Origin of the sequence: Microlunatus aurantiacus, assembly GCF_039536605.1 — a bacterium.
Classification (GTDB): Bacteria; Actinomycetota; Actinomycetes; order Propionibacteriales; family Propionibacteriaceae; genus Microlunatus; species Microlunatus aurantiacus.
In genome coordinates this window covers 1,121,270-1,162,465 of the sequence record NZ_BAAAYX010000002.1, presented here as the reverse complement: position 1 = coordinate 1,162,465, position 41,196 = coordinate 1,121,270, and the positions used below count along the sequence as shown (strand labels likewise).

Annotated in this window: 38 protein-coding genes and 1 pseudogene (1 of these 39 running past the window's edge); 13 read left to right on the top strand and 26 right to left on the bottom strand. The window is 69.9% G+C overall.

The window, feature by feature from the left end; translation table 11 throughout:
- Nucleotides 1-554 precede the first annotated feature (554 nt).
- Nucleotides 555-857, bottom strand: coding sequence for a hypothetical protein (locus ABD714_RS05480; RefSeq protein WP_344811247.1), 303 nt, complete (start codon nucleotides 855-857; stop codon nucleotides 555-557).
- Nucleotides 858-2,178: 1,321 nt separating this feature from the next.
- Between ABD714_RS05480 and ABD714_RS05475 the strand changes: the two genes are divergently transcribed.
- Complete coding sequence (locus ABD714_RS05475) at nucleotides 2,179-2,493, top strand: hypothetical protein (protein ID WP_344811246.1); 315 nt, start codon at nucleotides 2,179-2,181, stop codon at nucleotides 2,491-2,493.
- An 82-nt stretch (nucleotides 2,494-2,575) separates the two neighbouring features.
- Complete coding sequence (locus ABD714_RS05470) at nucleotides 2,576-2,947, top strand: hypothetical protein (RefSeq protein ID WP_344811245.1); 372 nt, start codon at nucleotides 2,576-2,578, stop codon at nucleotides 2,945-2,947.
- Nucleotides 2,948-3,058: 111 nt separating this feature from the next.
- On the opposite strand, the gene ABD714_RS05465 is transcribed toward ABD714_RS05470, so the two are convergent.
- Complete coding sequence (locus ABD714_RS05465; protein ID WP_344811290.1) at nucleotides 3,059-3,583, bottom strand: NUDIX domain-containing protein; 525 nt, start codon at nucleotides 3,581-3,583, stop codon at nucleotides 3,059-3,061.
- Nucleotides 3,584-3,816: 233 nt separating this feature from the next.
- On the opposite strand from ABD714_RS05465, the gene ABD714_RS05460 reads away from it, so the two are divergent.
- The gene (locus tag ABD714_RS05460; RefSeq protein ID WP_344811244.1) at nucleotides 3,817-4,305 is read left to right on the top strand and encodes a GNAT family N-acetyltransferase; all 489 of its coding nucleotides are present in this window, start codon (nucleotides 3,817-3,819) and stop codon (nucleotides 4,303-4,305) included.
- A gap of 42 nt (nucleotides 4,306-4,347) precedes the next feature.
- The gene (locus ABD714_RS05455) at nucleotides 4,348-4,647 is read left to right on the top strand and encodes a hypothetical protein (protein ID WP_344811243.1); all 300 of its coding nucleotides are present in this window, start codon (nucleotides 4,348-4,350) and stop codon (nucleotides 4,645-4,647) included.
- Nucleotides 4,648-4,674: 27 nt separating this feature from the next.
- Here the strand turns inward: ABD714_RS05455 and ABD714_RS05450 are convergent, their stop codons facing one another.
- From ABD714_RS05450 to ABD714_RS05430, 5 genes are all read right to left on the bottom strand, one after another.
- Nucleotides 4,675-5,262, bottom strand: a complete 588-nt coding sequence (locus ABD714_RS05450; RefSeq protein ID WP_344811242.1) for an alpha/beta fold hydrolase — start codon at nucleotides 5,260-5,262, stop codon at nucleotides 4,675-4,677.
- Between the two features lie 108 nt (nucleotides 5,263-5,370).
- Nucleotides 5,371-6,108 (bottom strand): methyltransferase domain-containing protein, encoded by a 738-nt coding sequence (locus ABD714_RS05445; protein ID WP_344811241.1) that lies wholly within the window; start codon nucleotides 6,106-6,108, stop codon nucleotides 5,371-5,373.
- 172 nt (nucleotides 6,109-6,280) lie between these two features.
- Nucleotides 6,281-7,153, bottom strand: a complete 873-nt coding sequence (locus ABD714_RS05440) for a GNAT family N-acetyltransferase (protein ID WP_344811240.1) — start codon at nucleotides 7,151-7,153, stop codon at nucleotides 6,281-6,283.
- Between the two features lie 923 nt (nucleotides 7,154-8,076).
- Nucleotides 8,077-8,451, bottom strand: coding sequence for a hypothetical protein (locus tag ABD714_RS05435; protein ID WP_344811239.1), 375 nt, complete (start codon nucleotides 8,449-8,451; stop codon nucleotides 8,077-8,079).
- Nucleotides 8,452-8,671: 220 nt separating this feature from the next.
- Entirely contained in the window at nucleotides 8,672-9,355 is a 684-nt protein-coding gene (locus ABD714_RS05430) for a DUF402 domain-containing protein (protein ID WP_344811289.1), read from the bottom strand.
- A gap of 116 nt (nucleotides 9,356-9,471) precedes the next feature.
- Between ABD714_RS05430 and ABD714_RS05425 the strand changes: the two genes are divergently transcribed.
- Both ABD714_RS05425 and ABD714_RS05420 read left to right on the top strand, forming a co-directional pair.
- Nucleotides 9,472-9,996, top strand: a complete 525-nt coding sequence (locus ABD714_RS05425; protein WP_344811238.1) for a DUF402 domain-containing protein — start codon at nucleotides 9,472-9,474, stop codon at nucleotides 9,994-9,996.
- Nucleotides 9,997-10,182: 186 nt separating this feature from the next.
- Nucleotides 10,183-10,623 carry a hypothetical protein gene (locus ABD714_RS05420; protein ID WP_344811237.1) on the top strand — a complete coding sequence of 147 codons (441 nt, stop codon included), beginning with the start codon at nucleotides 10,183-10,185 and terminating at the stop codon, nucleotides 10,621-10,623.
- A 111-nt stretch (nucleotides 10,624-10,734) separates the two neighbouring features.
- On the opposite strand, the gene nudC is transcribed toward ABD714_RS05420, so the two are convergent.
- From nudC to ABD714_RS05405, 3 genes are read right to left on the bottom strand one after another with little or no spacing between them, the layout of a single operon-like run.
- On the bottom strand, nucleotides 10,735-11,601 hold the full coding sequence (gene nudC / locus ABD714_RS05415; RefSeq protein ID WP_344811236.1) for an NAD(+) diphosphatase: 867 nt from the start codon (nucleotides 11,599-11,601) through the stop codon (nucleotides 10,735-10,737).
- 9 nt (nucleotides 11,602-11,610) lie between these two features.
- The gene (locus tag ABD714_RS05410; protein WP_344811235.1) at nucleotides 11,611-14,982 is read right to left on the bottom strand and encodes an ATP-dependent helicase; all 3,372 of its coding nucleotides are present in this window, start codon (nucleotides 14,980-14,982) and stop codon (nucleotides 11,611-11,613) included.
- Nucleotides 14,979-18,263, bottom strand: coding sequence for an ATP-dependent helicase (locus tag ABD714_RS05405; RefSeq protein WP_344811234.1), 3,285 nt, complete (start codon nucleotides 18,261-18,263; stop codon nucleotides 14,979-14,981). Before ABD714_RS05405 ends, ABD714_RS05410 begins: the two co-directional genes overlap by 4 nt.
- Nucleotides 18,264-18,650: 387 nt before the next feature.
- Between ABD714_RS05405 and ABD714_RS05400 the strand changes: the two genes are divergently transcribed.
- The gene (locus tag ABD714_RS05400; RefSeq protein WP_344811233.1) at nucleotides 18,651-19,448 is read left to right on the top strand and encodes an aminoglycoside adenylyltransferase domain-containing protein; all 798 of its coding nucleotides are present in this window, start codon (nucleotides 18,651-18,653) and stop codon (nucleotides 19,446-19,448) included.
- A 549-nt stretch (nucleotides 19,449-19,997) separates the two neighbouring features.
- Here the strand turns inward: ABD714_RS05400 and ABD714_RS05395 are convergent.
- Nucleotides 19,998-21,617 carry a DEAD/DEAH box helicase gene (locus ABD714_RS05395; protein WP_344811232.1) on the bottom strand — a complete coding sequence of 540 codons (1,620 nt, stop codon included), beginning with the start codon at nucleotides 21,615-21,617 and terminating at the stop codon, nucleotides 19,998-20,000.
- A gap of 292 nt (nucleotides 21,618-21,909) precedes the next feature.
- On the opposite strand from ABD714_RS05395, the gene ABD714_RS05390 reads away from it, so the two are divergent.
- On the top strand, nucleotides 21,910-23,166 hold the full coding sequence (locus tag ABD714_RS05390; protein WP_344811231.1) for an MFS transporter: 1,257 nt from the start codon (nucleotides 21,910-21,912) through the stop codon (nucleotides 23,164-23,166).
- Between the two features lie 376 nt (nucleotides 23,167-23,542).
- Here the strand turns inward: ABD714_RS05390 and ABD714_RS05385 are convergent, their stop codons facing one another.
- From ABD714_RS05385 to ABD714_RS05350, 8 genes and pseudogenes are all read right to left on the bottom strand, one after another.
- Nucleotides 23,543-24,031: a methyltransferase family protein gene (locus tag ABD714_RS05385; protein ID WP_344811230.1), complete on the bottom strand. Its 489-nt coding sequence runs from the start codon at nucleotides 24,029-24,031 to the stop codon at nucleotides 23,543-23,545.
- A 46-nt stretch (nucleotides 24,032-24,077) separates the two neighbouring features.
- On the bottom strand, nucleotides 24,078-24,314 hold the full coding sequence (locus ABD714_RS05380) for a zinc-binding dehydrogenase (protein ID WP_344811288.1): 237 nt from the start codon (nucleotides 24,312-24,314) through the stop codon (nucleotides 24,078-24,080).
- Nucleotides 24,296-24,718: a zinc-binding dehydrogenase gene (locus ABD714_RS05375; RefSeq protein WP_344811287.1), complete on the bottom strand. Its 423-nt coding sequence runs from the start codon at nucleotides 24,716-24,718 to the stop codon at nucleotides 24,296-24,298. The genes ABD714_RS05380 and ABD714_RS05375 overlap by 19 nt, the downstream gene beginning before the upstream one ends.
- 113 nt (nucleotides 24,719-24,831) lie before the next feature.
- Nucleotides 24,832-25,101: pseudogene (locus tag ABD714_RS05370) on the bottom strand (NADP-dependent oxidoreductase); the annotation flags it as partial.
- 77 nt (nucleotides 25,102-25,178) lie between these two features.
- On the bottom strand, nucleotides 25,179-25,937 hold the full coding sequence (locus tag ABD714_RS05365; RefSeq protein ID WP_344811229.1) for a GolD/DthD family dehydrogenase: 759 nt from the start codon (nucleotides 25,935-25,937) through the stop codon (nucleotides 25,179-25,181).
- 83 nt (nucleotides 25,938-26,020) lie between these two features.
- Nucleotides 26,021-26,530, bottom strand: a complete 510-nt coding sequence (locus tag ABD714_RS05360; RefSeq protein WP_344811228.1) for a hypothetical protein — start codon at nucleotides 26,528-26,530, stop codon at nucleotides 26,021-26,023.
- 87 nt (nucleotides 26,531-26,617) lie between these two features.
- Entirely contained in the window at nucleotides 26,618-27,748 is a 1,131-nt protein-coding gene (locus tag ABD714_RS05355) for an AAA family ATPase (protein WP_344811227.1), read from the bottom strand.
- Between the two features lie 47 nt (nucleotides 27,749-27,795).
- The gene (locus ABD714_RS05350) at nucleotides 27,796-28,320 is read right to left on the bottom strand and encodes a DUF6326 family protein (protein WP_344811226.1); all 525 of its coding nucleotides are present in this window, start codon (nucleotides 28,318-28,320) and stop codon (nucleotides 27,796-27,798) included.
- Nucleotides 28,321-28,481: 161 nt separating this feature from the next.
- On the opposite strand from ABD714_RS05350, the gene ABD714_RS05345 reads away from it, so the two are divergent.
- From ABD714_RS05345 to ABD714_RS05335, 3 genes are read left to right on the top strand one after another with little or no spacing between them, the layout of a single operon-like run.
- Entirely contained in the window at nucleotides 28,482-29,672 is a 1,191-nt protein-coding gene (locus ABD714_RS05345; RefSeq protein ID WP_344811225.1) for a sensor histidine kinase, read from the top strand.
- Complete coding sequence (locus ABD714_RS05340) at nucleotides 29,669-30,328, top strand: response regulator (protein WP_344811224.1); 660 nt, start codon at nucleotides 29,669-29,671, stop codon at nucleotides 30,326-30,328. The genes ABD714_RS05345 and ABD714_RS05340 overlap by 4 nt, the downstream gene beginning before the upstream one ends.
- A gap of 32 nt (nucleotides 30,329-30,360) precedes the next feature.
- The gene (locus ABD714_RS05335; RefSeq protein WP_344811223.1) at nucleotides 30,361-31,005 is read left to right on the top strand and encodes a methyltransferase domain-containing protein; all 645 of its coding nucleotides are present in this window, start codon (nucleotides 30,361-30,363) and stop codon (nucleotides 31,003-31,005) included.
- Nucleotides 31,006-31,018: 13 nt separating this feature from the next.
- Here ABD714_RS05335 and ABD714_RS05330 read toward each other — a convergent pair whose 3' ends face one another.
- From ABD714_RS05330 to ABD714_RS05305, 6 genes are all read right to left on the bottom strand, one after another.
- Nucleotides 31,019-32,731, bottom strand: coding sequence for a hypothetical protein (locus ABD714_RS05330; RefSeq protein WP_344811222.1), 1,713 nt, complete (start codon nucleotides 32,729-32,731; stop codon nucleotides 31,019-31,021).
- The gene (locus ABD714_RS05325; RefSeq protein ID WP_344811221.1) at nucleotides 32,728-34,659 is read right to left on the bottom strand and encodes an outer membrane protein assembly factor BamB family protein; all 1,932 of its coding nucleotides are present in this window, start codon (nucleotides 34,657-34,659) and stop codon (nucleotides 32,728-32,730) included. Before ABD714_RS05325 ends, ABD714_RS05330 begins: the two co-directional genes overlap by 4 nt.
- 246 nt (nucleotides 34,660-34,905) lie before the next feature.
- Nucleotides 34,906-36,111 carry a phosphoserine phosphatase SerB gene (gene serB / locus ABD714_RS05320; RefSeq protein ID WP_344811220.1) on the bottom strand — a complete coding sequence of 402 codons (1,206 nt, stop codon included), beginning with the start codon at nucleotides 36,109-36,111 and terminating at the stop codon, nucleotides 34,906-34,908.
- Nucleotides 36,108-36,845, bottom strand: a complete 738-nt coding sequence (locus ABD714_RS05315) for a pirin family protein (protein ID WP_344811219.1) — start codon at nucleotides 36,843-36,845, stop codon at nucleotides 36,108-36,110. The genes serB and ABD714_RS05315 overlap by 4 nt, the downstream gene beginning before the upstream one ends.
- A gap of 5 nt (nucleotides 36,846-36,850) precedes the next feature.
- The gene (locus ABD714_RS05310) at nucleotides 36,851-37,147 is read right to left on the bottom strand and encodes an MGMT family protein (RefSeq protein WP_344811218.1); all 297 of its coding nucleotides are present in this window, start codon (nucleotides 37,145-37,147) and stop codon (nucleotides 36,851-36,853) included.
- A gap of 2 nt (nucleotides 37,148-37,149) precedes the next feature.
- On the bottom strand, nucleotides 37,150-37,695 hold the full coding sequence (locus tag ABD714_RS05305; protein WP_344811217.1) for a DUF427 domain-containing protein: 546 nt from the start codon (nucleotides 37,693-37,695) through the stop codon (nucleotides 37,150-37,152).
- A 260-nt stretch (nucleotides 37,696-37,955) separates the two neighbouring features.
- Between ABD714_RS05305 and ABD714_RS05300 the strand changes: the two genes are divergently transcribed.
- The gene (locus tag ABD714_RS05300; protein WP_344811216.1) at nucleotides 37,956-38,159 is read left to right on the top strand and encodes a cold-shock protein; all 204 of its coding nucleotides are present in this window, start codon (nucleotides 37,956-37,958) and stop codon (nucleotides 38,157-38,159) included.
- Between the two features lie 195 nt (nucleotides 38,160-38,354).
- Here ABD714_RS05300 and moeZ read toward each other — a convergent pair whose 3' ends face one another.
- Nucleotides 38,355-39,527, bottom strand: a complete 1,173-nt coding sequence (gene moeZ, locus ABD714_RS05295) for an adenylyltransferase/sulfurtransferase MoeZ (RefSeq protein WP_486348148.1) — start codon at nucleotides 39,525-39,527, stop codon at nucleotides 38,355-38,357.
- Nucleotides 39,528-39,737: 210 nt separating this feature from the next.
- Between moeZ and lysX the strand changes: the two genes are divergently transcribed.
- Nucleotides 39,738-41,196, top strand: the start of a protein-coding gene (gene lysX, locus ABD714_RS05290; RefSeq protein ID WP_344811214.1) for a bifunctional lysylphosphatidylglycerol synthetase/lysine--tRNA ligase LysX. The gene runs 1,961 nt beyond the window's last position; only the first 1,459 of its 3,420 coding nucleotides appear in the window; its start codon is at nucleotides 39,738-39,740; its stop codon lies off the right edge, out of view.

The window sequence follows — 41,196 nt, the reverse complement described above, 5'->3', positions numbered from 1 at the left end:
CATGACCATCAACCAGGCCCAAGCCGCCTGACCGAACCTGTCACCTACTCGTGCAGCAGACCCTGATGGGCAGACCCCAACTCAGCGACGGAGGTTCGAATGGGAAGACTGACCGCAGCGCTTCCCTGGATCGGTCTCGGAGCTGTCGCGTCGATCGCGCTGGCCAACATCTACTCCCTATGGATCCTGCTGTTGGCGCCTGTGCTACTCGTGGGCGGCTTCCTGGTCTGGCAGCTTGACCCGAGCCGGGAGTTCTTCGGTTGGGTCGCAGGTCTCGGCCTGCTCCCCATCCTCGTCGCCACTGCGGAACCCGGATGCCCAACGCTCGAGACCTGTACTGGTGAGCCGCGGACTGTCTGGCCCTACTTCACCGCGTCAGCCGTGCTCGTCGCAGCCGGACTGTTGGTAGCGACCCGACGTCCTGCGCAAGACCGCCTGGACGTGCGCGCATCTCCGTAGGGCGGTGGCTGAGCGTCGCGTCTGAGACGCCGACGTCAACCCAGCGGCTGCCCGTGCGCTGGTCGGCCACTGCACGTACCCCGCAGGAGGGGTGGCTATTCGACGGTAGGCGGCGCGGGATCGGCGAGTACCGACCGCAGCCGATCGCCGAAGGCAAGGATCGCGGCGTCTGTCACGCGGCGCGCTTCAGCTGTGCTCCCGCCGAGGTCGGTGTAGGACTCGAGGTGGGTCCATATCGGTAGCGACGAGTCGTAGCCCGATTTCTCGACGTCGGTGACCAGAATGATGTTCACCTCCCATCCTTCCGCGGTCCAGTTGGTCTCGACCATCAGGGGCAGGGGCATGACGTCGCCGACGCGCAGGACCTGGACCTGTCTGTCGGACCACCACGAATCCATAGGTAAAGACTGCCGCCACCGCACCTGATCCGTTCACGCAGGAGGGTCGCCCTGTGTTGACCGATTACGGCCAGGAACTGATCTGCCCGTCCGGTCCTTCACAGGTGTAGCTGATGACCGAACCGTGTGCGAGGTACGGCTCGTTGCCCCCGGCGTGACTCACCACCCGGCCACCCGCTACCGAGCATTGCCTCGTCCACTCCACCCGCGGAATCGCCTGCACCGTGAAGACCCCGCCGACAACTCCAAGAACGCACACCAACCCGATGATCAGCGGACGCACCGGCTGCCGCGCTCGGCCCACATCGGTCGCATGAAGTGCTGTCATCTGGCCCTCCGTCCCTGCCTCAGTGTCCGCCTCCACGTCACTAAGGGAAAGCGCCTGAAGCCAGATCAGACCGCCCTCCTGAAGTGCGGTGCGCACAGCCATCGCCCCCGGTTCATCCGAAACGCGGTGGTTCTCAGTAGACGGCGGTTGAGCGTGACGTCTGAGACACGTCCCGTTGATCGGCGGATGGTCGCAGACCGGTCGGCTTGCGACTGCTGGCCTACGGTCGTACGGCGCCACCCGACTGCCAGGAGATGAACGAGGTTCCCACCTGGCACTCAGCAGGTACCCCTCTGAGGTCAACCAGGTCGCCGTCCCCGCCACCACCCGAGAACGAGTCGCCGAGATGAAGCGTCCCAACATCGGGGATGTCGACGCTCCTGCCATTCGCCGCGAGGATCGAGCCGTGGGGGAACTGCACTACCACCGCTCCGCCGTCAGGAGTTCGAGACGCGAGACATCCCTGCGGGGTTCGGGTGAGCGTGCCTTCCAAAATGGCTAGTTGCGCTGCCCGGGGGGTGCTCGCTGACGTCATCATCACCGTGTCGCCGGCTCGTTGGGTGAGCACAGCTGAGCTGCAGCCGGACAGCGCCAGGAGACAGATCGCTATCAGCACGCATCCGCGTCTCATTCGCTCATCATGCCGGTAGAGGGTCGCTCCGTGCACTAGAGCGTCGGCGCAGCGCGTCAGGACAGGTCCCGGAACTCAGGACCCGGGCCGACTGAACGGGCCCTCCCCTTGCGCCGGGCAGCCTGAACGAGCCGCGATGCACCCCACCGAGCGCGAAACTCGAAGAGCCGCAGGCGGAGACGGTACAGAACTGGACTCACGGGTCCATGGTGCCAACGCAGCGGAGCTTGCTCCAGAGGCTTGTGTCACGGTCCGTTTGCGGCGACGCAGGCGCCCCGGACCGACGGCTTTGCCTCTGGAGTCCGCATCCCGAACGTCGTGGGCCGTCGACAGGGATCGCTGCTTGCGCCAGCCTGGCAGCTATGTGGAACGCGTACCACGACGGCGACCCCAGCCGTCCGGTCGAGCCGAACGAGAAGGCGGCCCCCGGCCTGGCGCCGCCGCCTCCGGCCGGCCTCGATCCCGTCAATCAGATGGTCGACGGAGAGCATTTCGTCGTCACCCGCCGACCCGGCTCACCCGGCACGTATGACTTCGACTGGGCCTCTCATCCAGAGTCTTACGGTTTCACCGTGGGAGCGAACTCAGAGTGGAGGCCTGACCGGACAGAGATGACGGAGGAGATTCGCAGTTTCCTGTCCCAGGTCGACAAGGAGACCGGCTACCTTCCCGACTGATCACCCAGAGGTCCGCTTCCGGCGATCGACCCACAGGCTGTTAGCGCGGCCGTAGATCTGTCGGTCGTGATGAGATGAGGAGATGACCGACCCGTGGCATGTTGACGTGGTGCCGTCGCCTAACCACGACGGCTGGCAGTTGCGCTGTACCGAGCGGCCAGAGGTGGTCGTCGACCTCACGACGCTGGACGACATGGGTGACAAGATCGCCCAAGCCATCGCCAAGGCTGCGGGCCGCCCGGACACCAGGAGGATGGCGGTTAGTTTCAACTACCCCCTGGGCGACATCACCCTCTACCAGCTCACTCGCGAAGACGACGGCACGATCAGCTGCGACCAAGTACCCGGCCTCCGACTCAGCGGCACCTCGCGGACCCAGGATCTGGTCCAGGCGATCGCGCTCGCCGACGGCGCAAGCCCTGACACTGTCGGAATCGTGTTCAAACCGATCTAAGCCGAGTAAGAGTTCACAGACGACGACGGCTGTGCGTTCCCACATAAGGGCGATTGAGCGTGACCTCTGAGACGCCACCGCCGCTTCAACGATTGTGCGTAGGCCGGTCGATCAACGCGCGTCGAGATCCCCGAACCAGCTGGTGTGCTCAGACGGCGGATCCCGTGTCAGATCGACATCGAACTCGTAGTAGCGGGTGACCGTGCTGCCCACTGCTGAGCAATAGTCGACGAAAGAGCGCGCGACTGGTGGGACCGCGCTACCACCGACCCGGTCTGCGGCGACACCGACCGTCACCCACTCGGCGTTGCAGGCGACACCATCGAGGTCAACCCAGTCCGGCAGATCAACCATCTCGTCCAACCGAAACTCGTAGCCCAACGCGATCCACGTCTCGACACCCTCCTCCGCAGCGAAGGTCATGAACGTGGTGTGGACCAAGCGGTGTGGCAGATCGACGACGATTCCGCACTCCTCGTGAACTTCACGGACGGCCGCCGCGAGCGGAGTCTCGCCGGGCTCTAGTTTCCCGCCGGGCGCTGACCACTGAGGCCCGTTCGGCGAGGAGTTCTCGACGATGACCAGGTGATCGCCACATCTGACCAGGCCAGAAACGACCAGTCTTGCCCCGACCATGGCCACGGCGTCCCCTCCCCTCCCACTGGTCGGCACCGGCACGACCCGGCCAGCACCAGCGACATCCTCTCAGGAAGCGGTCGCCTACACCGTGCCTCGCGCAACGGTCGGCTAGCGGTAAGACGCGCGGGCTTTCGACTTGCGCCACGCGGGCCGTTCCCCAGGCAGCGGCGTCTGCGCGATGAAGCGGATCGCCTTGCTTCCCCCGCCGCGCGGCCGGTAAGAGTTCAACCATGATCCTTCGCTCCGCAACCAGCGCTGATGTTGAAGCCCTCCTCGACGTCCAAGAGCCAGGCGCGGTCGAGGGTCTCGGCCACATCTTCTCCCAGGACCAATACCCGTTTCCTCGTGAGGCCATCGGCTCTCGGTGGTTGGCCGAAATCGTCGACCCGAAGATCAACGTCTACCTCTACACCGAGCACGGAGGGACCATCCGAGGGTTCGCCGCCGTCCGCGACCATGAACTCCTGCACTTCGGCACCGCACTGGACACCTGGGGAACAGGCTTGGCCTCCGGATTCCACGACGTACTGCTTGATGCGACAGCTCGCCGCACTACACGGCCCACCCTCATGCTGCGCGTCTTCGAAGAGAACCTCAGGGCCCGGCGCTTCTACGAAAAGCACGGCTGGCAGCTCACCGGACGAAGCAGCCGAACGACTTTTCCGCCCCATCCGTTGCTGCTTGAGTACAACCGACGACTCACGCAGTCATCCCGCTGAAGGGTCGCTCTGCGACGCGTACTTCCTGGTTCAGACTGAGCCATGCGCGCTTCGCCGATCGATCCTCGTGACCAAACCAGCGAGATCGACGACCCGGAGTACCGGGTCTACTTCTGGACCAGTTCAGCGGGCAGCCTTTGGAGTTGCAGCGAGTGGGAGCTCGCCGAGGCAGACATCGACGAGGTCTTGGACTGGGTCAAAGCGCACGCCAACGGACGACTTCACAGTCTGTGGGTGGTGCTTCGAAGGCCCGACGGCGTCCAGTTGGTCCGCCTGCGTGGCATCGACCCGACCGCCGAGCCAAGCACCTGGCCAAGATGGGCGCGAGAAGCGAAGGGCTGACCGACACGATTCGCAGTAGGCGGTCCGCTACCGATTCACCAGAATTCCGTCGGCGAACTCGACGATCGCGTCAAATACCGGGACCTGACTCAGCACCGATCCCCGCCAATCGTCCCGTCGCTGCAGTCCGTGATCGGCGCCAGCGAGCTCGACGATCCTGACTCCCGCACCGACAATCTCTTGGGGAACCCACGACGGATCGGCCGTGCCGCCGACCAGCATCGTCGGCCGCTGAACCTCCCTCATCGCCGCTTGCACCGACGCGTCGCCCAACAGCGGGGTCAACCACACGCCCGGCAGCCCCATGGCCACAGCCCACGGCAGAGCCAGGGTGCCCAGAGACTTCGCCACGACCAGCACCGGGAGGCTAGAGGAAGCGCGCTCGAACGCGGAAGCGGCGACTGTGACCACATGGTCGGCGGGTTCACTTTCCAATGCTTCTTCGTCCCAAGACGCGGTGAGCACCGACCAACCGTGCTGCGTCAATGCCATCGAGGTCCAATGCAGAAGCGGCGTTCCCGCGCCGAACATGCGGCCCGGCAGCACGATCGCCGTGCCCAGGGCTGTGCCAGGCTGCGCGAACCACACTCCGCCATCACCCGCCCAGAAGATCACCCCGCGACCGCGTACCTTCGACCGGCCTCCCCGAAGTTCCGTCTCAATCGCCGGTCGCTCTGCGACTCCAGACAGGGTCGTCGCTTCGCAGGTCCCTCCTGGGCAGCCTTACTTCGGCAGCTCCAGGCGCAATGTGGCGAGGAAACCGGGTCCTTCCCGCGTCACGTCAGCGAGAGTCCACCCTGTTGGTTCGACAAGGCGAGCGAGTTCGTCCACCGTCAGGAACCAGTAATCGAACCAGCCGGTGGCCAGCTCGCGGAAGCGGATCCTGATCCGTAGCTGCCCACCAGGACGGCCGCGGTCGCGGTTGCGGCGGTGGTACGCCTTGTGGACGGCTTCGTCAGTCGCGTAGGGATCGATGGACTGCCCGAGGAGAACTGCCCCAGGTGCTGCACGGCCGGCAAGCCGGGTCAGCAGAGCCGGAGCGATACCGGGGCCGGCCAGCAATGACAGGTTGTTGCCGAGCATCACGGTGGTGTCGTACTCGCCCTCGGCGAGCTGATCCAGACGACCCTCCAGAACCGAGACACCACGGTCTCGCGCAACTTGCGCAGCTCCGGCAGACGGCTCCAAGCCCGTGACGTCCAGTCCCCGCGCCGCCATCGCGAGGGCGTGGCGGCCGGCTCCGCAGCCAATATCGAGGACCCTACCGGTGGCTTTACTGCATGCCAGCGCCTCCAACGGGCCAAGTTGGTCAGGCTTGCTGAAGTAGGTGCGGGCGTCAGTGATACCCAAGAAGCCGTCATCTCGCTCGACGAGCTCGTGTTGCGGGCGCTGCAGATCAGCGTGCTGAGCGCGCAACATCTGGCCAAAGGCGTCACCGATCTGCGGCTCGAGCGTGGACATCATGATCCTCAGCCTCGCCGGACGCTGGGGCAAAAGCAATCGACTTCCCGACCCGCCCACCTTCTGTGGTCTGCAATGAGGGGTCCGCTCGTGGAGACGAGCTGGCAGCCGGTGCGCCCGCCTCGCTGGACGGACGGCTACCGAGCAGTTCCTCAGGTAGCAACGGCGTGCGTCAGGCTCGTCGGACGAAGTCGCAGACCTCTGCCTCGGCGACGAAGCCTGACTTGATGTACGCCTGGACGGTGCTGGCCTGCGACGTTGGTGCGCAGACTGTCACCTCAGAGGCTTGCCAGGACCGAAGGGTCCGGGCGGCCGCCAGGTTGAGAGCTCGCCCGTAGCCGCGGCGGCGATGGTCTGGATGTACTCCCAAGGGTTCGATCAGGCCCGGGCGGTTCGGCCCGGCCGACCACACGGCGATGCACCCCACCGCCGCCCCTGTGGTGTCCCGCGCGAGGAGGCACTGTCCCTGCCGGAACGGGATGCTTTGCCGAAGTGGTTCCCAATAGACGCCCCCGCCCCCGTCGAAGGCGCTGGCATGGACAGCAAACCACTCCGCCGCATTGGTGTCATCGACGACATCGACGCTCAGACCAAGTTCCGCGGCAGCATCTGGGACCTCCTCGGTCAGATCCCGCCGCAACGGGACCCACGGGTCGTCTGGCTCCCAGCCGTGGAGCCGCAATCGCTCACCGAGTGCCGCACCCGACCGAGCCTCCACCGCGGCCGGTCCTGGGGGCAACACTCCCGCAGCACTCGATTCCAAGTCAATGACGAGTTGTGCAGCGATGTCTCGGTCTGCGTCGATCTCGGGGGCGACCGCCATCCGCAGCAGGTCGGGCTCGTCCAAGAGTCCGAGGGCGATGAGCGCCCCATTCCTACGCCATGCGCGCAACCTCGTAGCGAGCACCGCCTCGCCGCGCAACGAGAACCACCCGAGGTCGCCTGGATGCAACTGGACGGGGCCCAGCGTGTGCTGCCACTCACCCAGCGTCGCGACCACCTCCGCCAGGTCGTTGAGCCTCGGCGTCTCCACGGTCAGGGTCATCTCATTCCACCTCTCTGCGCCGGTCCGTCGCGCCGGCACAAGGCATTGCCTCGCGACGAGGCGACTTCTCTTCGCAGTTGCGACAGCCCCCACTCCCCACAACAGTGTCGCTCAGCGCTCGTGTCAAGGAACTGCCAGCGACCGCCAGAAGGATCCGCCGATCGCCTGGCTGGCAGGCAGTGCTGTCTTGGACCAGCCGTTGGCGGATCGAAACGACACGAACGGCCCCGACCTTTCGTTGAGCTCGGCGAGCACCCGGTCGGCTTCGTCTGCGAAGGTGACCTGCAGGCACAGACTTCGGCCGGCGGGGACCCGCCAGCAACTGGGCCGCGGTCGTTGAACTGTCGATGCCGCGATCCTAGAAAGACCTGCTAGATCCGACGACCTGATTCACGCACACGACGATCGACTTGCGGTGCGTCGAAGCGCAAGGTGCCACTCGGGGCACTTGCCTAGAAGGACGGTGACTTATGCCCCACCGTAGCCGTCTGGATCGGTGACGATGCCGTAGTTCTGTCCCCAAGGCATCGGTCGTGACTCGGTTAGAAGCACGTCGACCGAACCCGCGACTGCGCGCGTGAACTGGGCAGCGCTAGTCGGGTCCTCGAAGGTCAGATCCAAGGTCATTGATCCGGGCAGGGGCTACGGCCGCGACGTGTCCCACAGCTGGCGAAGGATCGACTGTGCAGCGTCAAAGGTGCTGGTCCGCTGACCGTCAGCCAGGCTTGTGGCTCATCGCTGCCAGGCATGTGATGGACCCGTCGTTCAATCAACTCTGTGTAGAAGGCGTCACTGAGCACCAGATCCCGGACCACGAGATTGATTTCCGTCAGCATGTAGACAGTCAAGCAGGCGCCCTATCGCCGAGATCGTCGCACAAGGATCTCTTGCGGCGGGCGTCCTCCTCGCAAGACCGACCCCTATCAAGACTGCATGAGTTTGTCCGCCTCTTCGCTGGCGGCAATGGCCTCGTCCCGGCGGCCCACCTCATCCAGCCGAAGCGACAAGGTGTACAACGACATGGCGAGGTCGAGTTCGTAGGCGTCCGGGTTGGTGACCGCGAGCCGCCGGCACAGCTGGACGGCTTCCTCGACCGCGGCAAGGCCCTCCTCCCGGTGGCCCGCCTCGGCCAGACCGATCGCCCAGTTGCGCAACGATGAGGCGAGGTCGGGTTCGTAGGCGTCCGGGTTGGTGGCCGCGAGCCGCCGGTACAGCTGGACGGCTTCCTCGATCGCGGCTGGGCCCTCCTCCCGGCGGCCCGCCTCGGGTTCGTGAGTCAACGAAACCGGCTCCACCACGACACAGCTCCACTTGGGCAATCCATCGCACCATTCTCGCGGGTGAGTCTGTCAAGCCAGGTTGGCCCCAGGCTGACGGCCCAATCTGGCCCCACTGGCGGTACTCAGCGCTGTGGTCAACTCCGGGATCCAGCTGCGCCCACATAGGGTCGATGAATGCGCGTTCGGGATCGAGTCTCACCGCTGCCTGTTGGGCGGTTGCCTACGCAGGCCCGGTCGCTCAGTGCTCAACGTCAGCGGCGCTCAACGGATGCCAGAACACCCCTGTGATCGCATGACTCGCGGGCAGCAACGGGTGGGACCAGTCGGGGTCGGGTCGGAACGACACGGACGCCGGGGCGAACGGGCCAGACTTCTCGGCGAGCTCGGCGAGCACCCGGTCGGTCTCGTCAGCGAAGGTGCCACGGAGCTCACCTGGCACAATTCCGCGGTCGATGGCCTCATCGAAATCAGCCTCGTCCTTCGGACTCGCCGTGCCGTCCGGGGCGATGAGGAGGTCGAGGACCAAGTCCTTGCCCCAGATGCCGGTCGAGGTGGCGGCGACCGGCTGCTCGAAGTTCACATACCAACCCATGAAGTCACCCGTGTCGGGATGCCAGCCCAGATTGACCCGGCTCCACCGCCCCGACCGCCACCAGTACAGCTTGTTGGGAGTCTCACGGGTCTCGATCGGTTGAACACGGCGATCAGCCAAGGCAGCGAGCTTGCGCTGCTCCCGGCTCAGATGCTCGGTACCTGGCAACCCACGGTTGCTCGCCCTCACCGCGACCGCGCCCGCCGGCATCCACGTCACCAGCTCGTCAGCACTGCTGGTCACGACTCGATGCGGCTCCGCGCTCCAGGGAAGGTCGTGCCAGCGCTCTTCGACCACGATTGTGGCACCGACGGCAAACAAAGGCAGCACGATCAACAGACTTCCCGCCGAGAGACCGACACACAACACGTTCCCGCCGGGGTTCTCGCAGAGCGGTCGGCGAGTGCATCGCCTTGGCCTTCGCTTTCTGCTGTCAGACTGCTCCGGTGAGCGGGAGGGACCACAACACCGGGACCATCGTCAAATGGAAGTGGTCGCTTGCGAGTGGTGAATGCGCACCCTGCTTCAGCTGGCCGGTAGTCCAGCTCGGAGTGGATGACCACGGCATCTGGCTCGGCTCTCGACAGGGAAACCCAGTCCTGCAGCCCGATGGCCAAGTAGAGCTCCAAACGCACGATGGCGTCTGGTTGATCCCGCCCCGGCAGTACTGGATCGCAGCCTTCTGGTTCACCCCCGCTACCGACCTGACCATCGACATCTGTGTCCCGCCCTACCAACAGTCCGACACCTTCGCCTTCATCGATCTCGAACTCGACTTGTATCGCAACGCACAGGGAGAGGCCGGCATCGTCGACCAGGACGAGTTCGCGGCGCTCTCCGCCGCTCAGCTCGTTCCCCCGCACAACTTGGACGCCGCCGTCAGCACGGCCGATCGTCTACTGGCTCTTGTCGAGCAGCGGGTCGAGCCCTTCGGTACCGCCGCGAAGCCCAGGCTTCAGCAGTTGCAGTAGCGGGTGGCTAGGCGTCGAGTGGGAGACGCCCACCACCGACCAGCCGATATGCGTAAGCCGGTCGTTGGTGAGACGGCGGATCAGGCCAGGACGCGGGCAGCTCGAGAGGGGAACCGGACAGCATCATGAGGACTGATCAGGTGTGCCCTAGTACGTTTGCTGCCGCACTCCGGAAGGAACCCCCGAATGGACACAGACGACGACCAGGTCTGGACCGCGCTCGCTGCGCATATCGGTCCCGACGAGGCGAAGGTACTGCTGACCAAGATCGTGGTCTATGTGAATCTTCCCAATCTGGTGAAGGGAATGGCGAAAGGTCCAGACGCACCTGAGACGGAGGCGGCGGCGCTCGCCCTGGTCGAGGACCCCGCACTCGCCGACGCGCTGGGTCTCGTGCCCTTCGCTGAGTTCCCGACGAGTCCACCACCGACGACGGAGTACTTCTGGGGGCTGCTGACGTTGGCCGCGCGCGTAGACACCGGTGTGCTCGATCGACTTGAGGAGTCGATCACATCACAGCCTTTCGCCGGCAGACTGGTGGCGACGATCCGCCGAGCCACGACCAAGCGTGCAGTGACGCAGCCAACCGGCGCCGCAGGCACGGAATCAGCCGAACCACCCGCCTAAGCTGACTGCTGTGCGTGGGGATTGGCCTCGCCTCCTGGAAGCCACCGCCACGACACTGCGCTACACAACGCAGCGCCGTACGATCCGTCGGCGAACGAGACCCGGAGAGCCTCAGATCAGGTCGGGTTCCTCGTCCAACCAGGCCCCGATCATCCGCGAGGCGATCGAGCTGCCGCCGGGCAGGCCGACTCTTCCGTCGGCGACCGCGGCCCGGACTTCGTCCCGCGACATCCAGGCCGCGTGCTCCAGCTCGTCGGCGTCGACGCAGATGGCCGTCGAGGCGGCACGGGCGAAGTAGCCGACCATCAGCGAGCGAGGGAACGGCCAGGGCTGGCTGCCGAAGTAGCGGGTCTCCCCCACCATGATGTCGGCCTCTTCGCCGATCTCCCGGTGGATGGTCTGCTCCAGCGACTCGCCGACCTCGACGAACCCGGCCAGCACCGAGATCCGGTTGCCCCAGGTCGCCTGGCCGCCGAGCAGGAGCCGGTCCTGCTCGTCCAGCACCCCGACGATCACCGCCGGGTCGGTGCGCGGGAAGTGGTCCTCGTCGCAGGCGTCGCAGTGCCGGGCGTAGCCGCCGTTGATGACCACGGTGCCGCCGCCGCAGCGGCCGCAGAACTTCTCGGCCCGGTGCCAGTTCGTCACCGCTGCCGCGGTCGCGGCGATGTCCCGCTCGTTGTCGCTGAGCTGGAACGCCACCTCGCGGAAGTCGTGCACCTCGCCCTCGGTCAGTGCCTCCACCGCGAAGATCGGGGTGCCGTTCAGCATCCCGAGCAGCCGGTGCCGCTGGCTGTCGTACTCCACGAACGGCTTGGTCATCCGCAGCTTGCTGCCGCCCACGTTGGTGGTGAAGCGGGACTGGTCGTCCAGCTTCAACAGCTTCGCGTCATCAGCTCGCCACAGGTTCGACACCCAGTCCGGCGAGCGGCGGTGGTGGTCGACCCGGTCGAGGTCGCTGGCCATGGCCCAGTTGAGCACCTACCTACCCTAGACCAGACCGGCGGACGTCTCGTCCGCATCGGGACCGGCGATCAGCTCGGCGATCTCCGCCCGGCCGGGGAGCTGCTCGGGGCGCACGACGCTGTCGGCGGCCACCAGGTAGAACACCGCGTCCACGCGATCCGGCGGGACGCCGCACACCTCGGCCCACGCCTGGCGGTAGATCGCCAGCTGCAGCGGGTCAGTCGTCTCGGCCCGTCCGGTCTTCCAGTCGACCACCTGGAAGTCGTACGGCCCCGGCTCCGCACCGGCCTCGGCGCGCAGGTCGTAGACGGCGTCGATCCGGCCGCGGACCAGGGTTCCCGCCACCAGCAGGGTGAACGGTGCCTCGACCGCGTACGGGACCCGACTGCCGTACGCGCCGGCTAGGAAGGTGGCGCACAGCTCGCGCAGCCCCGTCTCGTCGGTGGTCTCCGGGTCCGCCCGGTCGGGCAGGTCGTCGGGATCCAGCAGCTGCTGCTGTCCGAGCTGACCGGTCTGCAGGGCAGGCCCGAAATAGCGCTCCACCCACTGGTGGAAGCGGGTTCCGAACCGCGCCGCCCGCGACGGCGGACGGGGCATCGGCCGGGCGAGCTCGGCCGCCAAACCCTGGGGGTCCCGCTGCAGCCGCAGCAGCGACGTCGCCGACAGCGCGTCCGGCAGGGTCACTGCCGTGCGCTCGGCCCGGGCCGCCGTCAGCTCGGCCAGCAACCGCTCCAGGTCGGCATCCCAGCGCGCCGTGGTCTCCAACCCGTCCAGCAGCAGCTCGCCGCCGGGACCGGGCGCGGGTTCGTAGCAACCCGTCTCCTCGCGCCGGCGACGCGCCGCGGCCACGGCGGCCGCCGCGTCCTGGCGGTGCCGCCACGCCTCCGGGTCGTACGGCGCCGGCCAGGGGACCGGGGCGCTGGCCGTGACCAGCGGGTTGCTGGCCTCCGGCGGGGGTGCCTCGGCCCGCACCTCGCCCTGCCGTTCCGCCTCGGCGAGCATCGCCTCCAGGTAGGTCGAACGGATCCGCGGTCGGACCTGGTCCACCCGCCAGGTGTGGCCGGTGCCGATCAGCAGCCGCCGCGCCCGGGTCGCCGCCACGTAGGCCAACCTGTCCTCGGCGCGGAGCTGCTGGTCCTTCAACGCCTCCTTGTACGACTGCAAAGCCGCGTTGCTGGTGTCCCGCAGCTGCGGGATGGAGTCGGCGTCACCGCGCAGGTCGGCGGGCAGCACCCCGGGGTTGGTCAGCCAGTTGTCGGTCACCCGGTCACTGGGGAACACACCCTTCATCAGCGCCGGTAGGAACACGACCTCCCACTCCAGCCCCTTGGCCTTGTGCACGGTCAGCAGCTTCACCGCCTCCCGATCCGAGGGCACGGCCTGCTCCAGTCCCGAGCCGGTGTCCAGCTCGGCCTGCAGGTAGGCCAGCAGCCCGGCCAGGGAGGCGTCGCCGTCCACGTCGACGTAGCCGGCCACCGCGTCGAGGAACGCCCCCAGCTGGTCACGTCGGTTGGTCCGGTCCAGCTCCGGGGTGGCCATCAGCTCGACCTCCAGCCCCAGGGTGGTGACGACCCGGCGGCAGAGGTCGAGCACGGGCTCGCCGGTGTGGCGACGCAGCGACGCCAGCTCGTCGGCCAGCTGGGCGAAGCGCTCCCGGGCCGCCGGCGCGTACGGCAGGTCGCCCGGGCTCTCCACCGCGTCGAGCAGGCTGACCATCTCGGTCGGGTCGACGTCGGCGACCGCCCCCTCCAGGTCGCGCAGCACGTCGTCGGGATCGCCCTCGGTGACCAGGCGGCCGTCGACCTGGGCCAGCTCGCGGGCGCGCCGACCCAGCAGCGCGAGGTCCCGGGCCCCGATCCGCCACCGCGGTCCGGTGAGCAGCCGGACCAGGTCGGGGTTGGCGGTGACGTCCTCCAGCACCCGCAGGGTGGCGGTCACGTCCATCACCTCGGGCAGCGACAGCAGACCCCCGAGCCCGACGATCTCCACCGGCACGTCGCGGGCGGTGAGCTCGGCGTAGAGCGGGCCGATGTCGGCGTTGCGGCGGGTCAGCACGGCGATGTCGGCCCAGTGCGGGGCGCTGCCGTCGGTGCGGGCGGCCACCACCTGGTCGCCGATCCAGCGGACCTCCTCCGGCCAGCTCGGGAAGGTCGCCGCCCGGACCGTGCCGGCCGGGGTCTCGGTCGGGGCGACCAGGAAGCCCATCCCCTCCGGGGCGCCCACCCCGCCCGGTCCGCCGGCCACCACCGACAGCGCGTCGTCGCGCAGCGGGCGGCTGAGCACGTTGGCCACGTCCAGGATGGTGTGGCCGCTGCGGCGGTTGACCGTCAGGGCGAACCGCGCGGCCGGCCGGCCCTTCGCCGTACGGAACTGGTCGGCGAAGGAGGTGATGTTGCTGGCCGCGGCCCCGCGCCACCCGTAGATGGCCTGGAACGGGTCGCCGACCGCGGTCACCGGATGACCCATCCCCTCACTCGGGGTGCCGCCCGAGAACAGCCCCCGGAGCATCTTCGCCTGGGCGGCGGAGGTGTCCTGGTACTCGTCCAGCAGCACCACCCGGTACGCCGACCGGACCAGCTCGCAGACGGCCGGCACCTCCTGGGCCAACCGCGCGGCGATGGCCATCTGGTCGGCGAACTCGACCACGCCCAGCCGCTGCTTGAGCCGCTGGTACTCGACCACCAGGCTGGCCAGCTCCAGCCGCTCGTGGGCGGCGGCCGCGGCCTTCTTGAGATCGGCGTAGACGTTGCCGTTGCGGTTCAGCGGCGCCGAGGCGAGCTCGAGCAGGTGGGCGTGCGCGTGCGGATCGAGCTCGGGGACCGCCACCAGGTGCTGCTGCAGGTCGGCGTCCAGTCGCAGCACCCGCTCCGTCACCGAGGCCGGCCGCAGCCGCGAGATGTGCTCGAACGGGCCGGCGGCGTCCCGGACCACCCGGGAGGCCAACCGGTAGCGGGTCGCCCCGGTGATCATGGTCGGGTCGGTCTCGTAGCCGAGCCGCAGACCGTGCTCGGCCACCAGCCGGGCCGCGAACGCGTCGTACGTCATGATCAGCTGCTCGCCACCCGCGTCGACCCCCTCGGCGGCCACCACACCGGCCCGTTCCAGGGCCGAGCGGACCCGCTGCGACAGCTCCGCCGCCGCCTTGCGGGTGAAGGTGAGACCCAGGACCTCCTCCGGCCGCACCTCGCCGGTGCCGACCAGCCAGACCACCCGAGCCGCCATCACCGTGGTCTTGCCCGAGCCGGCCCCGGCGATGATCACCCCCGGCTCCAGCGGCGCGGTGATCGCCGCGAGCTGCTGCTCGGAGAACGGGATCGCGAGGGCGTCGCAGAGCTCCTCGGGGGCGCTGAAGACGGCCCCGGAACGGTCCTTGACGGGCAGCTCGATCACCTTCATCGGACCACCTGCCGACCCACGGACTGCGCCGGGCAGCTGACAGCGAACGGGCAGTAGCGGCATCCCGGTCCGATCCGGGCGACGAAGCGCTCCCGCCGGACCAGGTGAGCCGCCACCGCCAGCCGGCGGTGCACCCAGGTGGGCTGCAGCTCGAGGTCGCCCGGCAGGTCGCTGCGGTCGGGACCGTCGTCGGGGTCGTCGGTCGGGTACGGCACGTCGTCCAGCGAGGCCTGGTGGAAGGACTTCGGCATCAACCCGCCACCGCCGCGACCCGTCGGCGCGTCGCCCAGCCGCAGGTAGACCAGCTCGGCCCCCGCCGGGCGGGCGCCGGGACCGGCCAGGTCGTCGAAGGCCCCGGCCAGCACGGCCAGCTGGTAGACGCCCATCTGGTCCTGCACGGCCACGTCAGCCGCCTGCGGGGCCGACCGCGAGGTCTTGAAGTCGACGATCCGGATCCGGCCCTGCGGGTCCCGCTCCACCCGGTCGGCACTGCCGGTGAGCAGCACGCGGTCCGAGCCCAGGTCGACCAGGACCCGGAACCGGACCTCGGTGCCGAGCAGCTGCATCTCCGCACGGGCCGCCTGCCAGGTGGCGAACCGGTCGAGCGCGGCCTCGGCCTCGGCCCGCTCGACCGAGGACAGCCAGTTGGCGTCGAAGCTCAGCTGGTCCCAGACCTGCTCCAGGTGCGCGGCCAGCTCGGCCGGCGGCACGTCGGACCGGGCCCCGTGGTCGGCCAGCACGTGGATGACCGACCCGAAGGTCGCCGCGGTGTTCCGGGCCGGGTCGGCCTGGCCCTTGCGGGAGAGGAACCACTGCCGCGGACAGCTCAGCAGACCCGCGAGCTGGCTGCCCGAGAGGGCGACCGGCTCGTCGGTGGCGGTGACGGCCACGGTCGCGTCGGTGAGGTCCCGCATCCCCCACCAGCGGGCCGGGTCCGCGGTCGGGACCAGCTGGTGGCCGTGCTCGTCGGTGGTGTCGGCCAGGCGGGCCAGGCGCCCGGCCGCCTCCTCCCGCAGGGCGGGCGGCGACTCGGGGTCGGCGCAGGTCCGGCGCAGCTCGGCGACCAGCGCGCTCAACGTCAGCGGCCGGCGCGGGCGGCCGGTGACCGGCACCACCCGCGCCCCGAGCTCGGTGAGGAACCGGGACGGCTGGTCACCCTCCCCCTCCGTGCCGGCGACGGCGGTCACCACGAGCCGGCGCCGGGCCCGGGTGCACGCCACGTAGAACAGCCGCCGCTCCTCCGCGATCCGCGACGCCGTCGGCTCGATCTCGGTCAGCCCGTGGGGCCCGAGCCGATCCGGCTCGAGCAGGGAACCCCGTCGCCGGATGTCCGGCCAGACCCCTTCCTGCACCCCGGCCACGACCACCAGGTCCCACTCCAGCCCCTTGGCGCGGTGGGCGGTCAGCAACCGCACGGCGGAACCGCGCAGATCCGCCTCGCCCAGGGTGTCGGCGGGGATCTGCTGACCCTCGACCTCGGCCAGGAAGCCGGCCACCCCGCGCAGCCCGGAGACCTCCTCGGAGCGGTGGGCGATGTCGAACAGGGCGCAGATCGCGTCCAGGTCGCGGTTGGCCCGACGGCCCGACTCGCCGCCCACCGCCGCCTGCTCGCGCAGTCGCTCGGGCCAGCGGGTGCCCGACCACAGCACCCAGAGCGCCTCCTCGGCCGTGCCGCCCTCGGCGACGGTCCGCTCGCACCGCCGGAGCAACCCGGCCAGGGCCGCCGCCCCCCGCAGCTCGGGTCGGTCCTCCTCGGCCTGGAGCTCGCCGATCAGCTCGGGGTGACGCAGCGCGTCGGCGATCAGCTGCCCCGATGGTCGGGGCAGGGCGGTCCCGGCCAGCTCTGTCCGCTCGGCCCGGCGCAGGGCTCGACCGAGCCGGCGTACGGCCATCGCGTCCAGCCCACCCAGGGGCGAGGTCAGCAGCACCTGGGCGTCGTCGGGGTCGAGACCGCGGGCGCGGGCCGCCACCTGCAGACCCAGCAGCAGCGGACTGACGGCCGGGTCGATGGACAGCGGGATCTCGTCGCCCGCGACCTCGACGGGCACGCCGGCCGCACTCAGGGCCCGGCTCAGCGCGGGGATCATGGCGCGACCGGACCGGACCAGGACGGCCATCGCGTCCCAGGGCACCCCGTCGCGCAGATGGGCGGCGCGCAGCAGCTCGGCGACCTGGTCGGCCTCGGCGCCGGCCGAGTCGTAGGTGAACGCCTCCACCCGTCCGTACGGCAGGCCCGCCGCCGACCGGGGCGAGCGGAACGTGGTCCGGACCGAGGCCGGCACCGACCCCGGCAGCGCGATCCGGTCGGCGATCCGCCGGCTGGCCGCCAGCAGCGCCTGGCCGAAGCGGCGGGTCTCCCCCAGGGCCAGCACCGGCGCCGGGCCGCCGTCGGTCGTCCGGAACCGGTCGGTGAACTCCCCGATCCCTCGCACCTCGGCACCGCGGAAGGCGTACACCGACTGGTCCGGGTCGCCGACCACCACGAGGTTGCGGCCCTCGCCGGCGACCACCTGCAGCAACCGGACCTGGGACGGGTCGGTGTCCTGGTACTCGTCGACGAACACCTCGTCGATCTCGCTGCGCAGCCGCTGTGCGATCTCGGGATCGGCCAGCAGGATCCGGCTGCGGTGCACCAGCTCGGCGTAGTCGATCACCTGCTCGGCGTCGAGCACGTCGAGATACTCCTCGAAGAACTCCCCCACGGCGACCCACTCCGGCCGGTCCGCCTCGACCCCGGCGGCGATGATGTCGTCCGGGTCCATCCCCAGCTGGCGGGCCTTGGCCACCACCGAGCGGACCTCCGTGGCGAAGGCGCGGGTGCCGAAGGCCCGGTCCAGGGTGTCGGGCCAGGACACCCGTCGCGTCTCCCGGCTACCGGCCAGGGTCTCCCGGATCCGGAAGTCCTGCTCCGGGGCGGTCAGCAGCCGCAGCGGCGGCGCCAGCGGGTCGCTGTCGGCGAAGCGGCGCACCAGGGCGTAGCAGAAGGCGTGGAAGGTGAGCACCATCGGCGTCACCACCGACCGTCCCTGCCGAGCGGCGATCCGGGACCGCAGATCGGCCGCCGCCTTGCGGGAGAACGTGAGCACCAGCACCCGGTCCGGGGTCACCCCGCGTCGCTCGATCCGATCGACCACCGACTCGACCAGGGTGGTGGTCTTGCCCGTCCCCGGCCCGGCCAGCACGAGCAGCGGACCGCCGGGATGGTCCACGACGGCCCGCTGGAACGGGTCGAGCTCGGGAGCGGGCAGGCGCTCCCGCCGGGGTCGGACGAGGGTGTACATGAAGCCTTCGGTTGCATCTGCGGGGTGGTGGATCGGTGCTGCTCAGAGATTCCACCACGCGCCACCGACAGTCGTCCTGGGAGTCGGAGCACGCTGACGCGCTGGGCCGGCATCCAGACCGGTGCCCGTACGGTCAGCGAGTCGTGAGCGTGACCGGGAAGTCGTCCCCCGCGACCACGTCCAGATGTCACACAAGAGGCCCCCTTGCGACGACCTTCATCGAGCGAGGAAACCTCGTGCCGCGGATCCATCGGAGGCAGCTGGACCGGATTGCTGATGCACCGGCCGGACGGCTCACGGGCGGCATCAGGTGAGTCTCGGAGCGGCGCAGAGGTGGTTGCTAGCCGTAGCTGAACGCTGCCCACGCCAGAGGTCTACAGTCGCGGGATGGCGAAGCCAGACGAGGTGCTTGCACGCTTGGCCGCAGACCTTGCGAAGGTTCTCCAAGACGAGCTCTTGAGTCTCACTCCCCATGGGTCGTGGGCGCTAGGTGACTTCAGCCCGGACCGCAGCGACCTCGACGTCCTCGTAGTGCTGGCTACCGATCCGACGGCAGCGACCCAGGAGGCACTACACGAGACGCACGTACGGCTCGCCGACGACTTCCCGGAATGGGACGGTCGCGTCGAGGTCGAGTACGTGTCGGTCGAGGCGATCACCGCTGTGGTGAAAGGGACGAACGAGTCACATCCGCTGATCAGCGTCGGGGGCGGTGAGCCCTTCCACGAAGACCGGGCCTCTCGACGCTATCTGCTCAACTGGGCCGCTGCCCTTCAGGCCGACCGACCCCTCGCAGGCGCCGCACCCTCCACCGTGCTGCCCACGATCGAGCGGCGACTCCTTCACCAGGTGGTCCTCGAACATGTTCGAACGTCGGCCCGTTTGATGGCCGAGGTAGAGCATCCCCGTGCCGGGGACCAGGCGTACACCGTGCTCACGCTCTGCCGCGCGGCGGAGGCGGTGGCGACTGGACGTCAACTTTCTAAGCTGGCAGCCGCACGCGTTGGCCAGTCAAGGTTCCCGGAATGGTCTGCGCTCATCGACTGGGCCCGAGCCTGGTGGTACGACGGCGGATCCGACCAAGACGACGGGCGGACCGACGAGGTGCGCCAATTCGTCGACGACGTCAGCGAATGGTCGCTACGGCACCAGGAGATCGTGCCCGACTCCGGCATGGGCCGATAGTCTCAGTCGCAGTGGCCGGTCCACGTCGGCCACCCTCCGCGGCAGCGCCGGAACGTCAGCCTGCTCTGGGCCTGCAGGATTGCTCTGGGAGAAGTGCTGCACCCGCCAGGCATCAATCACTCTGCAAGTCTGCCGGATCGGTTGCCCCAGGAGGGTCCGCTTACGGTGAGGTTCGACCTCCGGTCGCCAACGTTCCGCTACCTTCACAACGGTGACCGCAGAAGCCGAGGTGTGGAGTGACCGAGCGTTGATGGAACAAGCGGTGGCTCTTGCTCGCAAGTGCTCATCCGCGATCATCAGTCAGGTCGCTCGACATCGGGGATGTCGACGCTGTTGCCGTTCTCCGCGAAATCGAATCGCGGAGGAACTGCACTGCCACCACCTGGCCGCCGGGAGTCCGAGACGCGACCATCCCCGTGGGGCTCGAGTGAGCATCCCTTCCAGGGAGTGCGAGATCTGCCGCCAGTGGATCGAGATCCTCCCGACCGACAGGTCGTGCCGGTCGAGGTCACCTACAACCCGAAGACCCGCCGCCAGGTCTAGGACAGGTCAGGCGCCGTCCTCTGTCAGGGACGTCACCGGCAGCCAGTCGGCCCCGAGGAGCTCGGCGAGGTCGGCAAGGCCGCTGGTGTCGCCGCCGACAGTGTCGGAGGCGGCAGCGATCCGCTCCACCATCACCTTGCCGACCTGCTCTTCGACGGTGCCCTCGGCGTAGGCGATGTGCCACGGCGAGACCTGGTGGTCGCGGTGGGTGCGGCCGGTGACCTGCCGTCCGGCGATGCCCGAGAAGCGGGCCTGGTGGAAGACGCCGACGCGCGGTTCCGTGCTCGCCTGACGACCGTCGGCGAGAGTCTCGCCGGCATGCAGGCTGATCGAGGCCACCGTGGTGAAGACGCAGACCTTCGCCTCCCCGGTTTGGAACCGGAGCCGCTCGGCCTCCGGGTCGAACCGGTCGCGGCCGTAGATCCTGGCGACCTCGATGCCCGAGTCGCGCAACCGGTCGGCGATCGGGTCGGCAGCGGTGCCGACGAACTCGACCGAGCACGCCACCTGCCTCTCGGCCTCGACCTGCTGGGCGATCCACGCGACCGTCGAGTCGACGCGGATGAGCCCGGCCTTCTGACGGAAGCGCAGCAGCGCGGCACGCCCCTTCGCGACGTTGCGGCCGCGCCGGGCGATGTCCATCTCGCGGCAGAACTCGCCCCACTCCGCCTCGTACGCCGTCCGCTCGGCCGGCGTGAGCGCCACGGGCATGCCCGAGATCGGCACCGGCCCCCACGGCGCGGCCCGGTGCAGCATCGCAGTGGGCCGCTCCTCGTCGAGCCAGCCCCGGACGAGCTTGAGGTCCGCCGCACGCTGCGCGGGATCGGTGGTCCACGTCGCGCCGTACCGTCCCCGCTCGACCCCGACTCCGCGGCGCTCGAGCGCGGTGGCGAAGGCGTCCGCCGGCTGCGTCGCCGAGGTCCACTCCTTGATCGACTCGCCCAGGACCTGCGCGTAGGCGGGTGCGAGGTAGGGCAGCTCGAGCGGGGTGTGGCCGGGCGTCGCAGTGGTCGCGATGACGAAAGGCGCCGCGTCGTGGGGCTTCCCGTGGCCCGAGATCCGCGCCCAGAGCTTCCACCGCTTCGTGGTCGTACGCCTCAGGGCGTGGGCCTCGTCCGCGATGATCACGTCCCAGGTGTGGTCCCTGACCTTCTCCAGTCGGTCCCACGTGATGACGACCCACTCCAGGCCGCCGTCCCCCAGCGCCGTGATCGTGCGGCACCAGTGACCGATTGTGATCGCGGCGGGACGGTCGGCGACGACCAGCACCCGGCGCGCACCACGCAGGTCGCCCACCGCCGTCGCCCCGAGGACCGCGGAGATCGTCTTGCCCACCCCCGGCTCGTCGGCGAGCAGGAACTGCCTCCCGCCCGCCTCGGCGCGGGCCGCGATCGCATCGGCCGCCTCGTACTGGAGCCGCCGCGGCTCCAGCGCGTCCGTCGGTTCGGGCGCGGGCGTCGGGTCGTCGGGGTTGAGGGTGTTCTCGATGAAGCGGCCGAGCGTGTACGGCCCCGGCGCGTACGGCGCGAGGTACGCGGGGAGGTCCCGTCCGACGTACAGATGGGTCTTCACGGCCGGGTGCCACGAGGCGCCGTCGACCTGCGTCCCGTACGGCACGTCGAGCACCCACAAGCGCTCCCCCGGTCCCACGGTCGGAAGCGGTCGAGCCTGTCGCGTCCCGCTCCGGCGCGGGGCGGAACTGCCTCGACGGGCGCTGGATCGTCGACGGCTGGCCACCCCCGGACGCTACCCATGGACGCGAGCCCTCCTCGGGAGACACGGCGGGCGAGGTCCTCGGTTTGGCGATCGCGAACCCCCACCCCTGCGCCAGGGTCGGCGAGGTCGACGGATCCGGTGGCTTCTCACGGCGGCTGACGTCGCAAGCACCTGGCGTGTACGACGCGTGGGAGACTGCGCCATGCCCTCCCCGGCGGAGCCGGCCTTCCCGCCGGACGGGTTCCAGCGGTTCTGGGCCGGTGAGGCGGTGTCGTCGTTCGGCACCTACGTGACGCTGTTGGCCCTGCAGACGATCGTGGTGCTCACCCTGCAAGGCACCGCGCAGGACGTCGGTTGGCTGAACTCGGCACGGTGGCTGCCGTACCTGGTGCTGGGCCTGATCGTGGGGGCCCTGGTCGATCGGCGCCCGCGGCGGCCGGTGATGATTGCCACCGATCTGATCCGCGCCGTCCTGCTGGCAGCGATTCCTGCAGCCTGGGCATGGGGGCTGCTGACCCTGCCGCTGCTTCTGCTGATCGTGGTCGGCTACGGCACGGCTTCGCTGACCAACGACGCAGCATCGATGTCGTTCCTTCCCCGGTTGGTGCCTCGACAGCATCTCCAGCGCGCCCACGCCCGCCTCGACGGAGCCGACGCCGTCGCGCAGACAACCGGGCCAGTCCTGGCTGGCGTCTTGATCAAGCTCGTCGGTGCGCCGTTCGCGGTGCTGGCCGACGCCCTCAGCTACGTGTTCTCTGCCGCCATGGTCCTGACCCTGCGGACGCCAGAGCCCACTCCGGCGCCGGGTCGAAGTCGGTCGAGTCTTCGGCAAGAGATCCTCGACGGCTGCCGATGGGTCTACAGCGCTTCGGGCCTCGCCACGTTGGCGATCGCGACGCACGTGTGGTTCGCCGCCAACGCGATCGTCGGCACGGTGGTGGCGCCGTTGGCCCTGACGGCGCTGAAGCTGTCACCCCTGCAGTTCGGCGTAGCCATCGCGGTGGGTGGTGTCGGGGCCGTCGCCGGCGCAGCCTGCAGCACTCCGCTCGGTCGTCGACTCGGTACGGGCTGGGCCGTCATCGCCGCCTTCGGGATCAGCACGATCGGCGTCGCCGTGATGGCTGTGGCAGGACTCGGGACCGCCGGCTGGGCATCAGTCGTCGTGCTGGGCGTCGGACAGCTCTGCTTCGGCTTCGGCCTCACCTTCAGTAACAGCCACGAGATGAGCTTCCGGCAGACACTGACACCTGACGAACTGCAAGCGCGGACCAACACGACCATGCGCGCAGCGAACCGCGCGGTCGTCGTTGTCGTCGCACCCCTGGGTGGTCTGCTGGCTGTTCAGGCGGGGCTACGCCCGGCTCTCCTCGTCGCCGTTGGCATCTTCGTTGTCGCCGCGCTCATCCTCGTTGCCTCCCCCTTCCGCACCGTCGACCTGACCGGCCCGCCTCATCACTGATCGACGTACAGCGCCGAGGCCGCCGTGAGGACAGCGTCCGTCAGCCGGTCGCCCGACGGAGCTACCTTGTCAATCCGCGGCATGGCGAACACCGGAATGTCATGCTGCCTCGGTGAGAAGCTCTCGAGGAGTCCTGGCGCATGGCTTGGCGGTGCTCGCTCTTGTTGTGATGTCCGCACCACTCCTTCTCATCGACACCGACTTCGGCGCGTGGGCGGCCATGATGCTGGTGTTAGCCGCTCACATGCTTCTTCTAGCTCTTGGACAAACGACTACGAAGCATGGCTCACCTGAGCCGCGAGGTCGCAGATGATCTTGCTCAGACGGATCTCAGTGCCCGTCGACGGTGGTCCGCTTGCCTTGCTCCCATGGGGATTCAAGCGATGCGAGTCCGAGAGGCTTCAGCCGGCGGACCGGCCTGTATCGGGCCCAGCCAGCGGGGAACCTGCTGGCGATAGTCGTCGTAGTCTCTCCCGAAGCGTGCCGACAAGGCGGCTTCCTCCGAAGGGATCTGGAGGCGGTCGATCACCACCACGAAGGCCGCCACCGGCAGCACGGCCGTCCACGAGCCGCGCCGGATGGCATACGCCAGCAGAAGTCCGCTGAGGCCGACGTACATCGGGTTCCGGGTGACCGAGTTGGCGCCGGTGGTGACCAGGACGGAGACCCGCGTCGGGTCGGAGGGGTCGAGTGTCGTCCCGGCCTGGGCGAACTGTCGGGCTGCCGCGCCGGAGATCAGTCCCGAGACCGCTGCTGCTGCGACCGAGACGGCGGTGCGGACGGCGGAGGGTGGCGGCGCTCCCCTGGTCAGCGCCCGCTGCCCGAATGCCGCAGCCAGCGCCAGGACCGGAGGAGGGATTCGCATGGGCCTACGGTAATCCAGGCCGACCCGGCCGCCAGGGCGAAGACTGCTACGAGGGATCGGCGACCCTCACCAGGGTCTTCCCGAAGTTCCTGCCCTCCAGCATCCCGGCGAAGGCTTCGGGTGCGCTGTCCAGACCTTCGGTGATGTCCTCGCGGTACCGGACCCGGCCCTCACGCACCCAGGCCCCCATGTCGCGCAGGAAGTCACCGAACATCGTCGGCGCGAACTCGTTCTGGATGAAACCCCGCAGCGTGAGCGAACGGTTCAGCACGGCCCTGAGCAGAGCCTGGGAACGGTCAGGCCCGGAAGGCGGTCCAGTGAGTTGTAGGTGGCGGCCAGGCCGCAGACCGGAACCCGGGCGTACGTGTTCAGCAGCGGCAGGACAGCGTCCCAGACGGCTCCGCCGACGTTCTCGAAGTAGATGTCGATGCCGTCGGGCGCGGCCTCGCGGAGCAGTCCGTCGAGGTCGCTGGCACGATGGTCGAGGGCCACGTCGAAGCCGAGCTCCTGCAGGTGCTCGACCTTGCGGGGGCCGCCGGCGATACCGATGGTCCGACACCCCAGGATCTTGGCGATCTGACCGACGGCCGCACCGACCGGTCCGGTGGCGGCCGCCACTGCCAGCGTCTCACCGGCGGTGGGCTCGGCGATCTGCAGCAGGCCGGCGTAGGCGGTGAAGCCGGGCATCCCCAGCACGCCCAGCGCGGTCGTGACCGCGCCTGCTCTGGATCGAGGACCCGCAGCGAGGACGCCGGTTCGGTGCTGTAGCTCTGCCATCCTCCGTAGCCCAGCACCACCTGACCGGGATCCAAGGCCTCGGAGGCCGACTCGACCACCTCGGAGACCGTGCCACCCATCATCACGTCACCGAACTGCAGGGGTGTGGCATAGGACTCCGCCTCGGACATGCGGCCACGCATGTACGGATCCAGTGACAGGTACAGCGTCTTGAGCACGACCTCGCCGGGTTCGGGCGCTCGAACGGCGTGCTCCTCGTGGGCGAAGTTCTCCGGCTTCGGAGCGCCCTCCGGACGTGACGCCAAGCGGATCTGACGACTGACCAGACTCATGAAACTCCTCCGAGCGGCAGCGGGAGCGGACGGCCCACCCTGCGAGAGACACCCACAGCGGCCGATCCTCGGAGTCCTCAGTGGATCGTGTACCCACCGTCCACGACGAGGTCAGCGCCGTTCACCATCCGCGCCGCGTCGCTCGCCAGATACACCGCGGCTGCCGCGATCTCTTCCGGCAGAGCGAACCGGCCAGTCGGGATCTGGGCCTTCAACGCCTCACCCTTCGGGTTGTCCCACGCATCGCGACCCAGCGGCGTCAGGACCACCGTCGGACTGATGGTGTTCACCGTCACGCCCCGGCCGGCCCACTCGAGGGCCAGGACCTTCGTCATCCCGACGAGTCCGGCCTTCGAGGCGCAGTAGGCCACGTGCCCGGGTAGCGCCACCGACGCCGCCTGCGACGCCAGGCTGATGATGGTGCCGCGACCCTGCGCCAGCATCAGCCGACCGACCCGTTGCGCCACCACGAACGCCCCGGTCAGGTTGACGGCCAGCGTCAGGTCCCATTGCTCGAGGGCCAGCTGATCTGCCGGATCCAGCGACGCCAGTCCTGCTGAGTTCACGAGAATGTCGATCCGGCCGTACCGGCGCTCGACCTCGCTGACCAGGCGGTCCACCGATTCCGGGTCAGTCACATCGCACGCCAGGGCCGACCGACCGTCCTGCGAGTCGGTCCCTGAGGGGTGGTCGCCACCCGCCACAGGAACGGCCCGGTCGGCGGTCACGGTCGTCGCACCCTTGGCGACGAACGCGTCCACGATCGCCAGACCGATGCCCGAGGCGCCGCCGGTCACCACGGCCACCTTGTCCTGCAGCGAGAAGTCGAGGTCCATGGCACGGAGTCAACCACTGCCGAAGGCTCGGGGAAGGGCGGGCCGGAGCGTCGTCGAATCAGGGCGGTGTGGCGACGTGACTGTCAGCGGGTGACACGAAACGTCGTACAAGCCGGGTTCGTCACGATTCCGGAGAGAACGTCGGGATCCTCACCCGGGAGGTCGGCGACCAGTCCGACCATCACGTACCCCGGCGGCTTCTCGATCCAGGCGTTCGGCGTCAAGGTCAGCGACCGCGAGTCGCGCCGGCCCGTCATCGAGTAGCTGCCGTTCGGAACCCCAGGGTTGCTCTCGACGGGCCCGAAGCTGAAGACCGCCGACACAGCGCCGCCGCCCTCGTCGGAGATGTCGAGGTTGAAACCCGTCAGGCCCTGACCACAGGTGTAGGTGCCTTTCCACTGACCGGAGACGTCGCGACTGGAGAGTGAGGCAGAACCAGCGGGCGTCGGCGTCGGGGTCGGGCCACAGCTCGAACCGAAGGCGAGGTCGCACGGCCCCTCCGCACTGAACGTCGGGCTCGGCGCGCCTGGTCCAGGCGGACCTGCCGGGTCATCAGGCGGAGTGCAGCCACCCACACCGACCGCAACCAGCAACGAGACCCCAACGAGAAGCGCCGAGGACCTTGACTGCGGTCGAGGCACGCGGTGACCCTAGCAAGGGAAGCGACCACCGAGGTCCGCTCAGTCCGTGCCCCAGGTCCACGATGGTCCGTCGAGGGCCTCCGATCCGCGGATCCGGGTCTCGCCCTCCTGCTTGTGCAGACTGACCGTGGTGCTGTCGGCTTGGTCCTGCAGCAGGGCGGCCAGATCGGCGTCGTGGGTGACGACGAGGACCTGAGTCCGCGCCGCCGCCCGGGTGATGAGCCTGGCCAGAGCGGGAAGCAGGTCGCGATGGAGACTCGTCTCCGGCTCGTTGCACACGATCAACTCGCCGGGACGAGGGGTGAGCAGGGCCGCCACCCACAACAGATAGCGCAGGGTCCCGTCGGACAGCTCAGCGGTCCGCAGAGGCCGCAGCAACCCGGGCTGGTGGAGGCTCAGGTCGAACCGGCCGCCCTCGGAGCTGACGCGGAGGCGACTGCCCGGGAACGCGTCATCGACACACGCGTCGAGGTCAGCGACGACGCCGATCTCCGCGATGGTCTGCAAAGCAGCGGCCAGATCGCTGCCGTCGTCAGCCAGAGCGAGCGTCCGGGTCCCGATCTGCACCGATCGAGCGGGGGCGCCGGAGTCGGTGCGGAAGGTGTCGTAGAAGCGCCAGCTGCGGACCTGGTCCCGCACGGCCAGCACCTCCGGGGTCCGGGCCGGGTCGCCGGCCACGGCCAGCGCTGACTCGAAGCCTGCGAGATCGCTGATCAACACGTCGAACCCGTCGTCGCCCCGCACCTGCACCAAGGGACCGCGGCGCTGCAGCAACGTGGTCACTGGCCGCAGCACAGGGCCCGCCCAGACCAGTTCTCGCTTGATCTCGGGGTCGAGGGTGAACGCCGAGTGCGCCGCGTCCCCGCCGGGCAGACCCAGCTCGGCCAGATACCCGAAGCCATCGCTGGCGTACCCCACGCGCAGGGTGACGGGGCTCCTCCGCCGGGTCACGTGCTTCTCCCGACCTGCCCACAACACGGACGGCAGCCCGCCCTCCCGCGCCAACGAACTCACCACCCCGCCTTGCGCGCAGTCCGCGAGCAGCCGCAACGAGCGGTACAACGACGACTTCCCCGACCCGTTCGGACCCGTCACTACGGTCAAGCGGCGCAGGGCCAACCGGAAGTCACGCAACGACCGGTAGCCGGCCACCGACACGGTTGAGATCACCCAGAGATCCTTGCAGCCGCCTCCGACAGACCCTGGCGCTCTCTTCCCTAGGAGCTTCTCACCCCATCGGCCTCGGTTTCCCTGTCGAGCGAGTTGGACCGAGGTGCTCCGACGCGATGCGGCCAGGTCCAGGCGGAGCGCAGGATGACGGCGAGAACGACCAGTTCCAGGGCGACCCCGACAAGATAGAAGGACATCCAGGACTGACCCACCTCACCCGCGGCGTTGAAGGCCGCGAAGGGGACCTGGATGGAGGCCACGACGAGGTTCGCGATCCGGTTGGGCCGGGCGCGCAGCGTCATCGACGCCACGATCATGAAGATCGGGAGCGCCAACAGGCTCAGCGCCGTGATCGCCCAGGTCGGCGTGATGTCGAACTCCCAGACGACGCCGACCAGGATGTCGTCGACGACCCCGGGCTTGTAGAAGGCGAGGATGTCCACGTAGACGTACAAGAACATGAAGGTCGTCCAGGCCGCTGCGAGCTTGGCCTGGACAGGGATCCGCAGATCCTCCAGCGGACTGGGTGACGATCGGTTCTCTCGTGCGGTGTGGGACCGAGACGTTCTCATCGGTGTGCTCCTGGGTAGATCGGGTAGGTGCTCCCACCGTCGCCGATGCCGGCGGCGGGCACATCGGCCCCGGAGCCTGATCTGACCTGGCCGTCAGCACAGCCTGTCTCTCGTACTTTCGGCCCATAGCCGGATCTCGCCGGGCTGCCTACGCTGATCAGATGGCCGGCAGCGCGCTCACGTCTGTGTGGGGCTCGCTGTGGGCAGAACCCCGACCCGCTGATGCCCCGGCCCGGGGGCCGCGGGACTGGGCTCTGGTAGCCGGGCTGGTCGGGTGGTCGGTGCTGGAAAGGGCGCTGCGTCAGGACCTGGCGCCAGGTCCGCTGCCGCTGGTCGCGGTGCTCGCCGTGGTCGGATCCCTGCTGTGGCGGCGATCGCACCCGCTCGTCGCGGTACTGGTCTCCTTCGGCACGCTGACGCTCGTCGACGTCGCCAGGATCCTCGGCGGGTCGACAGGCACGCTGCCGAACAGCATCTCCGCGACGCTGATCCTCGCCTACGCGTTGTTCCGGTGGGGCTCCGGGCGCGAGGCCGCCAGCGGACTGGGCATCATCCTGCTCTGGCTGACCGTCACCTACGAGACCTACGTCGCCGATCCCGTGAGCCTCGCGGAGAGGATCGCGGGCTATGCGTTCTTCTTGTTCGCCGCAGCACTCGGCGCCGCGATCCGCTATCGCGCGAAGGTCCGCGTCCGCGACATCGAGCAGGTCCGGGCCCGCGAGCGTGAACAGCTCGCGCGGGAGCTGCACGACACGGTCGCCCACCACGTGTCGGGGATCGCCATTCAGGCCCAGGCCGGTCGCGCCGTCGCGGCCGCGCACCCCGACCGGGCCGTCGAGGCCCTGACCGTGATCGAGGACGCGGCGACCCGGACCCTCACCGAGCTGCGCGCCATCGTCGGGGTGCTGCGCATCCCGCCGGCCACCGGTCCGACCGCCGAACCCGACACCGAGCTCGCGCCGCCACCACGGGTGGCCGACATCGCGCAGTTGTCCACCGGGGACCAGACGCGTCCCCGGGTCGAGGTGACCCTCGCGGGCGCACTCGACGACCTCGGCCCGGCTGTCGAGGCGGCGGTCTACCGGCTGGCCCAGGAGTCCGTCACCAACGCGCGACGGCACGCCCGCCACGCGACCCGGGTCACCGTCGCGGTCACCGGCGACAGCGAGCGGGTGCGGCTGACCGTGGACGACGACGGCACCGCCGCCGGCGGCCACACCGTGCCGGGCTATGGCCTGGTGGGTATGCAGGAGCGCACCGCCCTGCTCGGCGGCACCTTCCACGCCGGTCCCACCGCCGAACGGGGTTGGCGGGTGGAGGCGGCCCTGCCCCGTACCGGGACACGTCGATGAGCATCCGCGTCCTGATCGCCGACGACCAAACGATCGTGCGTACGGGCTTGACGATGCTGCTCGACGCCCAACCCGACATCGAGGTGGTCGGCGCGGCCGCCGACGGGCGCGAGGCCGTCCGGCTGGCGCTGCAGCTGCGCCCAGACGTCGGCCTCTTCGACATCCGCATGCCGCTGATGGACGGCATCGAAGCCACCCGACGTCTCGCCGGCCCCGACGTCGACGACCCCTTGCCCATCGTGATCATCACCACCTTCGACCTCGACGAGTACGTCCACGGCGCGCTCAAGGCCGGCGCCCGCGGGTTCCTGCTCAAGGACGCCGGACCCGCCCTGCTGACCCAGGCCATCCACGCCGCCGCCGACGGCGACGCCCTGATCGCGCCCAGCGTGACGGTCCGGCTGCTCGCTGCCTTCGCCCAGACCGAGACCTCTCCGCCACGGCAGCCGCTGGAACCTCTCACCGCGCGCGAGGAAGAGGTCCTCGTCCCGCTGGCCCGAGGTCGCACCAACAACGAGATCGCCGGTGAGCTGTTCATCACCCCCAGCACCGTCAAGGCCCACCTCGCCAGCCTGATGCGCAAGCTCGCCGCCCGGAACCGGGTCGAGGTCGCCATGTGGGCGCACGAGACCGGGCGGATGCGGGGACGGGGGTGAGCCGCCGATCAGCCGCCGACGAGAATGACGGCGTGCGCGATCCCGCCGAGGTGTTCCCCTCCTGGTTCTTCGAGCGACAGGACCCCTCCGACGACGCCTGGTTCTACGCCAGCCCACGGCTCGTCACCCACATCGACGACAGGGCCATCGCCGCCGTCGGGGACCTCTACACCGAGCTCGGACTCCGCGGCCGCGTGCTCGACCTGATGGCCTCCTGGGTCTCGCACTTCCCCACCGCGCCTGCTGACCTCGTCGTCCTCGGGATGAACGGACCGGAGCTGGAGGCGAACCCGCAGGCGACCAGTCACGTCGTGCAGGACCTCAACACCGACCCCGTGCTGCCGTTCCCGGACGCCTCGTTCGACGGGGTGGTCTGCTGCGTCTCGGTGGACTACCTGATCCGCCCGGTCGAGGTGCTGGCCGAGGCCGCGCGGGTCCTACGACCCGGCGCACCGGTGGCACTCACCTTCTCGAACCGGCTCTTCCCCAGCAAGGCCGTCAGCGGCTGGTTGGCCGCCGACGAGCAGCAGCGCTGCGCGATCGCCGCGGAGTACGTACGGCTCGCCGAGGGGTTCGACGAACCCGAGATCTCTCTGCGTACGCCGGCCGACCGGCGCTGCGGCGGGCGCTACCACGGTGACCCGCTGTACGCCGTCGTCGCGCGACGGGCAGGGTGAGACCCGTACGGCGCTAGGTGACCTCGCGGTTTCGGCGGACGGCGGCGAGCACGACCACCACGGCGGCGGCCAGCAGGGCAGTGCCGAGCACCAGCTCGCCGAGCTCGGCGAAGGCGTTCACGTCGGAGAAGGTGCGGGGGCGGCGGATCAGGGCGTCGGCCGCCACGATCGTCACGGTGAGCAGCGGGTAGCCCAGGGCCAGCAGCACCCGCACGGGCCGGCTCACCCGCCGGCCGTCGGTGTTGGCCCAGCTCGAGCCGGTGAGAAAGTCCCAGGTCACGCCGAACAGCACGAAGGCGACCCCGCCGTAGCCGAGCAGCACCCCGAACGGGTCGACGATCAGCGAGCGGACCGACAGCAGCACCGCCAGGGCCAGCACGGCGGCCAGCCCGAGCGCCCGGTCGCGGGACAGCTGACGGCGGAGCAGCAGCCAGACGCCCGCGACCACCGCGACGACTGTCGCCACCGACACCAGCGCGTCCGGGTCCAACCACAGTGCCCACCGGTAGCCGGTGAGCAGCCGTACGCCGAGGGCGGTCAGCATCAGCCCGGCCCCGCCGAGCACCAGCGCCGACCCTCCCCGACCCCGCCGCGCCTGCCACAGCGCCAACCCGACCAGGAGGAGGCCGAGCACGACCCGGAAGCCGTCGACCAGCCGGTCCACCAGCGGACTGGGGTCGAAGCCCGCCGGCGCGGCGGCCGGATTCACTCCGACCGCGATCTGGAAGCCGAACAGGAACACGTAGACCGGGAGCAGCATGGCGATCACGGCGGCGCCTACCGGCACCGCGATCCGGCTCAGGTCGTCCGGCAGACCGGCCACCGGCACACTCGACAACGGGGTCAGCCGGGAGATCAGCCACCCGATGCCGGCGAAGACCGCCGCCAGCCCGATCGCCGGCAGCACGGCGATCCAGCCGCTGTTCACCGGGTCGAAGTCGCTCAGCCGCCGGCCTTCCTGCGCCAGCCGCAGCACCAGGACGGCCGCCAGCACCACGTACGGCCACCGTCCCGCCGACCTGCGTTGCGCGGTCCGGGTCGCCACCAGGGTGAGCCCGACGGCGATCTCGGCCACGGCAGCACCGGCCGCGAAGGCCGCCGGCAGCACCAGGAAGGTGAGCAGCCCGAGCGTCTGGTCGAGGAAGACCGGCGCGAACCGGAAGCCGAGCAGACGGTCCGAGCCCGCGAACGCGTGCAGGCACAGGGCCAGCACGATGCCGATCAGCCCGAGCACGACCGGGAACTCCCACCAGGCCAGACCCCGCCGTCGCCGCGTCACCAGCAGCGCCACGATCGCGAGCATCGCCAGCAGCGGGATGCCCACCGCGACCGGCACCCCCCGCGTGGTGGCCGTCGCCACCGACCACGCCCCCAGCAGCAGCGCCACCGAGAGCAGCCCGAGCACCGTCAGCCACCACGGACCGTGCAGCGCCGCCGTGGTGAGCAGTGCGAGACAGAAGGTGAGCAGGAAGACCAGCACCCAGACCAGCGAGTCGGGCACGCTGCTGCTCAACGAGTTGGGCACGGTGAGGTCCGACCAGCTGCGGATCGGCCCGGCGAAGAGCGCGAGGAGGGCGGCCGACGCGAACAGGACGGCACCGACGACCACCACGGCCCGCAGCCCGTACGGCCAGCCGTCGTCGCGCAGCCTGCCCTCGCGCACCTTGGCGAGCAGAGCCTGGTCGATCACCGAGGGCACCGCCCGACCGGGTCGGCGTGGGCTCACGGCTCGTCGCTCCAGCTGGTGAAGGTCCAGTTCCGGCCGAAGACGATGACACCCTGGCGGTAGGCCAGCGGAGGCGTCCCCGAGCTGGTCAGCGACAGGTCAGGGGTGTCGATGACCGCCAGCACCGACCCGTCGGCCGCCCGGAACTCGGCCTCGGTCCGGCCCCAGCCCACCATCGTGTCGCCGACCACGCTGACCGACTCGTACGCCGGCAGCTCACGCCGGATCGTGCCCTGCTCGTCGATCACGAACGTGCCGAGCTGGGTGGCGGCCACCAGCGTGTCGCCGACCGTGGTGAGCGCGTCCAGGGTGCCGGTCTGCGGCAGCAGCCAGCGGTGCCGGCCTGTCTGCAGGTCCAGCGCCTCCAAGGTGGCGGCGTTGCGGACCGCCAGGGTGTCGCCGAGGATCACCCCGCGGGTGCTCGGCAGGTCCTTGGCCCACCTCTGCTCGCCGGTGTCGGCGGCGTACGCGGTGGTGCGACCGCCGGCGTCGAAGGCGACCACGGTCCCGCTGCCAGCCACCAGGGGGCCGCTCACCTGGGCGCTCACCCGCTGCTGCCAGATCACCTCGCCGGTGAGCAGATCCACCACCCGGACACCGCCCGCGGCGTCGGCGACAGCGACCCGCCGGTCGTCCACCCGGACCGGCGCCCAGAACGCCAGGTCGTCCAGCGGCAGCGACCACAGTCGTACGCCGGCGTCGGAGTAGGCCACCACGGCCCGCTGGCTGGTGGTCGTCACCAGCACGTCACCGAAGGCGGCGACCGAGAGCAGCGTCCCCCCGGGATGCATCCGCCACAACGACGTCCAGCGGTCGATGGTCTTCGGGGTGGTGGCGACCAGGTCGTCGCCGCTGGTGGTCCTGATGACCAGCCCGGAGGCCGTCAGCACCGGTGGCACCGCACCGGGAGCCCCCGCCATCGGACCCGAACCCAGACTCGCGTCCGCCGACATGAGGTCGAAGTCCCGGCGCTTCCACCGCTCCGGGTCGCTCCAGGTCCACGGCTCGGCGACGGTCCGCAGCGTCGGGTCCGCGGCCGGGGACGAGATGGTGTCGGTCCGGACCGTCACCCCGCCGCGGACGACCTCCTCGGCGACCACTCCCCGCCGCTCGCACCAGGTCCGCACCACCGTCCTGGTGCTGCCCGGCTGGCCGGTCGCGGTCGTCTCGGCGATCGTCCCTCGCACCTGCAGGCACCCCGGCTCGGCGGCCGCGGCCCGGAACTCACTGCGGTAGCGGCGGGTCCCCACCGTGCCCGCACCGGACCAGGTGGCCCCGACGGCGACCTGCGCCGGCAGCTCCACCAGGGCCGGGGAGTAGACGTGCGCACCGCCCTGGTCGGACTCGCCGAGCAGCTCGACCGCATCGTCGACCCGGTAGACGCGGACCTGCTGCTGGCTGCTCCCGAGGTTGCCGATCTCGGACCCGGTGGTCCGCCAGAAGCGCATCCGCTCGAACGGCCCGGCACCGACGACACCCACCACCTTGACGCCCAGCGTCCAGTCCAGACCGCCGATCACGGTGGTCCCGCTCTGCAGCGTCGACTCCTGCACGAGGGTGCTGGCGACGCTCTCGTTCCCGACGATGGTGGTGCGCTGCTGGTACGTGGCCCGTCCGTCGGTCGGCACGTACGCGCTCGCCGCGCTGCTGCGGGTGCTCGCCCCCACCCGGCCGGCCGCGAACAGACCGCCGGCCACCAGCACCGTCACGAGCATGACCACCGCGAGCGGCAGCCAGGGCGGGCCGGCGTGGGTGACCGACGTTCCCGACGGGGGCACCGTGGAAGCAGAGAGCGCCGGGGGCGCCGCGGGAGTCGAGGGCGCTGAGGGCGGTCCCCAGGTGGGGTCGACCCGGTCGTAGGAGTAGCCGGCCCGGGGGTCCGGGGCGTACGGGCCGGAGGCCTCTCCCTCGGGAGCGGCCGGAGGCATGCTGGACCAGTCCTGGACGGGAAAGGGTGCCCAGCGGCCGGGTCCCGGCCCTGACCCGGGCTCGACCGCGCTCCCGTCCTGGGAGCCCCCCGGCGTCGACATGGGCGACATTCAATCCGAACCCCGGTCCGGGCGGGGGACGCGGGGCCGGATTGCCGAGCTCGAGCACGGAAACAGACGCAGCTGCCGACGATCAGGCTCCACGCCGACGTCTTGCGTCAAGTCTCCGCTGAGTGCCGGGGGGCGTCAGTCCACGTGGTCGACCTCCGCGCCCCGTACGCCGAGCATGAACAAGATCACGTCCAGCTGGGGCACCGAGACGGTCGTGTGGGCGCGGGCCCGGACGGCCGGCTTCGCGTTGAACGCGATGCCCAGCCCGGAAGCGGCGAGCATGTCCAGGTCGTTGGCGCCGTCCCCCACCGCCACCGTCTGCGAGGGCGAGATCCCCTCCGCAGCAGCGATCTCGGCCAGCAGCTCGGCCTTCCGGGCCCGGTCGACGATCGGCCCGACCACCTCACCGGTCAACCGTCCGTCGACGATCTCGAGGGTGTTGGCGTGCGCGTGGTCCAGGCCGAGCTCGGCCTTGAGCCGGTCGGTGAAGACGGTGAAACCGCCGGACACCACGGCGACCGAGAAACCCATCCGCTGCAGGGTCGAGACGAAGGTCCGAGCGCCGGGAGTCAGCCGGATCCGGGACGCCGCCCGGTCGATCGCCGCCACCTCCAGTCCGGCCAGCCGGCGTACCCGCTCCCGCAGCGAGGTCTCGAAGTCCAGCTCGCCCGCCATCGCGGCGGCCGTCACCGCTTCCACCTCGGCCCGGCAGCCGGCCTCGTCGGCCAGCAGCTCGATCACCTCGTCGGCGATCAGGGTGGAGTCGACGTCCATCACCACCAGCCGCTTGGCCCGGCGCTCCAGGCCGTTCACCTGGACCGCGATGTCGATCCCGTGCTGCTGCGCCACCGCGACCAGGGCGGTCCGCATCGCGTCGGCGTCGCCGGCGATCACCACGAGGTCGTACGCGGTCACCGGCCTGGTCGCCAGCCGCACGATCCGGTCGATGTTGCCGCCGGTGTCGGCGATGGCGTCGGACACCGCCGCCAGCGCGGTCGGGGTGAGAGGGCGACCGAGCACGGTGACGGCGTGCCGGCGTCGGGACGCGCGCTGGGAGTGCGCCTCGACCCGCTCGAAGTCGATGCTCAGGTCGTGTCGGAAGCCCCAGAACAGGATGTCTCGCAGCAACGCGTCGGAGGCGCCGTCCAGCCGGACGAGGACGTCCAGGGTGAGCCGCTCGCGGACCACCAGCTGCTCCATGTCCTCCAGCTGCGCCCCGGCCCCGGCCACCAGGCCCAGCAGGTCCCGGGTCAGCCGCGGGCGGTCGCGTCCGGACACCCGGATCAACAGCGGCAGGCTGTCGTCGTCGCGGCCCGCCGCGGTCACCGTCTCCTCACTCATCTCATCCCCCACACCATCAGCTCACTCGGCGTCCGCCCCGCGACCCGCAGCCCTGCCGGGCCGACCACGCGGAGCGCGTCGCCCTCAGACAGCACCCCGACCTGCTCGACCTCGATCTCGCCCACCGCCACGAACAGGTGCACGTACGCGTCCTCCGGCAGCGTGCGTCGCGCGCCGGCGGCCAGCGTGGTCACCCACAGCGTGCTGGTAGCCGACCCGAGGGTGATGGCGGCGTCCGGCCGGGAGCCCGAGGCCACCGGGACCCAGTCCCCCGCCAACGACGCCCGGTCCACCTCCCGTTGCGCGTACGCGGGGACGACCCCGGCCACGTCGGGGCGTACCCAGCTCTGCACGAACCGGACCGGCAGCCGCGGACGGTCGGGTTCGATCCGGTAGGCGTCGTTGCGCTCGGCGTGCACCACCCCCGAACCGGCGCTCAGCCGCTGGACGGCCCCGGGCGCCACGATGCCGGTGTGTCCGGTGGAGTCGGCGTGCAGCAACGAACCGGCCAGCACCCAGGTGACGATCTCGGTGTCGGCGTGCGGGTGGTCGTCGAAGCCGCTGCCGCTGGTCAACCGCTCGTCGTTGTGCGCGAGCAAGGTGCCGAACCCGATGTTGTCGGGGTCGTAGTGGCGGCCGAAGGAGAACGCGTGGCGGGTGCTGATGCCGGGGGCCTCGGAGACGAAGCGCTCACCCGCGCGCTGGACGAGGAGGACAGGATCGGCGGCGGGCACAGCCCTCAAGATAGTGAGGCCGACCAGCGGGATCGGCGCATGTCCACCCGGTCACCGCGCAGCTCGACGCCTTCGTCACGGAGACGCTGCAGGGCCGTCGCCTCCAGACCCCGAGCCGGACGACCGTCGGCGCGAACGACACGCCACCACGGGACCCCGGCTCCCTGGGTGGACATCACGCGACCGACCAGCCGGGGACCCCCTCGACCAACGAGCTCGGCCAGGTCGCCGTAGCTGGCCACCTGGCCGGACGGGATCTGCTCGACCGCACTCAGCACGGCCTCGACGTAGTCGTCGTCCACCACTACCAGCCGTGGCTGCCGGGGACACCCTTGAACGGTCCGGTCACCGCGCTGGTGATCCAGCCGCCGTAGAAGCCGCCGGGCTGGGGCACCACCCGCTCACCGTCCACCAGCACCTCGTCCATCGGGCCGGCGTAGAGGGCGAGGTGGTCGACGAGCACCGCGAAGCCGGCGGTGGGCTGCGGGTAGTACCAGGCGACGCGCTCGGCCGCCCGGTCGCCGACCGCGACATCGAGGTAGCGCGCCGATCCCTTCCACTCGCAGAAGGAGGTGCCGGCGGCCTCCCGCAGCACGCCGTCGACGAAGGACGCTCGCGGCAGGTAGTAGGTGGGCGGGTGGGAGGTCTCCAGCACCTGCCAGCTCGAGGACGTCCGGCAGATCACGGTGCCGGCGAAGCGGACCTCGATCTCTGCCGGGCAGGCCCGCAGCGCGGGCGGTCTGGGGTAGTCCCAGACCGATTCGGTCGCGGCTCTCCCGGCCGACTCCGGCGGGCTGTCCGTGGCCGACTGCGTCGGGTCGTTCGGGGCCGACTGTGTCGGGTTGGTCATGCCGCCAGCGTAGGCACCGGGTCCGCACCCGGCGGCGGTGGGACGCCGATTCCCCGGCCGGATTGATCCCTCCACGGGAATAACTCGGGATGTTCCGTCGCCCCGAGTCGGTGTGATTGGGTGGTTCTGCTGTTGCAAGTCTGTGCCGTGGTCAGTGCTACGCCCCCAGACCCTTGCGTGGGCGTTCGACCGATGTGAGCGTCCGACAGCATCTCGGGGCCGTGAGGTGCGGCTCCGCGCACGATGCCTAGGAGAGTTTCATGGCGCAGGGAACCGTCAAGTGGTTCAATGCCGAGAAGGGCTACGGCTTCATCGCCGTGGACGGCGGCGGTCCGGATGTGTTCGTCCACTACAGCGCGATCGAGTCGACGGGCTTCCGGTCCCTCGACGAGGGGCAGCGAGTGGAGTTCGAGACCACCCAGGGGCCGAAGGGTCCGCAGGCCGACCAGGTGCACGCCATCTGATCCAGGAAAGACCACAGAACCCCCGTACGGGATCCGTACGGGGGTTTTGTGTGCCCGAACCCGAGTGCGAACTCGAGCGCGAGCGGCCAGGATCGACCGCCGGCGTGTTGAGAAGGAGCGGGGAGAGGGCGCTTTCTCCTCTCCCCGCGACGACGCAGTAGCCGGGACCAGGGCGAGCCCAGCGAGTGCGGGATATCAGTAGGACGGTTGGGACGGGTCGATCTGGTTGACCCAGGCGCTCACGCCACCGCCGACGTGCACCGCGTCGGCCAGGCCGGCCCCGTGCACGATGGCCAGGCACTCCGCGGACCGGGTCCCGGCCTTGCAGTAGAGCACGACCTGCTTGTCCTGCGGGAGCTCGCCCAGGGCGGCACCGGTCTGGAAGTCGCCCTTGGGGATCAGCACCGAGCCGGGGATCTCGTTGATCTCGCGCTCGACGGACTCGCGGACGTCGATCAGCACGAAGTCGCGCTCACCGGCCTCGCGCTCCTTGAGCCACTCCTCCAGCTGGACCACGCTCAGGGTGTGACCCGACACCGCGGCCGCGGCCTCGTCGGTGATGGCGCCGCAGAACGCCTCGTAGTCGATCAGCTCGGTGATCGGCTCACCCGCGGGATCCCTGCGCAGGTTGAGCGTCTTGTAGCTCATGTCCAGCGCGTCGTAGACCATCAGCCGGCCGATCAGCGGGTCGCCGATGCCGGTGATCAGCTTGATCGCCTCGGTGACCATGATCGACCCGATCGAGGCACAGAGCACCCCGAGCACGCCGCCCTCGGCGCAGGACGGGACCATCCCCGGTGGCGGCGGCTCGGGGTAGAGGTCGCGGTACTGCGGACCCTGGTCGGCCCAGAACACGCTGACCTGTCCCTCGAAGCGGAAGATCGATCCCCACACGTACGGCTTGTGGGACAGCACGGCCGCGTCGTTGACCAGGTAGCGGGTCGCGAAGTTGTCGGTCCCGTCCACGATCAGGTCGTACTGGGCGAAGATCTCCATCACGTTGTCGTTGTCCAGCCGGACGTCGTGCACGATGACGTCCACCAGCGGGTTGACCTCCGCCACCGACTCCTTCGCCGACACGGCCTTGGACCGGCCGATGTCGGACTGGCCGTGGATGATCTGGCGCTGCAGGTTGGACTCGTCGACGGTGTCGAACTCGACGATGCCGAGCGTGCCCACCCCGGCCGCAGCCAGGTAGAGCAGGGCCGGGCTGCCGAGACCGCCGGCACCGATCACCAGGACCCGGGCGTTCTTGAGCCGTCGCTGACCGATCATCCCGACGTCGGGGATGATCAGGTGACGGCTGTAGCGGCGAACCTCGTCCGGGGTCAGCGCCTCGGCGGGTTCGACCAGCGGCGGTAAAGCCACAACTTCCTCCATGTTCGTCGTCGGCGCCCCCGGTGCCCGGACCCGGGCGGGAGCGTCTGCTGCGATCTTGGACAGCAACGCGACGACGTGGACACCTATTCCGACATCCGGACCGCCCGGTGGCCCGTCTCCCGCGATCCGGTCGATACGCTCGCTGCCTCACACGACCCTGCGCGACGCGCCGCGCACCCACGTCGGAGGTACGTCCGGATGACCGACCTCGCCCCTCTCGACGGCGACGCCCGGCCGGGGCTGGCACCAGCAGACCGCACCCCGGACAGCGCCCGGGCCGGCGACTCCGGTGACCGACGGCCGAAGGTCGCGTTCCTGCTCGACGACCGGTGGCCCGACCGGTTCGCGTCCGCCATGCTGCTGGCCAGCGCCTTCGTGCTGGTGATCACCTTCGTGCCGCCCTGGGCACGCTACTTCGCCCGCGAGTGGGACTTCGTCTCGCTGCTCACCCTGCCTCTGGTGCCCGGCTTCGTCTACGCGGCGCTGCTGCTGGTGATGGCCGTCGGTCTCCGCCGGCGCCTCCGGGCGGCCTGGTGGCTGCTGCTCATCTGGTGGCTGATCCTGCCGCAGCTGGGTCGGCTGGTCTTCCTGATCAGCGGTCGGGCCACGGTCGCCCAGACCGTGCAGCTGCTCATCGGTCTGGTCGCCATGACGGCCGTGATCGTGCTGCTGTTCCGGGTCAAGAAGCAGTTCAGTGCCCGGCGGGTGCCGGGCAACCTCCGGTGGGCGCTGCTGGCCTTCCTCGGAGGCGGCGCCCTGGTCTGGCTGATCGGCACCCTGCTCACCCTGCAGTTCGGCAACAGCCGCGACTTCGGGCGTGCCGGCTACCACGTGTACGACTCGATGGTCGGCGAGCTCGGCCGGTTCCCGGGCCCGGACGGCGTCCACTCCCCGCTCTGGGTGCGGTTCGTCGTCGGCGCGCTCGGGGCGATCGTCATCCTGGGCGCGGCGTACCTCCTCTTCCGGCCGCCGTCGGCCACGCACTTCCTGACCGCAGCCGATGACGCCCGGGTGCGCACGCTGCTGCGCGACCACGGCGACCTGGATTCGCTCGGCTACTTCGCGACCCGGCGCGACAAGTCGGTGGTCTGGGACACCGGCGACCCGGCGACGGCGCGCGCTGGCGTGTCGTACCGGCCGATCGGGTCGGTCAGCCTGGCCAGCGGCAACCCGATCGGGGATGTGCGGCGCTGGCCCGAGGCGATCGAGGCGTGGCGACAGCTGGCCCGCGACACCGGTCTGTCGGTCGCGGTGATGGGCGCCGGGGAGGAGGGCGCGGCGGCGTACACCGCCTCGGGCATGACGGCCTGGGAGATCGGCGACGAGGCCATCGTCGACCTGCGGGGCTTCTCCCTCAACGGACCCGGGATGCGGCCGATCCGGCAGTCGGTCACGCGGCTGCAGCGCCGGGGCTACACGACCCGGGTGCTGCGTCACAGCGAGCTCGGCCAGGCCGACTTCGCCGCCCTGAGCGCGGACGCGGCCTCCTGGCGCGGCGATGGAGGCGACGAGCGCGGTTTCTCGATGGCACTGGGCCGGCTGGCCGATCCGCTGGACGGGGACTGCGTGATGGTGCAGGTCCATGACGACACCGGCGACCTGCGCGGCTTCCTGAGCTTCGCGCCGTGGGGCCGCAACGGTCTGTCGCTGGACCTGA

Bases quoted from the DNA above. Each gene is read 5' to 3' on its own strand.
- ABD714_RS05475 (WP_344811246.1), top strand. From the start codon at position 2,179: ATGTGGAACGCGTACCACGACGGCGACCCCAGCCGTCCGGTCGAGCCG.
- ABD714_RS05465 (WP_344811290.1), bottom strand. From the start codon at position 3,583: ATGGTCGGGGCAAGACTGGTCGTTTCTGGCCTGGTCAGATGTGGCGAT.
- ABD714_RS05345 (WP_344811225.1), top strand. From the start codon at position 28,482: ATGGCCGGCAGCGCGCTCACGTCTGTGTGGGGCTCGCTGTGGGCAGAA.
- ABD714_RS05325 (WP_344811221.1), bottom strand. From the start codon at position 34,659: ATGCCTCCGGCCGCTCCCGAGGGAGAGGCCTCCGGCCCGTACGCCCCG.
- ABD714_RS05350 (WP_344811226.1), bottom strand. From the start codon at position 28,320: ATGAGAACGTCTCGGTCCCACACCGCACGAGAGAACCGATCGTCACCC.
- ABD714_RS05410 (WP_344811235.1), bottom strand. From the start codon at position 14,982: ATGAAGGTGATCGAGCTGCCCGTCAAGGACCGTTCCGGGGCCGTCTTC.
- ABD714_RS05470 (WP_344811245.1), top strand. From the start codon at position 2,576: ATGACCGACCCGTGGCATGTTGACGTGGTGCCGTCGCCTAACCACGAC.
- ABD714_RS05305 (WP_344811217.1), bottom strand. From the start codon at position 37,695: ATGACCAACCCGACACAGTCGGCCCCGAACGACCCGACGCAGTCGGCC.
- ABD714_RS05405 (WP_344811234.1), bottom strand. From the start codon at position 18,263: ATGTACACCCTCGTCCGACCCCGGCGGGAGCGCCTGCCCGCTCCCGAG.
- ABD714_RS05365 (WP_344811229.1), bottom strand. From the start codon at position 25,937: ATGGACCTCGACTTCTCGCTGCAGGACAAGGTGGCCGTGGTGACCGGC.
- ABD714_RS05480 (WP_344811247.1), bottom strand. From the start codon at position 857: ATGGATTCGTGGTGGTCCGACAGACAGGTCCAGGTCCTGCGCGTCGGC.
- ABD714_RS05460 (WP_344811244.1), top strand. From the start codon at position 3,817: ATGATCCTTCGCTCCGCAACCAGCGCTGATGTTGAAGCCCTCCTCGAC.
- ABD714_RS05445 (WP_344811241.1), bottom strand. From the start codon at position 6,108: ATGTCCACGCTCGAGCCGCAGATCGGTGACGCCTTTGGCCAGATGTTG.
- ABD714_RS05375 (WP_344811287.1), bottom strand. From the start codon at position 24,718: ATGCCCGGCTTCACCGCCTACGCCGGCCTGCTGCAGATCGCCGAGCCC.
- ABD714_RS05390 (WP_344811231.1), top strand. From the start codon at position 21,910: ATGCCCTCCCCGGCGGAGCCGGCCTTCCCGCCGGACGGGTTCCAGCGG.
- ABD714_RS05420 (WP_344811237.1), top strand. From the start codon at position 10,183: ATGGACACAGACGACGACCAGGTCTGGACCGCGCTCGCTGCGCATATC.
- ABD714_RS05440 (WP_344811240.1), bottom strand. From the start codon at position 7,153: ATGACCCTGACCGTGGAGACGCCGAGGCTCAACGACCTGGCGGAGGTG.
- ABD714_RS05300 (WP_344811216.1), top strand. From the start codon at position 37,956: ATGGCGCAGGGAACCGTCAAGTGGTTCAATGCCGAGAAGGGCTACGGC.
- ABD714_RS05340 (WP_344811224.1), top strand. From the start codon at position 29,669: ATGAGCATCCGCGTCCTGATCGCCGACGACCAAACGATCGTGCGTACG.
- ABD714_RS05385 (WP_344811230.1), bottom strand. From the start codon at position 24,031: ATGCGAATCCCTCCTCCGGTCCTGGCGCTGGCTGCGGCATTCGGGCAG.
- ABD714_RS05400 (WP_344811233.1), top strand. From the start codon at position 18,651: ATGGCGAAGCCAGACGAGGTGCTTGCACGCTTGGCCGCAGACCTTGCG.
- serB (WP_344811220.1), bottom strand. From the start codon at position 36,111: ATGAGTGAGGAGACGGTGACCGCGGCGGGCCGCGACGACGACAGCCTG.
- ABD714_RS05455 (WP_344811243.1), top strand. From the start codon at position 4,348: ATGCGCGCTTCGCCGATCGATCCTCGTGACCAAACCAGCGAGATCGAC.